This window comes from Pseudomonas sp. W5-36, assembly GCF_046540455.1.
Taxonomy (GTDB): domain Bacteria; phylum Pseudomonadota; class Gammaproteobacteria; order Pseudomonadales; family Pseudomonadaceae; genus Aquipseudomonas; species Aquipseudomonas graminis_B.
In genome coordinates this window covers 1-57,183 of the sequence record NZ_JAXCIQ010000023.1, presented here as the reverse complement: position 1 = coordinate 57,183, position 57,183 = coordinate 1, and the positions used below count along the sequence as shown (strand labels likewise).

Genomic DNA, 57,183 nt, shown 5'->3' with positions numbered 1-57,183 from the left:
GTCCTGAATCTTGAACAGCCCCCAACCGCGCTGGGAGAGACGATTCATGTAGTGCTCGAACACCGCGACGCCTTCGATGCCGTGGCATTCGGCTTCTTTCTCGCACCAGTGCCAGGCGGACTTGTAGCCGGCCTTGTAAAGGATTTCTGCATACGCCTCGGCGCCCAGTACTTCTTCGATGCCCATGTGGTTGTTGACGAAGAAATGGCGCGGCACGTACAGCATCGGCAGGGCGTCGGAGGTCCAGACACCGGTCTCGCTGTCGACTTCGATTGGCAATTGCGGGGCGATCTTGGCCATGGAAACTTAACTCCGGAAAATTCGAGTGGATGCCCTCTCCGCGACGGGGAGAGGAAAAATTCAGTGCTCGGCGCGTGGGGCTGGCGGCTTATTCGCCCCAGACGTCACCCAGGATGCGTACCCAGTTTTCGCCCATGATCTTGCGCACCACGCGCTCGGAGTGGCCGCGTTTGAGCAGGGTTTCGGTGAGGTTCGGGAATTCGCCGACGGTACGGATGCCCAGCGGGTTGATGATCTTGCCGAAGTTGGTCAGGCGGCGGGCGTAGCCTTTGTCGTGGGTCAGGTATTCGAAAAATTCCTGGCCGTGACCCTGGGTGAAGTCAGTGCCGATGCCGATGGCGTCTTCGCCGACGATGTTCATCACGTATTCGATGGCTTCAGCGTAATCATCGATGGTCGAATCGATGCCCTTGGCCAGAAACGGCGCGAACATGGTCACGCCGACAAAGCCGCCGTGATCGGCAATGAACTTCAGCTCGGCGTCGGATTTGTTGCGGGGGTGTTCTTTGAGGCCCGAAGGCAGGCAGTGGGAGTAGGTCACTGGCTTCTTCGACTCGAGGATGACTTCCTCGGACGTCTTCGAGCCCACATGGGAGAGGTCGCACATGACGCCGACGCGGTTCATTTCCGCGACGATTTCACGACCGAAGCCCGACAGGCCGCCGTCGCGCTCGTAGCAGCCGGTGCCCACCAGATTCTGGGTGTTGTAGCACATCTGCACGATGCCCACGCCCAGCTGCTTGAAGATCTCGACGTAGCCGATCTGATCCTCGTAAGCATGGGCATTCTGGAAGCCGAACAGGATGCCGGTCTTACCCAGTTCCTTGGCTTTGCGGATGTCAGCGGTGTTGCGCACCTGAATCACCAGGTCGCTGTTCTCACGGATCAGCTTCTGGCTGGACGCGATGCTGTTGACGGTCTGCTGAAAACCTTCCCACACCGAAACTGTGCAGTTGGCCATGGTCAGGCCGCCTTTGCGCATATCTTCGAACAGCTCACGGTTCCATTTGGCAATGATCAACCCGTCAATGACGATGCTGTCGGCGTGTAATTCGGCTGGGCTCATCAGGCGGTCCCCTGGGGTTCTTAATGGCCGGAAGGTCTGCCGGCGCTTTGGGGTCAGCATATGCCTGAGGGTCGTAGGAGCCGGGTGCAAAAACGACAGGGGAATTGCCGAAAGCGTCAAGAAACGACAAAGGGGGGTGATGGGGCCTTGGTATCTGGTTTGTGAACTTTCAGGCGGCGCAACAGTGAAGGAAGAAGCTGCAGTGGCGCTCGTGAACTGGACGCCGTGACGGAGGGGTGCGCGGAGCACAGGATGAAGTCCAATGGACGTGCTCAGAACTTTCACCTGATTACCGTTCGTAAAAATACATCCATACACGGAAGAGGCACATCGCAAGGAAGAAAATCAGGTTCAAAAGAACGGGAACAACGATCAGCTTTTTCAGCTTCTTCGGAAACGCTGCTATTTGCTCGGCGTCGGCGAGACCGCGCTTTAACAGCGAGTTGGGAAACATAAGGATATACGCTACCAGACCAAGCTTCTGGACGTCCCCTGTCCACTCCCAACCGCCGAACCCTAAATGGCTGCGCGATAAAATGGAGCATCGAGAAAGGTGCACATCCACTTCGTCTTCCACTTTGTAGGCAATTCGGGCCATCACCAACAAATTAAGAATTCCTAGCCCCATTATCAACATAGCTACGAGGCCAGGTGCTAGATCATTCATTTCGGCTCCAGAATCAATGCCAGTCATTACTAAATGGTTCCTGAACCAGTGTTCCCTGGCGCATGGGCCTACCTACGCGATGGATGGATATCATAGCGATACATATAAAATCCGAAAGCGACCATCGTAAACGCAGTAAAGTAACTCAGACTCCAAGCATTCACAATTAAACGTCCAAGACTCGACGGAAATCCCCGGACTTGCCCCTCATCAATAAGTTTCTTCCTGGCGTAAAGCCTGGGGATCAACAGTATAGTGAAAACTGCTCCTACCCTTATGACATCACCCATAAAGCCTAACCCAACAAACGCTGCCTTATGACCAGCTACAACAGTGCATCTGGAGAGCAGCCTGTCGATTCTCCGCCGTGCCACGCAGGTCGTAATGACGAGAGTGATTAGAATGAGAAACATAAGCTCCAAGACGCAAGTGGCAATCAGACCCGGATCCATTGTTTTCATTCCAAAAGGCCTTCGGCAACATGCATATCCACTGGCTGAGATCAGTTACGGACTAGATGATTTCATCCATATGCTCAAAATAACCAGCGCAAGCATAAGTAAAGCCAGCGCTATCCATTGAATAACAATCATCGCCTTCAGCCTTGACGGAAAAGTGTTGACTTGCTCTTCATCGACGATGGTTTTATTTCTAAAGACTTTAGGGAAAGTCAAAAGCCCCCCAGCAACCCCCACCCTGATAATGTCGCCCATGATTCCCAAGCCGCCTAATGTTTCCTTGTTATCCACTATCACAGAACACCTGGACAGCAACTTGTCAATTTTGTCACGAGCGTAGACAGTTACAGCCACAAGGGATAGAAGGTTAATGAACAGGAGCGGTAGGACAATAAGCCCAAATATTCCAGGATCGACATCTTTCATTCGTGAATGACCCCATATAGCGTTTTTCCAGTTCCCTCACCTATATCACCTATTTTCATCCCCCCAATGCCGCTCCCGTGGGCACTATACAGGGCAGGGCTCCTGGGCCTGTGGTGATGGATTCGGTACTGCGCAGACTGTCGCGCTTTGAAACATGGACATGCCCAAACACAAGGACGCCGTGTCTAGCCGTCCGATTCAGCTACCGGGCTTGATGTCATAGATATATCCCCACAACCTGAATAACATTAGAGCCATCGCTACTACAACAGCAACGACCCAAGGGATGACAATCAAATATCTCAATTTTTTTGGAAAGGCAGTCACCTGACTTAAGTCGATGAACCCCCTTCTTAAGTAGAGTTTTGGAAACATAAAAATTGTACCGACCACGCCCACCCTTACAATGTCGCCCATTATGCCCAACCCCCCGAACGTCAGTTTATGGTCTACAACCACAGAGCAGTCAGATAGCAGGACATCTATCTTATCCCTAACGCAGCACGTTACGACTACGATCGCAGCAAGGTCCAACAATAACGGGATCATAATAATTAAGGCGATGAGGCCCGGTTCAATGCTCGCCATCACTCAATAGCCTCATAAAGGTAATCCCCGATATTTTCCCCAGCCCAACTCCCTGCCTCGCCGCCCGCCCATCCCATTGCTGCGCCTGTGATTACACCGCACGCCAACGCTCCTGGCCCGGTTGTCAGACCTAACACTGTTACGCACAACAAAGTCGCCGCAACTGTACTTACTGAGCCCAGAAGAGCTGCCCCACTCATGCTACCAACCAACTTTCCGCCCTCAACATACTTAGCCTTCGTACACTCTTCCTCTCGCCCTTTAGAGCAAGCCGTTTTAATCTCGATCGCCGTCGAAGCTGTATCCAGCACAATCCCCACATAAGTACCTTTCTTGATCAGCCTCGACGCCCGCGCGACGCCATCCAGCTTCTCGGCATAATTCCGGATCTCGCCCGTGTGCAGGTAGCTTTTAGTCGAGATACCAAGCATCTGTTTGATCGACCCGGTGTTACGCAGACCGGTGCCAAACTTGAGAAACCCTTTCAGCAACCTATCAAGCTGATCAAAGAGCTGGCGGCGTTTGGTGTAGAACAGGTTTCGCTCGATTACCGTACCCGATGCCAGGTACTGCTTATGCAAGACGTCGATGCTTTCAAGCGTTTTTTTCACCTGGTCCAGATGTTTCTCCCAACCGTCAAGCGCCATATCTACACCGATGGTGGTAGTGCTGATGAGCCGAGTCAGGAACTCGTGGTTGGCGACGATAAAGTCGTCGCCTCCGACATCGTTGTCCACTAGCGTTTGATGAGTGACGGCAGCCAGGCGCATAAGCTCCGCTTCTTCAGCCGTACAGGCGGCCGTTGAATCATCGCCGATGATGACGAGTTCGCCGGCAACCACGACGTTGTTGCGGATATGCGCATTGAGTACATCAAACTTCTCCGCGAGGCGCCGCCCCAGCGGCAAGCTCGCTTTGATGGCCTGATACGTCTGCATACGCTCATTAACGAAACTGAAGGGCTGGGACATGAACACCCCTCACGCGTAAATCGTGTTTTTGATACGGTCCCAGCCACCCGTTACGTTGCCGCCTCCCCCACCATCGCTACGACGCTGCTGAACGTAGTTGGTTTTTATGCGCCCGTAATCGAGCTGCACCACTTCGCGGGGCACGCCGTCGCTCGCGCTTTGGGCATAGTCAGCAATGATCACTTCCTCGAGGACGATCTCATAATATTTGAGCTTGTCGCCACCGGCACGATGTACCGCGATGGTCACCTTCGAAAAGTGCTGACCTGCACAGCTTGCCTGAAGCAGCTTTGCACTGGCGGCGTCGAGGAATTTAGAGAAGTTGAAGGTGGTAACGGTGGTTCAGCCTGACGAAGCACCGCCCGCCGAACTGGCGGTCGCCGATGCGCTTTGATGGGTGCCGAAGTTATAGCCCAGGATTTCGATCCAGTTCTTGTGCTGGTCGTCGAAGCTCTCACCTTGGATGCCGTCGAATTGGATAAATGCGTCGAGCGCCATGAGTTCTCTCCCTGAGTTGCTTGATCGGTATCATTTGCGAGCGCCGGTTATCAGCGCGGATTGGATCCTACATGAAGAAAACCGTCGCGCGAACCCTCAAAGGAAGTTTCAGAATTTTCTGCAGGACGGTTCTCTTTTTCAACGAAAACTCAACGCGGCTGCTCGACCTAGAGCATTGGCGATCCCAAACCCTGCGAGCAAATACGACCGCAAAATGGTCAAAACCGTCAGTAAGCGATAACCGCTAACGGCGTACAAAGGCGTCCCGCATTTGATACCTGTTCATTGCCTCGCGCTTGGGCGAGAATCCAATCCATCTCTGACTCGGAAAGCCCCAATGAAAACCATGTTTCTGGCTCTGGCTCTATTCGCGACAGGCGCACACGCTGCATCCAATCCGGCCGCGAACCCTTGTGACGGCGTTGAAGAAGATCAGCAGACGCTTGAGTGCTCGGTGTACAGCCGCGACACGGCGGAGAAGCTGCTCACAGAGAATGTGCAGAACGTGCTTGAGCGTGTGCAGACGCAGTTCGGGGCGAACAAGGCCCAGGCCGAGGAATTCGCCACCAAACTCAAGGCCGCCCAGGATGCCTGGAAAAAACTGCGCGACGCGGACTGCGCAGTGGAAGTGTTCCCGGCCAAGCCTGGCACCAAAGAGTTCAACATCGACCAGAACGATTGCCTGACCCGCGCCAGCGACGAGCGATCGGAATATCTGGACACCGTCGCGCAGTCCGAGTGATCCCGAATGCGCTACCCTGACGCCCTTCCCGAGCTCAAGGCATGCACATGAACATCTGCGGCGTAGAAATCAAAGGCAGCGAGGCCATCTTCGCTGTCGCCACTCGCGCATCTGGCGCGCTCGAACACGTTCCACTCCCAACCAAGAAGATCGCACTCGAGGACGACGATGAAGCCGTCAACGTGAAGGCGTTCGCCCGCCAGATCGAGGCCTTCGTACGCGACAACGGCATTGGTCACATCGCGATCAAAAAGCGCAGCAAGAAAGGTGAGTTCGCCGGCGGCCCGACGACGTTCAAGATCGAGACCATCTTTCAGTTGCTGGAAGACTGCGACGTCATCCTGCTGTCGCCCCAGACCATTAATGCTCAGATGAAGAAGCACAGCTTTGAACTGCCCGCCGCGCTGAACAAATACCAGCACGAGGCTTACAAGGCGGCGTGCTCGGCGTTGATGAAGACCCAGTAAGCAATACGCTACTTGGGTTCTCTTCGTTGCAGCAGCCATTCGCCGAGCGCCTTGTCTTCCAAGGCGTACGCGCCGCGACTGGATTTCCACACCAGCTCTTTGTCACGGAGCGCATCGATCGCCGCCTGAATGGTCTGAGTGCCCGGCACCACTTCGCTGCCCAGCGCTTCCAGCGCCTTGCCCACTGCAAGTAACGTTGCATCGGCGAAGGGTGCGAACGGCTGGTTATCGCGCGCACGGTCAGCCATCACCTCCAGCACTGCGCGCTGCGGCAAAGTCAGGGCGTTATGCGCGCTTTCGAACTCTTCCCACACGCCAGCGCGCAGCAACCGGGCGCTGTCATGCAGCAGTTGGCCAAGATTCTCGGCGTCTCCGAGCTCAAGTGCTACATCGCCGATGATTGCACGCAGCATTTCGGGGCGGCGCCCCACCAGCTCGAATGCGGAGTCAATATCGGCCGCGGAAAACTGATTGGTGAGGGCCAGATGGCTGTTGAGATGGGCCGTGTAGGCCTTGGTGAAGTCTTTGCCCAACAGCGGAAACGGCGTGATGCTCGATCCATAAAAAGGCTGGTTTTTGTTCAGCACCAGATGGGCCAGCTTGTCTCGGTTCGAGCCCGTCAACACTAGCCGCAAGGCGCCGTTGCCTTGCTCATGACCTTGATTCAGTTCGTCCCGTGCGGCCTTCAACGCAAACATTGCGTTGACCCCGGCTTCACTGGTCAAGGCATGCTGAGCTTCATCGATGATCAGCACGATCATCTTCTGCGACGCACTGTGCAACAGCTGCAAGGCCTGCGTTAACGTCGAGCCCGCTGGCAATTGCGGCGTGGTGAAGTCCCACGACAGCGTGCGCAGGAAATTGAGTTTGTCGACCCCGGCTGATTTGGCGAGCTTGCGAATGCCCTTTTCGTACGGCACCAGGGCAACGGCGATGGCCGCACTGATCAGCTCTGCCGGGTCCTGTTCACGATCAGCCCAGAGGTCGACATACACTGGCAGCCAGCCTTCGCTCAGACACTGCGGAACCAGGTCTTCGCGCAGGAAGGTGCTCTTGCCAGTGCGACGCGGCGCCGCGAGAAACAATCCTGATGAATAATCGTGCAGTCCTTCGCCGGTTAAACCTTCTGCGACAGTAGCTGCGAGGCCAGTGCGCTTGAACACAAAACCAGTGCGTTTGGTCATGATTTATACCCAATTATTGATCGGACTATAATTTATAGTCGCGAGTATAATTGACAATAATCAGGAGTCAAACAGCCTTCACCTCACGCGTACGCCCTCGGTCCTCCCTCGGGCACACCACAAATATCCCCCTGTAACTGCGGGTGAAATACGATGGCGATTCAAACCCGCACGCAATACTGACTTCCAGCACGCTCATGTCGCTCTGACGCAGCAGTTGCCTCGCTTTTTCCAGCCGCAGGCCGAGGTAGAAGTTGCTCGGCGTATCGTTCAGGTGCAGACGAAAGAGCCTCTCCAGCTGACGCCGCGTCACCTGAATCCCTTCCGCCAGTTCCAGCGTGCTCAGCGGCGGCTCGGTGTTCTGCTCCATGACACCAATCACCTGAACCAGTTTCTTGTTATTGATGCCGTAGCGCGTGGCAATCTGCATGCGCTGGTGGTCTTTGCGCTGACGTATGCGCCCGAGAACGAACTGCTCGGAGACCTTGATCGCCATGTCAGCTCCGTGGGCCTGCCCGATGAGGTCGAGCATCATGTCGATGGAGGCCGTGCCGCCAGCCGACGTAATGCGGCGCCGATCGATCTCGAACAATTCCTGTGTTGCTTGCAGCCGGGGATAGGTTTCCTTGAAGGCGTCCAGGGCTTCCCAGTGCAGGGTCAGGCGATACCCCTCCAACAGACCGGCCTGGGCGAGGACGAAACTGCCGGTGTCGATGGCCCCGAGAGTCACGCCTTCCAGGTCCAGGCGGCGGAGCCAGTGTTCCAGCGTCCCCGTATAAAACTTCAGTGGATCAACGCTGCCCATCACCCACAGCGTTGCGCCTTTTTTCAGTGGCTCCAGTGCGGCATCGGCGTTCACCGACATGCCGTTGCTGGCAATCACAGGACCGCCGTCGGCGCTCAGAATGTGCCAGCGAAACAGCTCGCCACCAAAGCGATTGGCGACGCGCAGCGGCTCCAGCGCCGACACGAAACCCATCATCGAAAAGCCGGGCATGAGCAGAAAGTAGAAATCCTGGGACATCGTTGGCGCGTTCCTTGGGATTTGAGCCTATGGGCGATTTGCGCGAGGCGGGGTCAAAAACGATTGCGCTTCCCGGACCCGCTCATCAAATACACCTCTTTGCCGATCGGCAGCAACCCCACAGGTCGCTGCTGTGCAAGACCTTGTCGCCGCTGTGCGTTTTGACGGGCTCGCCGCTGCGTAGCTTTGCACCTCAAAAGCGGGCCCCAAACGTCCGCGTCACTGTCTGGCCTGCAAGGAACCTTACCCATGAATCACGACGTCATCATCACCTGCGCACTGACCGGTGCTGGCGACACGACCGGGAAAAGCCACCTGGTCCCGATCACGCCCAAGCAGATTGCCGCTGCCGCAGTCGAGGCCGCGAAGGCCGGGGCGACCGTCGTGCACTGCCATGTTCGCGACCCCGAGACCGGCAAGTTCAGCCGTGACGTCGAGCTGTACCGCGAAACCATGGACCGCATCCGTGAAGCCGACATCGACATCATCGTCAACCTGACCGCCGGCATGGGCGGAGATCTGGAAATCGGCCCGGGTGAGCGTCCGACCGACTTCGGCCCCGGCACCGATCTGGTCGGTCCGCTGACCCGGCTCGCGCACGTCGAAGCGCTGCTGCCGGAAATCTGCACACTGGATTGCGGCACCCTCAACTTCGGCGATGGCGACACCATTTATGTGTCCACACCCGCGCAACTGCGGGCGGGGGCCAAGCGTATTCAAGAGCTGGGGGTGAAAGCCGAGCTGGAGATTTTTGACACCGGCCACCTGTGGTTTGCCAAGCAGATGATGAAAGAAGGCTTGCTCGACAACCCCCTGTTTCAGCTGTGCATGGGCATTCCATGGGGCGCGCCGGCGGACACCACCACGATGAAAGCCATGGTCGACAACTTGCCTGCTGACGCGGTGTGGGCCGCCTTTGGTATCGGGCGCATGCAAATGCCGATGGCGGCGCAGGCGGTATTGCTCGGCGGCAACGTGCGGGTCGGTCTGGAGGACAACATCTGGCTCGACAAAGGCGTGCTCGCCAGCAACGGCGCGCTGGTCGAGCGGGCCAGCGAGATTCTCAGCCGCCTGGGCGCTCGGGTTCTGACCCCGGCCGAGGGCCGCGTGAAGATGGGGCTGAAAAAGCGGTTTTGATCCCCACACAAATCCTACCGTGCAGGAGTGAGCTTGCTCGCGATGACGGTGTGTCAGCCACACATCCGGCACATATAAATAGCTATCGCGAGCAAACTCACTCCTACAAGGGCTTCGACACTTTCTCGAGTAACCGACATGACCTTCATCACCACCATCAAAACCTTCGCGGCCTTGGGCAGCGGTGTCATTGGCAGCGGTTGGGTGGCGCGCGCGCTGGCTCATGGCCTGGACGTCGTGGCCTGGGACCCGGCGCCGGGAGCCGAAGCAGCGCTGCGAAAACGCGTCGCCAACGCCTGGCCAGCGCTTGAGCAAAAGGGCCTGGCATCGGGCGCCTCCCAGGAACGTCTACGCTTCGTCGACACCATCGAAGAGTGTGTTCGCGACGCCGACTTCATTCAGGAAAGCGCCCCAGAGCGCCTTGACCTCAAGCTGGATCTGCACAGCAAGATCAGCGCGGCGGCCAAGCCTGACGCGATCATCGCTTCCAGCACCTCCGGCCTGCTACCGTCGGAGTTTTACGAAAGCGCCACGCACCCGGAACGCTGCGTGGTGGGGCATCCGTTTAACCCGGTTTATCTGCTACCGCTGGTGGAAGTGGTCGGCGGCAAGAACACTGCACCGGAAGCGGTGCAGGCAGCGATTCAGGTCTACGAATCACTGGGCATGCGACCGCTGCATGTGCGTAAAGAGGTCCCCGGTTTTATTGCGGATCGCTTGCTCGAGGCGCTGTGGCGTGAGGCCCTGCATTTGGTGAATGACGGGGTGGCGACCACCGGCGAAATTGATGACGCGATTCGTTTCGGCGCCGGCTTGCGCTGGTCATTCATGGGCACCTTTCTGACTTATACCCTGGCCGGTGGCGATGCGGGCATGCGTCACTTCATGGCGCAGTTCGGTCCGGCGTTGCAGTTGCCGTGGACCTATCTTCCGGCACCGGAGCTGACCGACAAGCTGATTGACGACGTGGTCGATGGCACCTCCGATCAGCTGGGTAGCCACAGCATTGCGGCGCTGGAGCGGTATCGCGATGACTGCCTGCTGGCGGTGCTTGAGGCGGTGAAAACCACCAAGGCCAAGCATGGAATGGCGTTTGAGGATTGATACGCCATGTGCCCCATCGTCTGAACTGACGCTTTCGCGAGCAAGGTCACTCCTACAGGGGATCGGGAAATACTGTTCTGATGAGCACCCGAAATGTTGCGGTGTGGCGCTTGCCGTCTTCCCGGCTAAAGCCGGTCCTACATTCGTTCACGCAAAACCTGTGGGAGTGAGCTTGCTCACGAATAGGCCCATTCAGCTCACCACGATTTCAGCCCTGGAACTCCTATGCCTGCGCTCATCACTTACAAAACCCCGGTCCTCGCCGATTGGGTCGACTACAACGGCCACCTGCGCGACGCCTTCTATTTGCTGATTTTCAGCTTCGCCACAGACGCTTTCATGGACCGCATCGGCCTCGCCAGTGATGACCGGGATGCAAGCGGCCATTCGCTGTTCACGCTCGAGGCGCACATCAACTTCCTGCACGAGGTGAAGCTCGGCGAGCCGGTGGAAGTGCGTACGCAAATCGTCGGACACGATGGCAAGCGGGTACAGATCTATCACGGGCTGTACAAGACAGACGGGGATGTCGAGCTGGCGGCGAGCGAGCAAATGCTGCTGCATGTGGATCTGGCCGCCGGACCGAAGTCGGCGCCGTTCAGTGAGGCGTCGCTGCAGGCGTTGCGCCTGCTCTCGGAAGCTCAACACGATCAGCCTGCGCCAAAGTATGTCGGGCGGATCATCGCCCTGCCCGGCCGGCAACATACCGTGTAGAAGCGCAGATCGCGGCCACAAAAAAGCCCGCATCGCTGCGGGCTTCTTCATTTCAGCAAATTGATCAGAAAACGATCAGTTCACTTTGGCGTTCAGCTCGCCTTTGGCATAACGCTCGAACATCTTCTCCAGGGAGATCGGCTTGATCTTGGAGGCGTTGCCGGCGGTGCCGAAGGCTTCGTAACGGGCGATGCACACGTCGCGCATGGCCGATACGGTTTTCGCCAGGTACTTGCGTGGGTCGAACTCGCTCGGGTTTTTCGCCATGAACTCGCGGATGGCACCGGTCGACGCCAGACGCAGGTCGGTGTCGATGTTGACCTTGCGCACGCCGTGCTTGATGCCTTCAACGATTTCTTCGACCGGCACGCCGTAGGTTTCTTTAATGTCGCCGCCGTACTGGTTGATGATTTTCAGCCATTCCTGCGGAACGGAAGAAGAACCGTGCATTACCAAGTGGGTGTTCGGAATGCGCTTGTGGATCTCTTTAATGCGCTCGATCGCCAAGATGTCGCCGGTAGGCGGCTTGGTGAACTTGTACGCGCCGTGGCTGGTGCCAATGGCGATGGCCAAGGCGTCGACCTGAGTTCGTTTAACGAAATCAGCTGCTTCTTCCGGATCGGTCAGCATCTGGCTGTGATCCAGCATGCCTTCTGCGCCGACGCCGTCTTCTTCACCGGCCATGCCGGTTTCCAGCGAACCCAGAACACCCAGCTCACCCTCAACCGACACACCGCAGGCGTGAGCCATGGCGACGGTTTCCTGGGTGACGCGTACGTTGTAGTCGTAGTCCGCAGGGCTTTTGCCGTCTTCGCGCAGAGAGCCGTCCATCATCACCGAGCTGAAGCCCAGCTGGATGGAGCGTTGGCAAATAGCAGGGCTGGTGCCGTGGTCCTGGTGCATGACCACCGGGATGTGCGGGAATTCTTCGATTGCCGCCAGGATCAAGTGGCGCAGGAACGGGGCGCCAGCGTATTTGCGCGCACCGGCGGAAGCCTGAACGATCACCGGAGAATCGGTCTTGTCGGCCGCTTCCATAATGGCGCGCATTTGTTCCAGGTTATTCACGTTGAATGCAGGGACGCCGTAACCGAATTCGGCTGCGTGGTCCAACATCTGGCGCATGCTGATAAGTGCCATTGTCTGTCTCTCTCCCGGTGGGGTCGTTAATCGTGCGTGCCGTATTGGCGGCTATTCAAATTATAGGGGTCGATTGCTCAGTCATCGCCCCGGTACAGCCTCGTTCGAACTGCACGGCCCTTTACGGCGCCTTGCAGCCACGACCGATCAAATCGTTGGTAGCGTCCCAGTAGACCAGCCCTTCGCTGCCTTTGTTGTCAAACGCCAGCACGCCGTTACTGTAGAGCGCGCCGGAAGCTCCGGGCGACGCTTGCAGACGGAATACCTGCTCGCTCTGATTGAGGCGCACATCCACCTCCTTCTTCGCGGCATCGGCGTACTTCCAGAAAATCTCGGCTTTGCTGTCGCAGACCCAATGGGTCCAGGGGGCTGCCGGTTCCGAAGCCTTCATGCTGGCGCAACCGCTCAGCAGCATCAGTGTCGCAAGGGCTAACAAGCCTTTCATTACTACTCCTGAATCCCCTGCATCGCGTGACGTATGTCGATCATGGCAGGGGCAATGCTGTTCCTGTATTCCGGCGCACCGTCAGCTGAGCATCAGTGGTCAACTGAGCATCAGTGACAGGGGACTGGTCCCACGGCAGGCATGAATTCGTATTTTTCCCAGACTTCAGGCCCGCCACGCTTGTAAACGATCGGTACGGTTTCCGCCTGCCAGCCCGCCTGATAGCAGCTGACCTGAAGCAATCCCGGCGCCGCGCTGGACGCCGTTTCCGCTTCAGGCTTGCTTGCGCAGCCGACCAGCAAACCCGCCATGATCAACAGCGGTAATGGCTTGACCATTTCACTCCCCTTCACCTTGGCCGGTCAGGCCTTGGCGCGTTGTTCCAGAACTTCCACGGCAGGCAGAACCTTGCCCTCGACGAACTCGAGGAACGCGCCGCCGCCTGTAGAGATATAGGAGATTTTGTCGCCTACACCGTATTTGTCGATGGCGGCCAAGGTGTCGCCCCCGCCGGCGATAGAAAACGCAGAACTCTCAGCGATTGCGTGAGCCAGCGTCTTGGTGCCTTCGCCGAACTGATCGAACTCAAAAACGCCGACCGGGCCGTTCCAGAGAATAGTCTTGGAAGATTTCAGCAATTCGGCGAAGTGCGCAGCTGTTTGAGGACCGATGTCGAGGATCATGTCGTCCTCGGCCACATCGGCGATCAGCTTGACGGTGGCTTCGGCATCGGCGGCGAATTGCTTGGCAACCACCACGTCGACCGGCAACGGCACGCTGACCTTGGCGGCGATGGCTTTGGCAGTCTCAAGCAGGTCCGGCTCGTACAAGGATTTGCCTACCGGATGACCTGCGGCAGCGAGGAAGGTATTGGCGATGCCACCGCCGACAATCAGCTGATTGCACTTCTGGCTCAGGCTGTTGAGCACGTCCAGTTTGGTGGAAACCTTGGAGCCGGCCACGATGGCCGCCATTGGTTGGGCCGGATTGCCGAGGGCCTTGCCCAGCGCGTCCAGTTCGGCTGCCAGCAAAGGACCGGCCGCAGCGATTTTGGCGAACTTGGCCACGCCGTGGGTCGAGCCTTCCGCACGGTGGGCGGTGCCGAAGGCGTCCATTACGAACACATCACACAAAGCGGCGTACTTCTGCGCCAGCTCGTCAGCGTTCTTCTTTTCGCCCGTGTTGAAGCGCACGTTCTCGAACAGCACGATATCTCCCGCCTTGACGTCGACACCGTCCAAGTATTCCGCCACCAGTGGCACTTCACGCCCGAGCGCCTTGCTCAGGTAGTCAGCGACCGGCTTGAGGCTGTTCTCGGCGGAAAACTCACCCTCGGTGGGACGACCCAGGTGCGAGCAGACCATGACGGCTGCGCCTTTTTCCAGCGCCAGCTTGATGGTGGGCAACGACGCGAGAATGCGGGCATCGCTGGTCACCACGCCGTCTTTGACCGGAACGTTGAGGTCTTCGCGGATCAGTACGCGCTTACCTTGCAGATCGAGGTCGGTCATCTTCAACACGGTCATGAGGCATTCCCTGTTTTTACTATTGTTTATGGATGGTGTGCAGGTAGTGATCGGCGACGTCCAGCATGCGATTGGCAAAACCCCACTCATTGTCGAACCAGGCCAGGATGTTCACCAGCCGAGGGCCCGAGACCCGCGTTTGGCTGGCATCGATAATGGCCGAGTGCGGGTCGTGGTTGAAATCGCAACTGGCATGGGGCAATTCGGTATACGCCAGCAGCCCCTTCAGCGGGCCGCGGGTAGCGGCCTCGCGCAGGATACGGTTGACCTCGACAGCATCGGTATCACGAGCGACCTGCAGCGTGATGTCCAGGCACGAGACGTTCACCGTCGGCACACGAACTGCTTTGGCCTGAATTCGGCCGGCAAGTTCCGGAAGCAACCGCTCGATGCCGCGCGCCAGACCAGTGGACACCGGGATGATCGACTGAAAGGCCGAGCGCGTACGGCGCAAGTCTTCATGATGATAGGCGTCGATGACCGGCTGATCGTTCATCGCAGAGTGAATCGTGGTGATGGTCACGTATTCGAGGCCCAGCTCGCGGTTCAGCAGGTCGAGTAATGGCACGCTGCAATTGGTGGTGCACGACGCGGCAGACACCAGTTGCTCATCGCCCGTCAGGGTTTCCTGATTGATGCCGTAGACGATGGTGGCGTCGACGTCGGCTTCGCTGGCCATGGGCTGGGAAAAAAGCACTCGCGGCGCGCGGGCCGAAAGAAAGCGCTCGCCATCGGCACGCGTGTTGTAGACGCCGGAGCATTCGAGCACCAGATCCACGTCGAGTGAGTCCCAGTCGATGCCTTCCGGCGTCGCGCTGCGAAACACTTTGATGACGTGATCGTTGATGTGCAGAAAATCGCCTTCGACCCGCACTTCGCCGGGGAACCGGCCATGTGTGGAGTCAAAGCGCGTGAGGTATTCGAGACTGGCCATGTCGGCCAGGTCGTTGATTGCCACCACTTCAAAGCCCGCCTTCGCACCTCGCTCGCACAGCGCGCGCAGCACGCAGCGGCCGATGCGACCGTAACCATTGAGGGCGACTTTATAAGGGCGTGGCTGAGGCATGGGGTTCTCAAAATCTTGAGTGGTACAGAGAACCTGCAAGCGCGTGGCTCACCCCTCGATCTGCCAGGCTCAGGCAGCAGATCTCAAGACAAGGCACGCGCATGCAAGGGCAACGCGGTGGTGCTTAGTCTTCCAGCAACTCTTCAGCCGTGGAAAGGACGTTCTCCAGCGTGAAGCCGAACTCTTCGAACAACAGGTTGGCAGGCGCCGACTCGCCGAACGTGGTCATGCCGATCACGCGACCTTCCAGGCCCACGTATTTGTACCAGTAGTCAGCGTGAGCAGCTTCGATGGCGATGCGCGCGCTGACTTCCAGCGGCAGGACCGACTGCTTGTACTCGGCGCTCTGGGTCTCGAAAACGCTGGTGCATGGCATGGAAACCACACGGACGTTCTTGCCGTCTGCGGTCAGCTTGTCGTATGCCTGAACAGCCAAGCCGACTTCGGAACCGGTGGCGATCAGGATCAGATCCGGTTCGCCGCTGCAGTCGCGCAGTACGTAGCCACCGCGGTTGATGTTTTCCAGCTGCTCGGCATCACGCGCCTGATGTTGCAGGTTCTGACGGGAGAAGATCAGCGCCGATGGGCCGTCATCACGTTCAATCGCGTGTTTCCAGGCGATGGCGGATTCAACGGCATCAGCCGGGCGCCAGCAATCCAGGTTCGGCGTGGTGCGCAGGCTGGTCAGTTGCTCGATCGGCTGGTGAGTCGGGCCGTCTTCGCCCAGACCGATGGAGTCGTGGGTGAACACATAGATGATGCGTTTCTTCATCAGCGAGGACATGCGCACGGCGTTGCGGGCGTATTCCATGAAGATCAGGAAGGTCGCGCCGTATGGCACGAAACCGCCGTGCAGGGCGATCCCGTTCATGATCGCGCCCATGCCGAACTCACGAACACCGTAGTGCAGGTAGTTGCCGGTGGCGTCTTCGCCGGTGATGCTGCGGCAGCCTTTCCAGATGGTCAGGTTGGAACCTGCCAGGTCAGCAGAACCGCCGAGGAATTCGGGCAGCAGCGGACCGAAGGCGCTCAAGGCATTCTGGCTGGCCTTGCGGCTGGCGATGGTTTCGCCCTTGGCGTTGACTTCAGCCACGTACGCGGCGGATTTTTCGGCGAAGTCAGCAGGCAGCTCACCGCTCATGCGGCGGATCAGCTCGTTGGCTTCGGCAGGGAAGGCAGCGGAGTAGGCAGCAAAACGCTGGTCCCATTCGGCTTCGACAGCCAGGCCTTTTTCCTTGCCGTTCCACTCGCTGTAAATGTCGGCCGGGATTTCGAATGGGCCGTGGGTCCACTTCAGCGCGGCGCGGGTCAGGGCGATTTCGTCAGTGCCCAGCGGAGCGCCGTGGCAGTCTTCCTTGCCCTGCTTGTTCGGCGAACCGAAACCGATGGTGGTCTTGCAGCAGATCAGCGTCGGCTTGTCGCTCTTGTGAGCGGTGTCGATGGCGGTTTTGATCTCGTCGGCGTCATGGCCGTCGACGTTGCGGATGACCAGCCAGCCGTAGGATTCGAAGCGCTTCGGGGTGTCGTCGGTGAACCAGCCCTCGACTTCGCCGTCGATGGAAATCCCGTTGTCGTCGTAGAACGCGACCAGCTTGTTCAGGCGCAGGGTACCGGCCAGCGAAGCCACTTCGTGGGAGATGCCTTCCATCATGCAGCCATCACCCATGAACACGTAGGTGTGGTGGTCGACGATGTTGTGGCCTGGACGGTTGAACTGGGCGGCGAGGGTCTTCTCGGCAACCGCGAAACCGACGGCGTTGGCGAAACCCTGACCCAGTGGGCCGGTGGTGGTTTCAACGCCCGGGGTGTAGCCGTATTCCGGGTGGCCCGGTGTGCGGCTGTGCAGCTGACGGAAGTTTTTCAGATCTTCGATGGACAGGTCGTAACCGGTCAGGTGCAGCAGCGAGTAGATCAGCATCGAGCCGTGGCCGTTGGACAGGATGAACCGGTCGCGGTCGGCAAACATCGGATTGGCTGGGTTGTGCTTCAGATAATCGCGCCAAAGCACTTCAGCGATATCCGCCATGCCCATCGGGGCACCCGGGTGGCCGCTATTGGCCTTTTGCACGGCATCCATGCTGAGGGCACGAATGGCATTGGCTCGCTCACGACGGCTTGGCATCGCTGATCTCCTGGGGCAGATAAAAGTGGGACCGGAAAAAGGCGGCCATTTTCCCTCAGGCACCCTCCGGGGGCAATGACAGATCACACACCATCGGTGTTTTCCTCTGCTGCTGGCGTGTTTTCGTACACCGCACCCAATGCCCGACGGCAAGCGGCAGAATCACGGCGCCGGGGTGCCGCCACTGATCGACCAATATCAAAACTTTTTGATATTGGCCTTGCGACAGCCCCGGTCGATAACTAGACTGCCTGCCTTATGAATCTTCGCGTGCCTGCCATTAGCCATGATGAATGCGACGAGCTGGCTGCCCTGTGCAAAGCCGGCGGCGATCCGCTGCGGCTGAATGTCTTGCGCGCGCTGTCGAACGATTCCTTCGGCGTGCTGGAGCTGGCGCAGATTTTCGCCATTGGCCAGTCCGGCATGAGCCATCACCTCAAGGTACTGGCCCAGGCTGACTTGGTAGCGACGCGGCGTGAAGGCAACGCGATCTTCTATCGACGCGCCCTGCCCCACACCGAACACACCGGCGGCAAGCTGCACGCGGCGATGCTTGAAGAAGCCGACAATCTGCGCCTGCCCGATGATGTACAGACCCGGATCGGGCTGGTGCATCGGCAGCGGGCCAACGCCAGTCAGGACTTCTTCGCACGCACTGCCGAGAAATTTCGGGCCCAGCAGGACCTGATCGCAGGACTGCCGCAATACCGCGACAGCCTGCTGTCGTTGCTGGACAAGCTGAGCTTTCCCGCCGACGCCACGGCGATAGAAGTAGGGCCCGGGGATGGCGGTTTTCTGCCGGATCTGGCGCGGCGTTTTCGGCACGTTACGGGGCTGGACAACAGCCCGGAAATGCTCGATCTGGCGCGCAAGATCTGCACGCAAAAGGCGCTGGTTAACGTCGAGCTGAAACTGGCCGATGCACTGACCAACGCTAATATCTCCGGCAACTGCGTGGTGTTGAATATGGTGTTGCACCATTTCGCCGCGCCCGCCGAAGCGCTCAAACATTTGGCCAACCTGTTGCAACCGAGCGGTAGCTTGCTGGTGACAGAGTTGTGCAGTCATGACCAGAGCTGGGCCAAGGAGGCCTGTGGCGATCTCTGGTTAGGCTTCGAACAGGAAGATCTGGCCCGTTGGGCCATCGCTGCGGGGCTGGTCCCCGGGGAAAGCCTGTACATAGGCTTACGTAATGGTTTCCAGATCCAGGTCCGCCATTTTCAGCGACCGGCTGGCAACACTCACCATCGGTACTAATCAGGAAAACCGTCGAGATGAGCGAATACTCCCTTTTCACCTCCGAGTCCGTGTCTGAAGGACATCCGGACAAAATCGCCGACCAGATCTCCGATGCGGTGCTGGACGCCATCATTGCCCAGGACAAGCAGGCTCGCGTTGCCGTGGAAACCCTGGTCAAGACCGGTGTGGCCATTGTTGCCGGCGAAGTCACCACCACCGCGTGGGTCGACCTGGAGCAGATCGTTCGTGACGTGATCTGCGAGATCGGCTACACCAGCTCCAACGTCGGTTTTGACGGTGCGACCTGCAGCGTGATGAACATCATCGGCAAGCAGTCCCCTGACATCAACCAAGGTGTCGACCGCGCGAAACCTGAAGATCAGGGCGCTGGCGACCAGGGCCTGATGTTCGGCTACGCCAGCAACGAGACCGCCGAGCTGATGCCTGCGCCGATCGCGTTCTCGCACCAGCTGGTGCACCGCCAGGCCGAAGCCCGTAAGTCCGGCCTGCTGCCATGGTTGCGCCCGGACGCTAAATCCCAGGTCACGTGCCGCTATGAAAACGGCATCGTGGTGGGCATCGACGCCGTTGTTCTGTCGACCCAGCACAACCCGGAAGTGTCCTACAAAGATCTGCGCGAAGGCGTGATGGAGCTGATCGTCAAGCACGTGCTGCCGGCCGAACTGCTGCACAAAGACACCCAGTTCCACATCAACCCGACTGGCCAATTCATCATCGGCGGCCCCGTGGGCGACTGCGGTCTGACCGGTCGCAAGATCATCGTCGACAGCTACGGCGGCATGGCCCGTCACGGCGGCGGCGCGTTCTCCGGTAAAGATCCATCCAAGGTCGACCGTTCGGCTGCGTACGCTGGCCGGTACGTTGCCAAGAACATCGTCGCCGCCGGCCTGGCCGAGCGCTGCGAAATTCAGGTTTCCTACGCCATCGGCGTTGCACAGCCGACGTCGATCTCGCTGAACACCTTCGGCACCGGCAAGATCAGCGACGACAAGATCGTCCAGCTGGTCCGCGAGCACTTCGACCTGCGTCCTTACGCGATCACCACCATGCTCGACCTGCTGCACCCGATGTACCAGGAAACTGCAGCCTACGGCCACTTCGGCCGCACGCCGCAAACCAAGACCGTGGGCGACGACACGTTCACCACGTTCACCTGGGAAAAAACCGACCGCGCCGACGCATTGCGCGCCGCTGCCGGTTTGTAATACCTGCTGGGTGCATTGCGCCTAGCGGCACCCGGTAAGAGAAAAGCCCCTGGCGATGGAAGTCGTCAGGGGCTTTTTGCTTCTTATGTTCGGTGGCTCACTGTTAACCTTCCGCCAATCCCTTCTAAAGCCTTCCGCAAAACCATTACCCCGCGCTATTAGCACTCTGCTCTCCGCGGCGCACTATCGCGCAGCTATCTTCCGGACATTTGGACAGCATCAATAGATACTTGCTCGTGGTTAATCGGAAACCGCGATAGCGCTAATCGCCAAAAGGTCTATAGCGATAACCCTTTGAAAATTCTGAACTTGAAGTTCACCTGTGCATCATTCACATCGTGCTCCAATGAATGCTGATCTAAGATTAAATTGTCCCACTAGTCGAGGTAGCAGCCATAGCATTGCAAATCGCCTTGACATGCAGTTCTGGCGGCAATGAGGCGTCGACGGACAACTCGCAGCTAACGTTATATGACAAATCAATTATTCGCTACGGAAAGCGCCAAGCGTTTTCGTATGAGCTAGACAACGCAATCGAAGGAAATCGAAATCATGGCAACTAGCACTCACAATGGCGCTGTTAACTTTCACAGCTATATTGAAAGCGGCGTCGACCTGCGGACGGGCACATTCTCCACGAACCTCTTACTGGGCACTCTTATAGAGCCTAATTTCGAGGTAAGGCTGTGCTACTCCCCCCTGAACCAAAAAGACTTCGGGTTCGGACACGGATGGCGGATTCCCGTCACCATATATAGCACCAAGAGTAAACTATTATCTTTGAGCGACGGAAGAATGTACGAAGTTGAGGAAGACGGGAGCACGCTTACGCTTAAGGACAACACCGGCGACATTCATGCTGTAAAGGTGACGCAACCCGAAGGGATAAAAATCACCTACCGCGACACCGGGGCAGTCGAGTGGTTGTTTAAGAAGAGTCATTGGTATGCCTGTACGGCGCGTACGTCTACCAGTGGCGACGCTTTGTATTTCAAATGGCATGTGGAAGAGGGCGCATCGCCAAAAATCATGCTGAGGGAAATATTCAAATCCACCACGGCATTCGATACAGTCGATGATATAGACGTAGCAAAAACCATAATGCTCTCCATTCACATGGAAGCGTCAAAAATATCGATTGTTTTCTGGCCTGCAAAAGATGAGCAGCGTAGCTTTTCTCTTACCCTCGACAAAAACCAACTCACCCATATTAATAACACATCATTTACACCAGCGCTTCGGTGGGAGTTTGGCTACGACGAGAATCTATCACCCAACAGGCTCAACATGATTACTTCCCCACTAGGAAAACGCGAACATGTCATTTACTCCGCGTCTAAAGCCTTAGTCAAAGACGAACCTGCACGAATTGCAAAACACAATACATTCATTGCCGATGCCCACATGGAAGGCGATATGACTGAATCACCATTCTGGACAGTCGATTACAGCTATCACTTAAAGCCGGGGGGACTTCTGTGTATCAAAACACGCGGAACACGCAACGGCAGCGAGAACGTCAGCCTAGAGTGCTTTGCGACACTTTACGAAGGCAAGCACCTTCTTGAAATGTCAAATATTGAATTCATTGAAACTTCCCAGGACGCCATAAACCGAGATCATCTGTTAGATAAATCGATCCGAAACCTACCGGGAATACTAAAACGGACCGACACCGTATATTCCTACAGTCACTACATGCTGCCACGTGAAAAACTCATCGACATCAGGAGCATAGATACTAAACAAGATCCGCGTATATTTACAAAACGATACGACTGGGATCAGTATGGGCGACTAATCAAAAAAATCGACGATGACCAGACTACGGACCAATATGTATACCTCGATCAAGATGGAACTGAGAGTTCACTGGTAAGCTGGCATATACACACCGATATCGATTCGGAGATCACAGATCGCTACACCTATGGTCATTTTATCGGCACTGCCTCCGCCCTACAATCAATACCTAAACGACAATCAAATTTACTAAAGTCTATGACAAGGCAAATTCTTTTAAATACTGGACTCTGGCGTTTCGAAAAATCAACAAGTGAGTATTTTGATACGCCTGGAAAATTTTTCCATGGAAAATTAAAGCAACATCAAACGTTCCGGCAGGACGGCTATAAGCAAAATGACAACACCACTCCCACTCAAACAACGAATTTTCGATACAACCTAGAGGGTGAGAAACAGGGCATCGAATCTACCATCACCGGCTTTGATGGGTCTGTCACTACAGTCGAAAGCGTTAAATCAATCTACACAGGCTTGACGGTTAGGGAAAAGGACATTGATGGGAATATCTCCGATTACAGCTGGGATCCATTGTCTAGGTTAACCGGGATTATCAATAACTCAGCCACCCCCTATAAAACGGAAGAAACGTTTACACATGGGATTATCGACAGTGATAACACCTACGAAAAAGTTCTGGGATACGAAGAACCCATAGCCTGCTTTAAGGGCTACGTTATTCACCAGGACAGCGTGGGGCGTAAACTACTGACTGGGCATGACCCGCACAGCCAAGAGGTTCAGACCTGGATCTTCAATAAAGCGGAATACACAATTGAGGGACTTGACGAATGGCTTTTGGCAGAAGAGAAAGGATACGACTCAGCAGGCAGGATTATCCAACACGCGCTGATTCGTGATGCAGATCTGGCCACATCAAGCGTTGAGTACAATACCGTGTACGTGACACCCTATTCCTATTGGACCTATCACGAGCGGACTCATGACGAGTACGATATTACTCATACACTTATTAGTGAAAGTGATCAAATTTGCATCACCACCTATATTGACTCAGAGAATCTGAGAGATCCTGACAGCGATCCGACACTCTTAAAACCATTAGAGAATCTCTTTGATACAACAAAAGCCAACTCGACCGCTTCTTATGAAATTGACGAAAGCGGCCTACTCAAAAGCTATGCAATTCCAAACCTTGCTCTCAACCCTGGAAAAAACCAATGCTGGTCGCGCTTAGAACGGGTTGATGCACGAGGCAATGTAATTGAAAAGCATATTTACACCATGAATGCAAAAGCGGAAGAAGGCAAAGGTTTTTCAACGACGTTAATTCCAGCTTTACACTCATCTAAAACTTACAGCTATAACCAGAAGAACGCTGTAACGTCATTCAAAGACGATTACAACAATTCGACAACCTTTCTACGCGACGTTCATAATCGACCGTCCATTATTACTCGCTCAGATGGTAGTAAGCTCAAATATGAATATGCCGAGCACAGTGATAAATCGCTAATCACTCATCTAAGCGCGTCTCACGATGGCATAACCGTGTCTCTGGGCACGCAGGCGTTCGACGGCCTTGAGCGACTCAAGGAATCCAATAGCGGGGGGGGTATACAGAAATTTGAGTACTCAGGGGCGCTCCAAGCGCCAGCGAAAATACTCAAGCCCGACGGTAAATATCTTCAGTACGATGTCATACGCGAATTTGGAGATGTCATAAAATCCATAAAAGCAGAAAGTATCGAACACAACTTCGAGTATTTCTCGGATTCGGGGCTGCTTAAAGAATACAGTGACCAAAGCGGTTATAAATCCACTTTAACTTATGACAGCCAAATAAAAGTTATCGAGGAAAATATCATCTCGGCTACCGGCCAACCTAATAAAAAACTCTGTAAATCATTTTCGCCCACCGGCGGATACACTGCCTTCACCGACGCCGCGACCAAGCAGCAAATCTCGACATACACCAAGGGCAAAATAGCCACTGCAGAGGACTCGGACATTAAGATCGTTAACGAATACGGTGCATTCGACAAAATCATCAAACAAACGTCTACTAATAAATCAACCCAAAAAACGCTTATCACCGATTATGCCTATGACATTTTGGGCAATGAAACCTCCCGCACGATCACAACTTCGGGAAAGAAAGACAAGCTGGTTATCAGCCAGACACTCCGCAAAAACAACCAACTGGCAACTCGCATGGTGATGGATGGCAAGAAAACACTCAGAAATGAAACGTTCAGCTATAGCAGTGTAGACATGCTCATCGACTACACATGCACCGGGGATGATTTGCCTCTGGATGGTTATGGTAAGCCGATCTCAAGGCTTGAGCTTACCTACGACCTTGCCGCTAATCTAACGCAGTGCGTCACTCATTTTGGCGATGCGAAGGATACCGCGACGTTTATTTATGAAAACGCCAAAGATCCATGCCAATTAACGCGGGTCACACACACTCACGAAGACTATCAAAAGCTGATTGAACTTAGCTATGACGCCAATGGATGCATGACCAAAAATGAAAAAAGTCAGACACTGACATACGACGCACTCAATCGTTTGGCCAGCTTGAAGGATGGAGCAGACACGTACCACTATCACTATGACCCGAAAGGCAAGCTCACCTCGCGGACCAAATTGAAGATCCGCAGTGAATGGTATTACCAGCCAGGCGGGGAATATCCGCTGCTCAGCAATCAGGTCATTGGGGATGTGCATACGCGAATTACGCGTATGGCAGAACAGGTCACGGCAATCGTGACAGGGGCTGACGGCTCAGCCGCCAGCACTGTAAAGCTCGTTGGCATAGACAGGATGAACTCCCCCGTGATTGTGCTGGAGGGTGACGGTAGCCGCAGCACTCAGAAGTACTCGCCTTCAGGTCATTCGAATTCTGCCTTGGTTGTGGGGCAATCGGGCGAGCTGTATGACGACGTGGGCGGCTTCTTCCATTTGGGCGAACGGCAATACAGTCCGCGCCTGTTTCGCTTCACGACCCCTGACAGCTGGAGCCCTTTCGGCGAAGCAGGGCCCAATTGTTATACCTACCTGGACCCTGTGAATTGCCGCGACCCCGAAGGGCACCTGTCAGGATGGGCATGGTTTGGTATTGCGATGGGAGTGCTGACGATTGTGCTGGGCGTCCTCACACTGGGTGCGAGCATTGCCGCAGTGGCCGCCTTCGGGGCGACGTTGGCTACAGCGTTCACCATCGTTGGAGCCATTTCGACCATTGCGTCTGGTGCTGTAGGCATCGCCGCTGCTGCTATCTCGGAGAGCAACCCTGCACTTTCCGCGAAGCTAGAGTGGGTATCATTCGGCTTGTTCAGTGTAGGTATGGTGTTTACCCTGGGTGCAGGGTTTGCTCCCGGCGCAGGGAGAATGGCGATGAGGGGCGCCAGGGCAGGGGCGCCAAGGATGGGCAGGGCAGCCCGTTATGCTGTGCAATCCCGAGTCGCGGAAAGCCTGGAAATGAAGCTCATCACTCCGGTCGCTTCTCGTTCCGGAGTCGCAATGGAAATGAAATTCGCTGGAGGTTCCAGATACGCTTTTAGCACGGCTTCCAGCATGACCAGTGGTATCCAGACTTCGATGAGCAGCGCATTCATCGAGACGCTTGCGAGAATTGCAGAACAGCCTGCGGTCCGGGTGGTAGGTACAACAATGGGGATGATGGCCCTGCTTGGGCTCGTCATCGCAGCGAAGCAGTATGCATAGAGACAATGAGTCCATTGACATGCATTAACACAATCCCGCGAGCCGACAGGTGAAACTGTGTCAGCCGACTGACCTACCGGCTCGCGGACTATGCGTTTTCATCAGCTTCTGTTGATATTGATGGTCAACACCAATCCGGAGTTTGGTTGTCAAAACTACCCCCGCCGCGCCACTAGCAAAAACGAAGCCGCGCTCGCCAACAACCCCGCACACACCCGATTGAAAAGCCGCCTGCCACTTGGCTGGGCAAACAGCCGACGCGCATGCACACCCATCCAGCAGTACAGCGCGATGGCGATACATTCCAGCACCAGAAACATCCCCCCCAGTTGTGCGAACTGAGTGGTGACCACGCCGGAACGATCCACAAACTGCGGCAGGAACGCCGTAAACAACAGAATGGCTTTGGGGTTGCCAATAGCGACCAGAAACTCCTGACGTGCCAGTCTCGTCACTCTGGCCTGCGCGCCGGCTTCGATATCGTGCGCCTCGCATGGCGCTCGCCACAGTTGTAACGCCAGATAGAACAGATACGCCGCCCCCACAATCTTGATCGTATGAAACAGCCACTCGGACGTATGCAGCACCGCTGTAAGCCCAACCGCTGCCAGCGCGATCATGATCGCGAATGCCAGCAACCGCCCGAGCCCGCCCATGCAAGCGCCGCCGAATCCATAACGTGAGGCGTTGCTGATGGAGAGCAGATTGTTCGGGCCCGGCGCCATGTTCAGGGCGAAACAGGCGGGGATGAATACAGCGAAGGTCGACAGGTCCATGGCAGTGTCTCTTCCAGTAGCCGGGTGAAACATCATTTTGCACTCGTGGGCGCGCGGCTCAAGGCACAGCTGGGCGGGGAATCAGGGGCTGGGTGTATCGGTGCGAGACAAACGCGGTAACCACGGCGCGATGAAACGCCCATCGGGAAAACCTAGCCTTGAAGTCCCTCCCCCGGCAAGGACGCTCCGATGCTGCTCTCCCTTCGCGCACTGGTCCTCTGTGCACTGCCTCTTCTGGCCATCCATTCAAACGCGCAAACATGCCCCGACTGGCCACCGGCCAAAGCCCGAAGCGAGATCCTTTCGCTGCAAACCCAGATCACCCAATGGGACGACAGCTATCACCGCCAAGGCGTGTCTCTGGTGGCCGATGAGCTGTACGACCAATCCGTTCAGCGACTCGCCGATCTGCGCAGTTGTTTCGCCGCCACTTCGGCGTCGCCCTCCAATCCGCTGAAAACCGCGCGCGGTCCCGTTGCACATCCCATCCCCCACACCGGCCTGACGAAATTGCCGGGCGAGGCCGCCGTTCAGGCGTGGCTCAAAGAACGAACCGATCTGTGGATTCAGCCAAAAGTGGATGGCGTGGCGGTCACGCTGGTGTATGTCGACGGGAAACTGGTGAGCGCTATCAGCCGGGGCGACGGGGTTTTCGGTCAGGACTGGACCGGACATGCCCACCAGATCGAGGCGATCCCTCGCCATCTCGCGTGGGAAAAGACCGTGATCCTCCAGGGCGAGTTGTATTGGAAGCTGACAGATCACGTTCAGGCGGACGCCGGCAGTCTGAACGCTCGCAGCAAAGTGGCCGGGCTGCTGGCGCGTCACGCGATCAGCGAACAGGAAGGCGCGAATATCGGGCTGTTCGTCTGGGACTGGCCGGAAGGTCCGTCGGACATGACCGAGCGATTGGCAGGGCTCACAGCCATGGGTTTCGAGGACAGCGCGCGCTTCAGCGAACCAGTGGAGGGGTTCGCTCAGGCGAAGAACTGGCGAGAACACTGGTACCGTTCGCCGCTGCCGTTTGCCACCGATGGCGTGGTTATGCGGCAGGGCGAGCGTCCGTCAGCCGAGCGCTGGCAGGCGAAAGCGCCTTACTGGATCGCGGCGTGGAAGTACCCGTTTGCGCAGGCGCTGGCCGAGGTGCGCAAGGTTCATTTCAACGTCGGGCGCAGCGGCAAGATCACGCCCGTTCTGGATGTCGAACCGGTGCGCCTGGATGACCGCATGATCAATCGCATCAGCGTCGGTTCGTTGAAACGTTGGCAAGGCATGGACATCCGGCCTGGGGATCAGGTCGCCATCAGCCTGGCCGGGCTGACGATTCCGCGGCTGGATGAGGTGGTGTCGCGAAGCGTCGAGCGGGCGCCGCTGAGCGTTCCGCGCGCTGAGGATTATCATTCGCTGAGTTGCTGGCAGCCGGTCGAGGGCTGCGAAAGCCAGTTCCGCGAACGGTTGAAATGGCTGGGTGGGAAGAAGGGGTTGGCGCTCAGCGGCGTAGGGCCGGGCACGTGGGATAAGTTGATTCAGGCAGGGCAATTAAAGGGTTTGTTGGGCTGGCTGACCCTCGATGGTGCACGGCTTGCTAACATTCCCGGCATGGGCGAGCGCAGCAGCGCTAAACTGCTGGCAAGTTTTCAGGCTGCACGCGATAAGCCCTTTGTCGTGTGGCTCAAAGCCATCGGTTTACCGCCGGCCACGGGCGTTGATCTGGGTGATTCGTGGGCAGCGCTGGCCTCGCGAAGCGTCATGGAATGGCAGGCCGAACCCGGCATTGGCTCGGGACGGGCGAAGCAGTTACATGCATTTTTTCAAGACCCGCAAGTGCAGGCCCTAAGCAGGCAGCTGAAGGACGAAGGCATCAACGGTTTTTAGTATTTTCAGGGCCGCATGATGGTGTAGAGCGTGCGGCTAGGTGTATTCAAGGAGTATTCATGAAATTCCTGTCATCCCTTTTTGCATTCACCGCGTGCGGGTTTCTGGCCGCACCCGTGTTTGCAGCCGAGCAGGCGCCGGAACCGTCCGGATGCGCCGCGAAGCGCCAGGACATCGCCACTCAGATTGAGAGCGCCAAAGCCGCCGGCGACACCGATCAGCAGGCCGGGCTGCAAAAAGCCTTAAGCGAATTGAACGCCAACTGCACCGACGTCGACCTGGTCAAGCAGCAGGAACAGAAGGTGCTGGATGCCAAGCGTGAAGTCAGCCGTCGCCAGGCGGACCTGAACAAGGCCATGAGCAAGGGCGATCCGGAGAAAATCGACAAGCGTAAAGACAAGCTGGCCGAGTCCCGCAAGGAACTGCAGGACGAGCAGGAAAAACTGGAGAAGGTGCAGCCCGACGAGGATGACGAGTAAGGTCGTCTGCGGGCCTTTATCTTTTTCTACAGGAGCGACCGGGGTGGCGCTCCATTTTGCTCGCGAAGACGGCATTTCTGCCGATGAAGATTTGGCGGATGTACTGGCCTCTTCGTGAGCAAGCTCACTCCCACACGGTCTTTTTCGCGGCAAGATCTCAGGGTGTCAGCGCTACGGTTGAGCGATCAGACTGAGACGCCAAACAACGCAATCACCAGCCCAAGCCCGGCGATCCAGGCCAGCGAGCGCAACGTCGCGAGATCCGCCAGATAGAAGATGATGTAGAGCAGGCGGCTGGTCACGAACAGCACGGCGAGTACGTCGATCGTCACCAACTGCGCCACGCCGGCGACGTGGGCGATGATTACGCCAGCGGCAAACCCGGGAATCGCTTCAAAACTATTGAGCTGCGCATTGTGGGCGCGGCGCGGGAGACCTTCGAGGCGGTCGAGAAAGTCCCGGGGGTCATGATTGTGCCGTGCACTGAATTTGCCGCTGCTGAACTTGGCAATGCCAGCGCACCCTATCGGCAACAGAATCACGATTAACACACACCAAAACGCGACGGTCATACCTGCATCCTTTTTTAGAATTTGAGCTTCATTAGAAAACGCCCATCTACAGCCTAAGAGCCACGGCCCGTCGAAAGGTTCTTACAGGCAACGAATGCAACCGTATGACCGGCTTTAGCCGGGAAGGCGTCACCCATCACTCCGCGAACTTGATGGCGCACACACCGGCCCCTTCCCGGCTGAAGCCAGTCCTACAGAGAACAACCCGCGTGCAGTTTGCTCGTCGTTACTGTCACCGCCATCCCGATTGGCTAAGATGCCAGCCACCCAGCCGACCGCGGCTGTATCTCGTTGCCCAGGAGCCTGCATGTCCAGCGAAGAAGACGCCACCCTCAGTGGCGCAGCGCCGATGATTCCCGATCAGCGCCGGGAGTTGATGCTGCGTCAGCTGCGCAAGCATCAAGTGCTGAGCGTGCATCAGCTCATGGACATGTTCGACTGCTCGCATATGACCGTCCGCCGCGACATCGCGCTGCTCGAGCAAAGTGGCCGTGCCTATTCGGTGACCGGTGGCGTGCGCATCGCCAGCCAGGTTCACAGCGAGCCCAGTCACCAGTCCAAGGCCGTGGTCGAGCTGCCGCACAAACAGGCGATGGCCAAACTGGCCGCCAGCCTGCTGCACCCCGAGATGACGGTGTACCTGGACGCCGGGACCAGCACGCTGGAAATCGTCCCGTACATCGTCGCGCTGGCGGGCATGACCGTGGTCACCAACGACTTCGGCGTGGTCAATGCACTCGCTGACGCAGCCCACGTAGATGTGATTCATACCGGCGGCTTGCTGGACCACCCGAACCGATCCTGTGTCGGCGGGCTGGCAGCGGCGACGTTGCGGCAACTGGCAACCGATGTCGCGTTCATGTCCACCAGCTCATGGGATCTGCAGCGAGGCACGACCACGCCCTCCGCGCTCAAGGTTGAGGTCAAGCAAGCGGCGATGCAGTCGGCGTCGCGCACAGTGTTGCTGACGACCAGCACGAAATACGGCACGTTCGGCATGTACAAGGTCGCCGGTCTGGAGCAGTTCGACACGATCATCAGCGACGACCGCCTCGCCCACGGCGCAGCGGACAGCATTCGAGGACTGGGGGTTGAATTGATGTTGGCGTCGGTGGACCAGCCACGCTAATTCAGCGCGCTTCTACAGTCGATGGTTACCAGGCCTCAGTCTCGACTGGGGCTTTTTTGTGCCCGACAGCAGCAATGTTAATTTTTGTTAATTCAAAAAAGCTCTTCACATTATCCGATCATGGGTTCACTATCTTTAACAGATCAGAACAAACACCGTTCGAGTGCTGATGAACTTCGGCGCTCACCCGAGGAGAGATTCATGAATAACAAGAATGTCGGCGTCATTGGTCTGGGTGCGATGGGCCTGGGCATTGCGCGCTCCCTGCTGCGCAGCGGCTTCAACGTTCATGCCTGTGACGTGCGCGCGGCCGTGACCGAGCAATTCGCCAGCGAAGGCGGCGTTGCCTGTGAATCTCCTGCGAGCATGGCCGCGGCCTGCGACGTGATCATCACCGTCGTGGTCAATGCCGAGCAGACCGAAACCGTATTGTTCGGCGACAACGGCGCAGTCGCCGCCCTGCGCCCGGGCAGCCTGATCATCGGTTGCGCCACGGTCGCACCGACCTTCGCCATCGAACTGGGTCAGCGCCTCACCGAAAAAGGCCTGCTCTACCTCGACGCGCCGATCTCCGGCGGCGCGGCCAAGGCAGCTGCTGGCGAGATGACCATGATGACCTCCGGCCCGGCTGATTCCTACGCCAAGGCCGACGCGATCCTCAACGGCATGGCGGGCAAGGTGTATCGCCTGGGCGACGTTCATGGCCTGGGTTCGAAAGTCAAAATCATCAATCAGCTGCTGGCCGGCGTCCACATCGCCGCCAGCGCCGAAGCCATGGCCCTGGGCCTGCGCGAAGGCGTAGACGCGGACGCGCTGTACGAAGTGATCACCAACAGCGCCGGTAACTCGTGGATGTTCGAGAACCGCGTGCCGCACATCCTCAAAGCGGACTACACGCCGCTGTCGGCCGTGGACATCTTCGTCAAAGACCTGGGCCTGGTGCTGGATACCGCCCGCGCCAGCAAATTCCCGCTGCCGTTGTCGTCCACCGCCCACCAGATGTTCATGCAAGCCTCTACCGCTGGCTTTGGCCGCGAGGATGACTCTGCCGTGATCAAGATTTTCCCGGGCATCGAACTGCCGACCGCCAAGCCTGAAAACAACTGAGATGACGCTGATGAGCACCACGACTCCGCGCCCTCTGTTGGGCTGCATTGCCGATGACTTCACCGGCGCCACCGACCTGGCCAACATGCTGGTGCGGGGTGGAATGCGCACCGTGCAGAGCATTGGTATCCCGAGCGCCGAAAGCCTGGCTGAACTGGATGCCGACGCCATCGTCATCGCTCTGAAATCCCGCACCACGCCGGCTGCAGAAGCGGTTGAGGAATCCCTTGCCGCGCTGCAATGGCTGCGTGATCGCGGCTGTGAGCAGATCTTCTTCAAGTACTGCTCGACGTTCGATTCCACCGCCAAAGGCAACATCGGTCAGGTCAGCGAAGCGCTGCTCAAGGCGCTGAACAGCGACTTCACCCTGGCATGCCCGGCGTTCCCGGAGAACGGTCGCACGATCTTCCGTGGTCATTTGTTCGTGCAGGACCAACTGCTCAGCGAATGCGGCATGCAGAACCACCCGCTGACGCCGATGACCGATGCCAATCTGGTGCGCGTGCTGCAATCCCAGACCACGCAGAAAGTCGGCCTGCTGCGTTACGACAGCATCGCCAAAGGCGTCGACGGCGTGCGTGCGCGCATCAAAGAGCTGCGTGCGGACGGCGTGGTCATGGCGATTGCTGACGCATTGTCGGACGCTGATTTGTACACGCTGGGCGAAGCCTGCGCCGACCTGCCGCTGCTCACCGGTGGCTCGGGTCTGGCGCTCGGTCTGCCGGGTAATTTCCGCAAAGCGGGCAAGCTGCGCGACATTGATGCGGCGAAGCTTGAGCACGTCGACGGCGGCGAAGTCGTATTGGCGGGCAGCGCATCGGTCGCCACCAACGGTCAGGTTGCCGCCTGGCTTGAGGCCAAACGGCCTGCCCTGCGCATCGATCCGTTGGCACTGGCTGACGGCAAACCGGTGGTGGCAGATTCTTTGGCGTTCGCCCGCGATGCCGGGCAAACCGTGTTGATCTACGCGACCAGCAGCCCGGAAGAAGTCAAAGCCGTGCAGCAAAAACTCGGCGTTGAACGTGCCGGCGCGCTGGTCGAAGACGCGCTGGGGCAGATCGCTCGCGGCCTGCTCGACGCGGGCGTGAAACGCTTTGTCGTCGCCGGTGGCGAAACCTCCGGTGCCGTGGTTCAGGCGCTGGGCGTGAGCTTGCTGAAGATCGGCGCGCAGATCGACCCGGGTGTTCCAGCGACCATCAGCAGCGGCGCGACGCCTCTGGCCCTGGCGCTGAAGTCAGGGAATTTCGGTGGCCGTGACTTTTTCGACAAAGCCCTCAAGCAGCTGGCAGGGAGTGCCCAGTGAGCAACGTAACCAGCAGTTCAGTGAGCGCCGAAAACAAGCAGCGTGAAGAAATCTGCGCCATCGGCCGTCTGCTGTTCGGACGCGGCTACACCGTCGGCAGCGCGGGCAACATCAGCGCCCGCCTCGACGATGGCTGGCTGATCACGCCAACCGACGCATGCCTGGGGCGTCTCGATCCTGATGCCATCGCCAAGGTCAATCTGGCCGGCGAATGGGTTTCCGGGGACAAGCCGTCAAAGACTTTAGCCCTGCATCGTCAGGTCTACGACCGCAATCCCGGCGTCGGCGGCGTGGTGCACACCCACTCGACGCATCTGGTTGCGCTGACCCTGGCCGGCGTCTGGAAACCGGACGACATCCTCCCGCCCATCACGCCGTATCAGGTGATGAAGGTCGGGCACATTCCCTTGATTGCCTACGAGCGCCCCGGCTCGCCGAACGTCGCTGAACAAGTGGCGAAACTGGCGAACAGCGTGCGTGGCGTGATGCTCGAGCGACTCGGCCCGGTGATCTGGGAAAGCTCGGTCGCCAAGGCTTCTTATGCGCTGGAAGAGCTGGAGGAGACCGCACGCCTCTGGCTGATGAGCAACCCCAAACCTGAACCGCTGGACGCAGCCGCTTTGGAAGAACTGCGCCAGACGTTCGGCGTGAACTGGTAACCCCAACGGCGTTTTGATCGAAAACCGGCCCTCCGGTTTTCGGCGGACCGGCCTCGCCGGAAAACAATAACAACGGGACACAACATGACTCCTCTACTCCTCATGATCGTCGCCGGAGCGGGCATTGCGCTGTTGCTGCTTCTGGTCCTGAAATACAAATTCCAACCGTTCGTGGCGCTGATGCTGGTCAGCATTATCGTGGCGCTGGTGGCCGGGGTTAAACCCAGCGATCTGGTGGCGACCATCGAAGGCGGCATGGGCAAAACCCTCGGCCACATCGCGATCATCATTGCCCTTGGCGCCATGATCGGCCGCATCATCGAACTGTCCGGCGGCGCCGAGGCGCTGGCCAAGACGCTGATCAACCGCTTCGGCAACCGGCGCACGCCGCTGGCCCTGACCGTGGCGGGTTTCATGGTCGGTATTCCGGTGTTCTTCGAAGTGGGCGTGATCATCCTCATGCCGCTGGCCTACGGGGTTGCCCGTGCCGCACGTAAACCGCTGCTGGTTTACGCGCTGCCGATGTGCGCAGCGCTGCTGTCGGTGCACGCCTTCCTGCCGCCGCACCCGGGCGCCGTCGCAGCAGCCGGCCAGCTGGGTGCGGACCTGGGTCGCGTGTTGATGTTCGGGCTGCCGATGGTGGGCATTCTGTGCCTGATCGGTTACCTGATTGCCGGGCGCATGACCCGCAAGGTCTACCCAATGACCGACGATATTCGCAGCGAAGTGTATGGCTCTCACGTCACCAACGAAGACTTGGTGGCATGGGCCAACAACGATTATTCGCGGGTGTCTGAAGCGACCCACACCAAAGAACTGGGCCTTGAAGAAAACGCCAGCAGCCTGGCGGCACGCCTGCCAAAGGCGCCGGCGCCGGGTGCAGGCATCATCATCGCGCTGATTCTGCTGCCGATCATTCTGATCCTGCTCGGCACGCTGGCGACCACGATGCTGCCGGCCGACTCAATGCTGCGCAGCGTGCTGACCGTTCTCGGTGCGCCGCTGGTGGCACTGCTGATCGACACACTGCTGTGCGCCTGGCTGCTGGGTTCGCGCCGTGGCTGGAGCCGCAGTCAGGTGTCCGATGTCGTGGGTTCGGCATTGCCCGGCGTGGCGATGGTGATCCTGATTGCGGGCGCTGGCGGCGTGTTCGGCAAGGTGCTGGTGGATACCGGTATCGGCGCAGTGGTGTCCGAAGCGCTGCGCAACACCGGGCTGCCGGTTCTCGCGCTGGGCTTTCTGCTGACGCTGCTGTTGCGCGCGGTACAGGGCTCGACCACAGTGGCGCTGGTGACCACGGCCGGCATTCTCAGCCCGCTGATCGCCACGCTGAACCTGAGCGCCAACCACATGGCGCTGCTCTGTCTGGCCATGGGCGGTGGCGGTCTGGCGATGTCGCACATCAACGACGCCGGTTACTGGATGTTCACCAAACTGGCGGGCCTGAACGTTGCCGACGGCCTGCGCACCTGGACCTTCCTGGTGACCATTCTGGGCACCCTCGGGTTCTTGATGACGCTGCTGCTCTGGCCTTTCGTCTAACGGCTTCAACTAGGAGATAACCATGCCTCGCTTCGCTGCCAACCTCAGCATGATGTATCCGCAACACGACTTTCTGGCGCGCTTCTCGGCTGCGGCGAGTGACGGCTTTAAGGGCGTGGAATACCTGTTTCCGTACGACTTCAAAGCCGAGGAAATCAAGCTGCGTCTGGACGACTTCGGCCTGACCCAGGCGCTGTTCAACGCCCCGCCGGGCGACTTCTCCAAAGGCGAGCGCGGCATTGCTTCATTGCCTGGTCGGGAGAGTGAGTTTCGCGACGGCTTCCAGAAAGCGCTGGATTACGCAGCGGTTCTGGGTAACGACCGCATTCACGTCATGGCCGGCCTGCTGCCCAGTGAAGACCTGCGCCAGAAGCATCACGCGGTGTACCTGGAAAACCTGAGCTTCGCCGCGCAGCACGCCGCCAAGGTCGGGTTGACGGTGTTGATCGAGCCGATTAACACCCGCGACATTCCGGGCTTCTTCCTGAACCGTCAGGATCAAGGCCAGGCTGTGCTTAAAGAAGTCGGCGCCGACAATCTGCGGGTGCAGTTCGACTGCTATCACTGCCAGATCGTCGAGGGCGACGTCACCAGCAAGCTGCGCCGCGACTTCGCCGGTATCGGCCACATCCAGATCGCCGGCGTGCCGGACCGCCATGAGCCGAGCGTGGGGGAAGTGAATTACCCGTGGCTGTTCGAAGAAATCGACCGCCTGGGCTACACCGGCTGGGTCGGCTGCGAATACCGTCCGAAAGGCGATACCAGCGAAGGACTGCAGTGGCTGCGTGACTGGCAGGCGCGCAGCGCGATCACTCGTTGATCACGTCTTCCTTGAACTGATCCTTCACATAGGTGATTTCGGTCTTGCCGTGTGGCGCCGGCAGGCCGTCTTCGCCCAGATTCACGAAGACCATTTTCTCGACCGTGAGAATACTCTTGCGGGTGATCTTGTTGCGGACCTGGCACGTTAGCGTGATGGATGTGCGGCCGAATTCGGTCGCGGTAATCCCCAGCTCGATGATGTCGCCCTGACGCGAGGCGCTGACGAAGTTGATCTCGGAAATGTACTTGGTCACAACGCGCTGATTGCCCAACTGAACAATGGCGTAAATGGCCGCCTCTTCGTCGATCCAGCGCAGGAGACTGCCGCCGAACAACGTGCCGTTGGGGTTGAGGTCTTCAGGTTTTACCCATTTGCGAGTGTGAAAGTTCATGGAGGCTCCGGGGTGTTTGGGAGACGGTGGGGGATGTGCCCCAGCTTCAAGCTTCAAGCCTGAAGCTGCAAGTTAAAAGCAGGCCCGCTGTTGTTTACCGCTTGCCGCTTGCAGCTTGCCACTTGCAGCTCAAAGAAAGATAATCGCCACCGCTTCAAAAAACGGTCATCACACCTTGTTACCGTTTTCCCGCCACCTGTCCGAGGGGCGCTGCAGCAGGTCAGACCTGTCAGGCTCGGAGAGGGCGTTGTTTGATCAGGCCTCCCGCCGGTCAAGCTTTAAACGCACAACGGCGCCCATTCGCACCCTACGAATGGAGACTCTTTATGAGTGCTGTACTGACGCCCAACGATTTCAACGACTACAAAGTCGCCGACATGTCCCTGGCTGCCTGGGGCCGTCGCGAAACCATTATCGCCGAATCCGAAATGCCAGCCCTGATGGGCCTGCGTCGCAAGTACGCTGGCGATCAACCGCTCAAGGGCGCGAAGATTCTCGGCTGCATCCACATGACCATTCAGACTGCCGTGCTGATCGAAACCCTGGTTGCCCTGGGTGCCGAAGTACGCTGGTCGTCCTGCAACATCTTCTCGACTCAGGATCAGGCCGCTGCCGCTATCGCTGCTGCCGGCATTCCGGTCTTCGCCTGGAAAGGCGAAACCGAAGCCGAGTACGAGTGGTGCCTGGAGCAGACCATCCTCAAGGACGGTCAGCCATGGGACGCCAACATGATCCTCGACGACGGCGGCGACCTCACCGAGCTGCTGCACAAGAAATACCCGGCCATCCTGGACCGCGTCCATGGCGTGACCGAAGAGACCACCACGGGCGTTCACCGCCTGCTGGACATGCTGGCCAAGGGCGAACTGAAGATCCCTGCGATCAACGTCAACGACTCGGTCACCAAGAGCAAGAACGACAACAAGTACGGCTGCCGTCACAGCCTGAACGACGCCATCAAGCGCGGCACCGACCACCTGCTGTCCGGCAAGCAAGCGCTGGTCATCGGCTACGGTGACGTGGGCAAGGGTTCGGCTCAGTCGCTGCGTCAGGAAGGCATGATCGTCAAGGTCACCGAAGTCGACCCGATCTGCGCCATGCAAGCGTGCATGGACGGTTTCGAACTGGTTTCGCCTTTCATCGACGGCGAGAACGACGGCACCGAAGCGAGCATCGACAAAGCACTGCTGGGCAAGATCGACCTGATCGTCACCACCACCGGTAACGTCAACGTCTGCGACGCCAACATGCTCAAGGCGCTGAAAAAACGCGCAGTGGTCTGCAACATCGGTCACTTCGACAACGAAATCGACACCGCTTTCATGCGCAAGAACTGGGCATGGGAAGAAGTGAAGCCGCAAGTGCACAAGATTCACCGCACCGGCGCTGGCGCGTTCGATCCTCAGAACGACGACTACCTGATCCTGCTGGCCGAAGGCCGTCTGGTGAACCTGGGCAACGCAACCGGTCACCCGAGCCGCATCATGGACGGCTCGTTTGCCAACCAGGTGCTGGCGCAGATCTTCCTGTTCGGCCAGAAGTACGCTGACCTGAGCCCTGCCCAGAAAGCCGAGCGTCTGACCGTTGAAGTGTTGCCGAAGAAGCTGGACGAAGAAGTGGCCCTGGAAATGGTCCGTGGCTTCGGCGGCGTCGTGACCAAGCTGACCAAGACCCAGGCCGACTACATCGGCGTGACCGTCGAAGGTCCGTTCAAGCCGCACGCTTATCGCTACTAAGCAGTAAGCGGCAAGCTTCAAGCGGCAAGTAAAGGCATCACCATTGTCATGACTTGCCGCGTCAGGCTTTAAATCGTCCAAGCATTTAGCAGCACCAGGTGACAAGCCTTGATCTGCAGGATACGGCGCACGGCCACTCTTGCAGCTTATGGCTTGTAGCTTGCCGCTGGAGACTCGCTCCATGAGCCAAGACCGTAGCTACAGCTTCGAATTCTTCCCGACGAAGACCGACGCTGGTCATGAAAAACTGCTTGCCACGGCGCGTACGCTGGCCAGCTACAACCCCAGTTTTTTCTCCTGCACTTACGGTGCCGGGGGTTCCACGCGCGACCGCACGATCAACACCGTGCTGCAGCTGGAAAAAGAAGTGCATATTCCCGCCGCTCCGCACTTGTCGTGCGTCGGTGACAGCAAGGCCGACCTGCGCAGCTTGCTGACGCAGTACCGGGAAGCCGGCATCAAACGCATCGTTGCCCTGCGCGGTGACCTGCCGTCCGGCATGGGCATGGCCAGTGGTGAGCTGCGTTATGCCAATGACCTGGTGAGCTTCATCCGTGAAGAAACCGGCGATCATTTCCACATTGAAGTCGCGGCCTACCCCGAGATGCACCCCCAGGCGCGCAACTTCGAAGACGATCTGAAAAACTTCGTGCGCAAGGCCAACGCCGGCGCCAACAGTGCGATCACCCAGTACTTCTTCAACGCCGACAGCTACTTCCACTTCGTCGAGCGCGTGCAGAAGCTGGGCGTGGATATTCCGATCGTGCCGGGCATCATGCCGATCACCAACTACAGCAAACTGGCGCGCTTTTCGGACGCGTGCGGTGCGGAGATCCCGCGCTGGGTTCGCAAACAGCTGGAAGCGTACGGCGATGATACGGCCAGCATTCAAGCGTTCGGCGAGCATGTCATCACTGAAATGTGCGAACGACTGCTGCACAGTGGCGCCCCCGGCCTGCATTTCTACACGCTGAATCAGGCCGAACCGAGCCTGGCGGTCTGGAACAATCTGAAGCTCTCTGCGTGATAACGGTTTCAATCCAGTCGGATTGAAACTTCGCTGGCTTCACTGGCAGGCTTCTTCACCCCGAAGCCTGCCAGTCCCGTCGTTGAGCCCTGCCTTCTGCTTTTGTTGAGAATCATCACTTCTATTTAGTTAGCTTGCGTCGTAATCTCGCGCGCATGCCGCCCATCCTTCCCCTATCCGTTGCTGTCCTCCTGGCCTGCCTGAGCTTCAGCGCGCTGGGCGAGAAATTGCGGATCGTCACCGAACCCTGGTCACCCTATGTCATCGTGGACGGCAACCACGCCTCCGGGCTTGATTACGACACCACGGCGATTGTGTTCGAACGCCTGGGCATCGACGTCGAGTGGCAGTTTCTCCCCTGGAAGCGCTGCCTGATGATGCTCAGTGAAGGCGAGGCCGACGGTGTTCTCGATATAAACAAGGACGAGGCGCGCGTTGATCTGTTGTATCCGGACGAACCGTTGTCGAGCATTGACTGGGTGCTGTTTCAGGCCAATGCCAGGCCCCATGCCTTCAATAGCATGGAGGACTTGCGCGGGCTGACCATCGGCGTCTCTCCGGGCTATCGATACATCCCGGCGTTCGACACCTCGACGGCGTTCATCCGAGAGCCTGCGCCGAGCCATGAAGCGAACTTCGGCAAACTGATTCGCGGCCGCATCGATCTGATGGTAACCGATCGCCTGCTGGGCCGGCAGATGATCGAGCGGCTCAAGCTCCAAGGCCAGGTTAGTCAGCTGCCGACCGTGCTCAATCACCGGGGGCAGTATCTGGCGCTGCGCCGCAATGCCGGCATGGACCTGCTGGCCCAGCGGTTCAGTGCAGAACTGAAGCGTTTCAAGCGTGAGCCCGCGTACGCGAAACTGGTGGAGCGGTACACCGGCGAAACGCCGACGACACTCCCTGCAGAATCGGAGGAAAGGGTCGATAAAACCGTTGAGCAGCAGGAAAGCAGCGCGTTGTGATTGCTCTGTTATACTCCGGCGTCCCCGCCAGGCTTGCGCCCGGGTGCACGGTCTCACAGAAGACTTCTCGAACACGTCAGCAGCGCACTTTTTAGCGCCCCTGCCCGAGTTGAACTTACAGACCTCCACAGGACCGGACGCCATTGCACCTTCCAAGGACTGTGCGATGACCGCAGCAGGGTCGAGCGCATTCACGTTACGTGCAGAACCTTTAGTCTGCGCCTGGAAGATCATCCCTATTTGGGCCTCTATGGCCCCAACTCAAGACAGGATTACTCATGTCCTTTGCTTCCCTCGGTCTCTCCGAGGCTTTAGTCAGCGCCATCGAGGCTGCTGGCTACACCCAGCCTACCCCAGTGCAACAGCGGGCCATTCCCGCCGTGTTGCAAGGCCGCGATCTGATGGTCGCCGCCCAGACAGGTACTGGTAAAACCGGTGGTTTCGCCCTCCCTATCCTGGAGCGGTTGTTTCCCAACGGTCATCCGGACAAATCCCAGCGTCACGGCCCGCGCCAACCGCGTGTTCTGGTCCTGACCCCTACTCGTGAACTGGCCGCTCAAGTCCACGACAGCTTCAAGATCTACGCCAAGAACCTCAAGTTCGTCAGTACCTGCATCTTCGGCGGTGTCGGCATGAACCCGCAGGTTCAGGCCATGGCACGCGGCGTTGACGTACTGGTTGCCTGCCCGGGTCGTTTGCTCGATCTGGCCGGTCAGGGCAGCGTCGATCTGTCCCACGTTGAAATCCTTGTCCTGGACGAAGCCGACCGCATGCTCGACATGGGCTTCGTTCACGACGTGAAGAAAGTCCTTGCACGCCTGCCGTCCAAGCGTCAGAACCTGCTGTTCTCGGCAACGTTCTCCCAGGACATCACCGCGCTGGCCGGCAAACTGCTGCACAACCCGGAACGCATTGAAGTCACGCCGCCGAACACCACGGTCGAGCGTATCGAGCAGCGTGTGTTCCGCCTGCCGGCCAACCACAAACGCTCGCTCCTGGCGCACCTGATCACTCAAGGCGCGTGGGAACAGGTGCTGGTGTTTACCCGCACCAAGCACGGCGCCAACCGCCTGGCCGAGTACCTGGATAAGCACGGCCTCAGCGCTGTGGCGATCCACGGCAACAAGAGCCAGAACGCACGCACCAAAGCGCTGGCCGACTTCAAGGCCGGCACCGTTCGCATCATGGTCGCGACCGACATCGCTGCCCGTGGTCTGGACATCGACCAGTTGCCCCACGTGGTCAACTTCGAACTGCCTAACGTCGACGAAGACTACGTGCACCGCATCGGTCGTACCGGTCGCGCAGGCCGTAGCGGCGAGGCGATCTCGCTGGTTGCGCCGGACGAAGAGAAGCTGCTGAAAAGCATCGAGCGCATGACCAAGCAGAAGATTGCCGACGGCGATCTGATGGGCTTCGACATCACGGCCGTCGAAGCCGAGAAGCCGGAAGTCCGCGAGCGTCCGGATGTGCGTAACCCGCGCAATGCCCGTGGCCCGCGTGGCGACGGCCCAAACGGAGGCGGCGGTGGCGGCGGTCGCAAGGACAAAGGCAAAGACAAGGGCAAGGAAAAGCCGGCAACGGCCGCGGCAGCACCTTCGGGCGAGCGCCCGGCACGTCCGGCGCGCCCTCAAAAGCCGCGTCAGGGCACCCCGTCGAGCGAGTCACGTCAGTCGCAGCCAGCGGCTGCGGGTGCTAATCGCGCACCTGACGAGTTCCTGGATGACGAAGTGGACAACTTCGGCAACCGTGCCGACTACGTCAGCCCGTACCAGAACAAGAACCAGGGCCGCGGCCGTCGTCCGGGCGCTCCTGCCACGGGCGCCGCACCGGCACCTCGCGGTCAGGCACCAGGCCGTAGCGGTCCGCGCAGTGGTTCGGCCACTGGCGGCTCCGCCACCACCGACGCCGCCGGCGCACCGGCCAAACGCAGTGGTCCTCGCAACGGTTCCGGCCGTGACGGTCAGGCTCGTCGCGAAGACCAGCCTCGTGCTCGTCGTCCGGCGCGCGAAGACCAGCCAGCGCGTCAGGAGCCAGCGGTACGCGGGCCTCGCGACGGTCAGCCAGCACCGAAGATCATGCACAAAGAGTCCAAGGGCGATCGTTTCCCTTCGGCTGAACAACTTGATCAGTTGCCAAGCCGCCCACGCGGTGAAAAACCAGCCCTGCTGACCCGCAACCGCGAAGGTTAAGCAGCGCCGGTTGTTACGCAGCCAATAAAACGCCCCGACTGGTTCGGGGCGTTTTTGTTTGCGTGATTCAAGCAATGCCACACACAAAAACGCCGACCCAAAGGTCGGCGCTTCATCACCACGACAACTCGTCTTACTTGGCTTTGACGCCTTCGAACGAGATGTCCAGCTCCAGGGTGTCGGACTGTGGACCCAGGTCCATCATCTTGCCGAAATCAGAACGCTTGATCGAAGTAGTGCCCTCGAAGCCGGCACGGTAGCCGCCCCATGGATCCTTGCCTTCACCCAGGAAGGTAGTCTTGACGGTGACCGGCTTGGTCACGCCGTGCAGGGTCAGGTCGCCGATCACGTCAGCCGTGGTCTTACCGTCAGCATTCTTGCCGATGTTGGTGACCTTGGTGGAAACAAACTTGGCGTCAGGATAGGTCGCGACGTCGAGGAAGTCCTTGCTGCTGATGTGCTTGTCACGTTCAGCGTGGTTGGTGAAGACGCTCGCGGTCTTCAAGTCGATGCTGATCTTGCTGTCTTCAGGCTTGGCGGCGTCGAAGCTGAATGTGCCGTTCCAGTCCTTGAACGTGCCGTAGATGAAGCTGTAGCCCAGGTGGCTGATCTTGAAGTTGATGAAGGCGTGTTGGCCTTCCTTGTCGATCGTGTAATCAGCGGCCATTGCCTGACCGGCCGTCAGCAGCGCGGTACCCAGGGCCAGTGCAGCAAGTGTCTTTTTCAACATACGTCGTCTTCCTTTCTAGTTGAATTGAGTATCAGGCCTTGCGGCCAAGCATACGTACAAGGGTGGCATCACGATCAACGAAGTGATGCTTCAAAGCGGCCAGCCCGTGGAGTCCTGCAAAAATCACCAGGGTCCAGGCCAGGTACAAGTGCACGGTGCCTGCGACGTCTGCCTGGTCGGGCAGTCCGCTGATCAAGGCAGGCACTTCGAACAATCCAAACACCGGAATCCCGACACCGTCTGCGGTGGAAATCAGGTAACCGGCGAACATCACCAAAAACAGGTCCAGGTACAGAAACGCATGGCCCAGTTTCGCAGCGGTTTTCACAAACCGGCTGTGGGTGGCAGGCGCTGCTGGCGGCGGGCTGACGAAGCGCCAGATCACCCGGATCAGCATGAACAGGAACAGCGTGATGCCGATGCTCTTGTGCAGGTCAGGGCCGGCCTTACGCCACGTGTCGTAATAGCCCAGCCCTACCATCCACAACCCTAGCGCAAACATGCCGAACACCGTCAGCGCGACACCCCAATGCAAAACGATGCTGACCCAGCCATAGCGAGAAGATGAGTTGCGTAACTGCATGCTGAATATCCTGTGAGGGCCGAGGAGAGACTAGCGCTTTACCTATCGAAAGAAAGCGCAAAATGTTGCTTTGAAGAATCAGGAAATCCGATTGAAATCTCCTGACATATTTTCGTCCGAATGAGATTAAGCCAGCGTTACGTTTTATCCAGGCGAAAAAAAGGCGCGGTATCAAGCCGCGCCTTTGCTTTCAGCCGTTACCGATCAGTTTTTGCTGTCGGTCGCCGGTGCTGCCGGAGCCGCTGCCGGAGCCGCCGGAGTGGCCGGTGCTGCCTTGTCACCCGTGGCCTTGGCCGGCGCTTTTTTCGCAGCGTCGGTTTTGGCAGGGGCTTTGTGGATGGCTGCCGGTTTGGCCGGAGCCTTTTTGACGGGCTCCTTCTTCGCCGGTTCTTTCTTGGCCGGGGCCTTTTTCGCAGGCTCCACGACCGCAGGCTTGGACGGTTCAACCACTGGAGCTGGCGGCGGCGTTACCGGGGCAGGCGCTGGAGCCGGGGTCGGAGCAGGCGCTGGGGCTTTCTCGGCCGGTTTCGGCTCAGGCTTGGAACCGCCGAACATGTTCGAGAAGAAGCCGCCAATGCCGCCGCTGCTTTCCTTGGTCGGTTCAGGGGCCTTCGGAGGCGGCGCTTTGACCGGCTCGTACGACTTGCCTTCAGACAGGCCCTGCACCTGAATGGCCGCGCGCTGACCTGAACGCAATGCGCCTTCCAGGGTGCCTGGGTACAAGGTGTCGGTGTGTTCGCCGGCAAAGGCTACGCGCTGCAGTGGTCGTTCCCACAAGCGCCAGTATTTGCTGATCTGGCCCGGGCCGAAGGCCAGGTATGCACCGCCGCTGGACGGGTCAATGCTGGAGCGACGCAGTTCATAACCGGTGAACGCGCCGCGCGCCTGCGGGTAGAACGCCTGCATGCGGATCAGCACTTGATCCACCAGCTGCTTGTCGCCGAACGCCTGCATGATGCGGGCGTTGTCGCCGGCCAGGTTGATCACGACGTTGGCGCCGCCCTTCAGCGCAGGCTCGACCCACAACATGCCGAGGCCGGTGTTGCTATAGATCTCGCCGGACATGCGCGCCTTGCTGTCCCAGACCGGGGTCTTGAACTTGAGCATGATCTGGTCATGCCAGCCGTAGTTGGTGCTCTTTATCGCGCCCAGACGCTGGGCGTCCAGTGCAGGGGTCATCTGGATCTTGCTCAGTGCGCGCAACGGCACGGCCAACACAACATATTCGGCTTCGTAACCCAGCGAACCGACCTTGACGGTCACGCCGTCCTTGTCCTGATTGATGGCCGACACCGGCGAATTGGTCTTGATGACTTTCAGCTGTTTGACGAACTCCTCGGCCAGCACGGCGCTACCACCCGGCAGGCGAGCGGCGCGGCGGTCGCGGTCGTCGACGTTGCGATTGACCCGTGTTTGCTGTGCGAGGTACAGCAGCGACAACCGCGAAGGTTCGTCGTAGCGCGTACGAATCTGCTGATTGATCAGTTGGCGCGCGGTGGTTGGCAGACTCAGACGGTCCAGCCAGTTGGAGACGGTGATCTGGTCCAGCGCAAACAGAGTGCTGTTGGCCGCCGGGTTGTCGGGGTCGGTGATCGATCGGGCCAGGTCATCCACCGCTGCTTCGTAGCGCTTGATGGCTTCGGCGGTCGCCGGCTGTTTGGTCGCCAGGTCGGCGCCAGTGAAGTACTCGCCTTCGATCAGGTAGCTCGGGGTCCGCACAAATTCCGGCGCGGGCACCGCCTTGATCTTGAAGCGATCAATGTACTGATTCAGCACCGGCTGGGCCTTGGCGTTGCCGATCCACTCGCTGCCGGCCAGACCGGAGCGGCCGCCGACGGTGGGTTTGGCTTCCAGCAAGGTGACTTGCCAGCCTTTGCTCTGCAGCTCGTAAGCCGTCGTGAGTCCCGCCAGACCACCGCCGACGACGATCACCGTATGCGGTTTATCCACGGCAAGCGCTGAAGCGCTGACCATCCCAACCATCACCAGCGCACAGGCGCGCAGCCAACCAGAAAGCATTCAGCGAACTCCGGAGAAAAACGGGGGGAATTGTCGGATTTTGTTGTCCGATTTTTCGAAGAGCGCGAAGGATACGCGAGCCGGGAAACGCCCGCCAGCAATGTCCGTCAGGCTCGAAAGCGGCGCTCGCGGCGATTTAAACAACACGCTAAAGGTTGTCCCGCTGGCATCCATTGCATAGGCTTGCGCGATTGTTTGCCCTCGCGCCATGCGAGCCGCTATGTGGAGAAGAGTAATGGGCCTTAACGACCAGTGGATGCAGCGCGACCTGAAGGTCCTTTGGCACCCCTGCACCCAGATGAAAGACCACGAAAAACTGCCGCTGATTCCGATCAAGCGCGGCGAAGGGGTCTGGCTGGAGGACTTCGAAGGCAAGCGCTACCTCGACGCGGTCAGCTCCTGGTGGGTCAACGTATTCGGCCACGCCAACCCGCGCATCAATCAGCGCATCAAGGATCAGGTCGATCAACTGGAGCACGTGATCCTGGCAGGCTTCAGCCATCAGCCGGTCATCGAGCTGTCCGAGCGTCTGGTGGCGATGACGCCCGAAGGCCTGACGCGCTGCTTCTACGCCGACAACGGTTCGTCCTGCATCGAAGTCGCGCTGAAGATGAGCTTTCATTACTGGCTCAATCGCGGCAAGCCGGACAAGAAGCGCTTCGTCACCCTGACCAATAGCTACCACGGCGAAACCATGGCCGCGATGGCGGTCGGTGACGTGCCGCTGTTCACCGAGACCTACAAAGCGCTGCTGATGGACACCATCAAGGTGCCAAGCCCGGACTGCTACCACCGGCCTGAAGGCGTGAGCTGGGAAGAGCACACCCGGACGATGTTCGCGGTGATGGAGCAAACCCTCGCCGAGCATCACGACAGCGTCGCGGCGGTGATCATCGAGCCGCTGATTCAAGGCGCGGGCGGCATGCGCATGTACGACCCGATTTACCTCAAGCTGCTGCGCGAGGCCTGCGACCGGTATGGCGTGCACCTGATTCATGACGAGATCGCCGTGGGCTTCGGCCGCACCGGGACCATGTTTGCCTGCGAGCAGGCCGGCATTCGCCCGGACTTCCTGTGCCTGTCCAAGGCGCTGACCGGCGGCTATCTGCCGCTGGCGGCGTGCATCACCACCGATGATGTGTACGACGCGTTTTACGACGACTACCCGACCTTGCGCGCTTTCCTGCACTCCCACAGCTACACCGGCAACCCGCTGGCGTGCGCGGCGGCGTTGGCGACGCTGGATATTTTCGAGCAGGACAACGTCATCGAAAACAACAAGGCGCTGGCCCAGCGCATGAAGACCGCGACAGTGCATCTGGTCGATCACCCGAACGTCGCTGAAGTGCGGCAGACCGGGATGGCGATTGCCATCGAGATGGTGCAGGACAAGCCCACTAAAACGCCGTATCCGTGGCAGGAGCGGCGCGGGCTCAAGGTGTTCGAGCACGCGCTGACCCGAGGTGCTTTGCTGCGTCCGCTGGGCAGCGTGGTGTACTTCCTGCCGCCCTACGTAATCACACCGGAGCAGATCGACTTCCTGGCCGATGTAGCGACCGAAGGGATCGACATCGCGACGCGCAGCAGCGTGAGTGTGGCGGTGAGAGAGAACTTCCATCCGGATTTTCGTGATCCAGGCTAGCAGGCCGTTACACCCATTCTCCAGGCGCCGCATTCAACACAATCTTTAGAGACACAACCATGAGACTGTCCCGCTTTTTCGTCGATGCCACCCTCAGTGTCGGTGAGCACGAACTGCCAGAGGCCCAGGCCCATTACATCAGCCGCGTGTTGCGCATGTCCGAAGGCGACGCGGTACAGCTGTTCGATGGTTCGGGCCATGAGTTTCGCGCCACGCTGGCGCAAGTCGGCAAAAAGCAGGTGCGGGTGCAGGTGAGCGAACGCTTTGCCGGTCAGCCGGAGTCGCCCTTGCAGATCCATCTTGGCCAGGGCCTCTCCCGGGGTGAGCGGATGGATTGGGCGATTCAGAAAGCCACCGAACTGGGCGTGACGCAGATTACCCCGATCATCAGCGAGCGCTGCGAAGTGCGTCTCAAAGATGAGCGTGCGGAGAAGCGTCAGGCCCATTGGCAGCAGATCGCGATCAGCGCCTGCGAACAGTGCGGGCGCTCGGTGGTGCCGGTGATTCATGGGCCGGTGACTCTGGCCGAGTGGCTCAAGCAGACGGAAGCGGACTTGAAGCTGGTGTTGCACCCGGTCGCGGCGCCGCTGACCAGCCATGAAAAGCCCGGCAGTCTGGCCTTTTTGATTGGTCCTGAAGGTGGGCTGAATGACGCCGAAGTGGCCCAGGCACAGGACGCCGGTTTCCACGCCGCCCGCCTCGGCCCCCGCGTGCTGCGCACCGAAACCGCGCCAGTGGTGGCGCTGAGCATCGCGCAACAGTTGTGGGGTGATTTGTAGGACCGGCTTCAGCCGGGAAGGCGTCAGTCGTCACGCCGCAAGATTGATGGTGCGCACACCGGCCCCTTCCCGGCTGAAGCCAGTCCTACAAGGGTCGCGTACATCCGCCAGTGATTTAGTCCTCACTGCGGCAATTCCGACGCTCGACGCCGTGCTTTCGCAGGCTCCGGCCGGGCGCAGGGCAGAAACTCTCCACGCCCCGGTTCGCCCAACGGGCTGCAGTCCCAGACCCGCTCCCCTCTGGCGAAGGTCATCGCCGGCCATGCCGTCAAGCGCATCCCCTCGTACGGGGTGTAATCGACGTTGTGGTGCAGCATTTCATTGGTCAGTTCGATGTCCAGGTCTTCATCCCAGATCACCAGATCCGCATCCGAGCCAATGGCGATGCTGCCCTTGCGCGGATACAACCCGTACAGCCGCGCCGCATTAGTGGCCGTCAGCGCGACAAACGCCTGCGGGCTGATTCGCCCCTTGCGCACGCCTTCCGACCAGAGCAGCGCCATGCGCGTTTCGACGCCCGGAATGCCATTGGCCACTTCTGAAAACGGCGCCGTCTCGCCGTGGGCACGCTTGCCGTCCGGGCCACCGTAGCGAAACGGCGCGTGATCCGATGAGAACACTCCGAACGAGCCATTCTGCAGGCCGTCCCAGACCACTTGCTGATTGCCAGCGTCTCTCGGCGGCGGGCTGCAGATGCATTTCGCGCCTTCAAAACTGTCATCGCAGCCCAGCGAGTCCGCCGTCAGAAACAGATACTGCGGGCAGGTTTCGCCGTAGACCTTCAAACCGTGGCTCTGCGCCCAGCGAATCTGCTCGATGGCCTCACGTCCGGACACATGCACGATGAGAATCGGCACATCGACCAGCTCGGCCAGCGCGATGGCCCGATGCGTGGCTTCGCGCTCGACCAGCATCGGCCGCGACGTGGCGTGATAGCGCGGCGCACTGAGACCGGCGGCGAGCAGGCGCTCGGTCAACCAGGCGATGCAGTCGCTGTTTTCCGCGTGCAGCATCACCATCGCGCCTTCGGCCCGCGCCACCGACAGGGTTTCCAGAATCTCCCGGTCGTTGAGCTTCAACGCGTCGTAGGTCATGTAGATTTTGAATGAGGTGTAGCCCTCGGCAATCAGCTCGGGCAGCTCGCGGCGCAGCACGTCTTCGGTAGGGTCGGTGACGATGAGGTGAAACGCGTAATCGATCAGCGCGCGACCATCGGCGCGCCGGTGGTAATCCTCCACTGCCGCCCGCAGGGTCTGGCCCTTCTGCTGGCAGGCAAAGGGAATCACCGTTGTAGTCCCGCCACAGGCTGCCGAGCGGGTGCCGCTTTCGAAGTCATCGGCCATGACCGAGCCATCGCCGGTCGGCTGATCCAGATGCACATGGCTGTCGATCCCGCCGGGGGTAACGGTTCGCCCTCGCGCATCGACTTCCTCTGGGGCACCTTCCAGGCCCAGGCCCAGCGCGACGATTCGGCCGTCGCGCACGCCGATGTCGCACAGGAAACCGTCCGCCGCCGTCACCACATTGGCGTTACGGATGATCAAATCAAAAGCCTGCATGTCGTTCACTCCCTCAGGCGCGGGTCAGCCAGGCCTTGGCGATCTCTTCGCGGGTGGTGAACCAGACGCCTTCGCGGGCCTGGGCGTATTCGATGAAATGCTTGATCGCGCGGACACGACCCGGACGCCCGACCATGCGCGGGTGCAGCCCGATGGACATCATTCGCAGGCCGTCGGCGGACTCTTCGTACAGCACATCGAAGCTTTCCTTCATGTACTCAAGGAAATCGGACGCCTGAGACAAGCCCGGGGAGTTCCAGTAGCGGAAGTCGTTGACGTCGCTGGTGTACGGCACCACCAGATGTTGCTTGCCCTCGACGTCGACGAAATACGGCACGTCATCGTTGTAGGCGTCTGAGTCGTAGAGAAAACCGCCCTCTTCCGCCACCAGTCGTCGCGTATGAACGCTGGCGCCGTAGCGGCAATACCAGCCCACCGGACGCTTGCCGCAGGTGCGTTCGAACGACTCGATCGCCAGGCGAATGTGCTCGCGCTCCTCGGCCTCGGTCAGGCGGAAGACCTCCTCCCAGCGATAACCGTGACTGCAGATTTCATGACCCAGCTCGACCGCCGCTTTGGCGACCTCCGGGTTCTGCTCGAAGGCCACCGCACAGGCATGGAAGGTCGCCGGGACGTTGGCCTGTTGCAGGATGTCGAGGATGCGCCAGATGCCGACGCGGGCGCCGTACTCGTACATCGACTCCATCGCCAGATTGCGCACGCCATCGGGAAACTGATAGCTGCCCCACTCGGTCATGCTCTCCTGGTCAGGGTCGCCCATGGCCAGGGAGCGCTCCGAGCCCTCTTCGTAGTTGATGACAAAGTTGACGGCCAGACGCGCGCCGTTGGGCCAGGTACCTTGGGGGCGCTGCCGGCCGTAGCCGACCAGATCTCGAATGGGTGATGCCATAAAAGCCTACTCCTGCAACGTTCGAACAGTCGGCAGACCGCCAAGCCAAGGCTCAGCAGTCGATGGTTTTCAATGCATCATGGTCGGGGCCATCGAGGTTCTGGCCGGTGCGAAAGGCCAGGCCCATGGCCAGGGTCTGCGCAATGCAGAACGCAGCAGTGAGCGAGCGAAAGCCCAGCAGCTCGGCGTCGTTGACCTCGATCATCACCGACGCGGTTTGTCCGATGGGGCTGAGAATGCTGTCAGTGATCGCCACGATGGGCGTCCCCGCGGCGACCGCTTGCTGGCAAGCGTCGATGGTTTCCTGCGCGTACGGCGGAAAACTCACCGCCACCAGCACATCATCGCCGTGCAGCGCACCGACCTGCTCGCGCAAGCTGCCGCCCAGACCGCTGATGTGTACCGCGCGACGACCCACGCGGCTGAGCGCGTAACTCAGGTAGGACGCCATGGGAAACGAGCGACGCATGCCGACCACGAAGGTGGTGCGCGCCTGTTCCAACAGCTCGATGGCGCGCTCGATGGCCTCGACTTGCTCGCCTTCGGCCAGGTGCTCCAGCGAGACGATATTCGCGCGGCTGAATGCCGAGAGCATGGCGCCCACATCGGTGGGGTCATCGAGCAACTGCTCGCCGCGATAGTGCCGAATACGCTCTTTAAAGCTGCCCTGCCCGGCCTGCTGCAACGGCTGCTTGAACAGGCGCTGCAGGTCGCTGAACCCGCCGAAGCCCAGCGCCTGGGCCAGCCGAATGAACGCGGACGACGGGATGCCGGAGATCTTCGCCAGCGCCGCGACCGTGTTCAGCGCCACATCGTGGGGGTGCTCGTTCAGGTAATGCGCGGCATCACGCTGCCGCGCAGTCAGGCGTTCCTGATGTTCGACGATGGCGGCACGCAGCTCGGCCAGGGTTTGGGGTACAGGCATAAAAAGGCTCGATAGAAGTCAGGAGGGACGCAGTTCTGTGATCGCCTGAGCCAGATGCTCCACCAGACGATTCAGCTCATCGACGCTGTTGTAGTGGGCGATCGACACACGAACCACGCCGCCATAAGGGGACAGCCCCAACTGTTCGATCAGGCGGCGTGCATAGAAGTCACCAAAGCGGATGCCCATACGGTGATTGTCCACGCGGCGCACGATGGCTTCCGACTGAATGCCCTCCACCACGAAGCTGATGGTTGGCACGCGATCACCATCGGTCACACGGGATTTTCCGATGATTCGTACACCCGGCGTCTCCCGCAGAAACGCCAGCAGCGTTTCGGCCAACAGGTCTTCCTGGACTTCAAAGGCATCGAACGCCGCCTGCATCAGCTGGCGTTCGCTGCCGCTGGCGCCGAGGCGTTGGCCGATGTCGATCAGGTAATCGCTGATGCCGATGCAGCCGTAGGACAGCTCGTAGTTCAAGTTGCCGGGCTGAAGCTTGTAGGGAATGACCTCCTGACCGATGAAAAAGTGGTTCAGGCTCGGCAGCTCCAGCAACGCCTCACGTTTGCCCCACAGCACGGCGAAGTGCGGGCCGAAGGTCTTGTAGAAACTGAACACGTAATAATCGGCGCCGCTGGCTTGCACATCGACCAGCCGATGGGGCGCGTAGGCCACGGCATCGACGCACACCTTGCCGCCCACTGCATGCACCCGGCGCGCGACTTCGGCGACCGGGTTGACGCTGCCGAGGATGTTCGACGCGTGGGTCATGGCCAGGTAGCGAGTCTTGTCGCTGAGCAGCGCATCCAGATCAGCCAATTCCAGGTCCATGCTCTGGGCGTCGACGGCCCAGACGCGCAAGGTCGCGCCGCGGTCTTCGCACAGCCTTACCCACGGCCCGATGTTGGCTTCGTGGTCGCAGTTGGTGACGATGATTTCGTCGCCGGGATTGATCGACGGGGCGATGGCGCGGCAGAGGATTTGCAGCAAATGGGTGGTCGAGCCGCCCATCACGCACTCTTCCGGGTAGCGCGCGTTGATCAGTTGCGCGACCGATTCCCGCGCCTTCATCACACGTGCGCCAGCATCTACCGACTCACTGTAGGACGCACCCAACTGGACGGCGCTATTAAGCAAGTAATCAGTGATGCGCTCGGCGACCGGCTTGAGCACGGCCGAGCCGCCGGCGTTGTCCAGGTAGGCGTAACCGCTGCCGAGGGCGGGAAACTGGCTGCGTACGTAATCGATGTCCAAGGCATTCAAGGGATGAGCTCCAGAGTCTGATCAGTGATGCAGGATGGCCTGCAAAAACGCGCGGGTTCTCGGCTCTTGCGGGGCCGTGAAGAAATCGTGCGGGTTGTTCTGTTCGATGATTCGGCCGTTCTCCATGAAGATCACCCGGTCGGCGACCTTGCGCGCAAAGCCCATCTCGTGGGTCACGACGACCATGGTCACGCCCGAGCGGGCGAGGTTCTGCATGACGTCCAGCACTTCGCCGACCATCTCCGGGTCGAGCGCCGAAGTGGGCTCGTCGAACAGGATCACCCGTGGCTCCATGGCCATGGTCCGGGCGATGGCCACGCGCTGCTGCTGGCCGCCGGACAGCTGGCTCGGGTATTTCGCCGCGTGGGCGCCCATGCCGACTTTCTCCAGCAGCAGGCGCGCACGTTCATTGGCGTCACGCCGAGACATGCCGCGCACCCGGACCGGCGCCAGCGCCACATTGGCGAGCACGGTGAGGTGCGGGTACAGATTGAAATTCTGAAAAACCATGCCGACTTCGCAACGAATGCCCGCCAGTTTCGGGCCCGTTTCAACACGTTGGCTGCCGACGCGGATGTCGCCCTGCTGGTATTCCTCCAGCAGATTGATGCAGCGAATCAGTGTCGATTTCCCTGAGCCTGATGGCCCGAGAATGACCACCACTTCACCTTGATCGACGGTCAGGTTGATGTCGGTCAGGGCCTGGAACGGCCCGTAGAATTTGGCCACGCCTTCCATTTCGATGACGGTGCTCATGCGCTTTTCCTCCCGGCGCCGTTACGCCGCTCGATCCAGCTCACCAGTTGCACCAGCGGCAGAAGCAGCAACAAGTACATGACCGCCGCGCCCACCAGCGGTGTCGGGTTGGCTGACAGTGCCTGGGCCTGAGTGGCTTGTTTGAGCAGATCGGGCATCGCCACAACGGACGCCAGCGCGGTGTCTTTCATGACGTTGATGCAGTTGCTGGTCATCGGCGGCATGACGATGCGCATGGCCTGGGGCAGGATGATGTCGCGCATGGTGTTGAAAAAGCTCATGCCCTGGGACGCCGAGGCTTCGAACTGACCGCGCGGAATGGCTTCGATGCCGGAGCGGAAAATCTCTGCCGAGTACGCGCAGGACACCAGTGACAGCGCCGCCGTGGCCGCCGCGAACGACGACAGGCGAATGCCCACAAACGGCAGCGCGTAATAGATCAGCACCAACAGCACCAGCAAAGGAATCGAGCGCAGCACGTCGATGTACACCCGCGCCAGAAACCGCACCGGCGCGTACCCGTACAACCGCAGCATCGCCAGCACCAGCCCCCCCACCAGGCCGAGAATGATGCTGACCACGCCAAGCATCACCGTCACGCCCAGGCCGCGGAGCATCAGTGGCAGCGCATCGACGAACACGCTCCAGTTGAAGAACGTTTCTAACAACTCCATTGCGATTCCTTGGTGGCGAGCAGTGACGGGCGGGGCCGTGAGCGGTCAGGGGTTACTTGAGCACATCGACCACTTTGACGGTGCTGGACTCCGGATCAGCGTCGGCACCGAACCACTTCTTGTGCAGGTCGGCGATCACGCCTTCTTTCTTCATCGTGCTGATGATGTCGTTGACCTGACCGGCCGATGCCCAGCCCTTGGCGTGCATCAACGAGTACTTCTCACCGGTAGGAATTTTCGCGACGACTTTGTATTGCGGCTTGTCTTTGATGTAGTACAGGACCGCCGGGATATCGCTGATATAGCCGTCCATGCGGCCAGACGCGAGATCGAGCATCGCAGGCGACAGCCCTTCGTAGCGTGAGACTTCCTTGAATTTGTATTCGGCCTGATGGGCGTTGACCCACATGTCGCCGGTGGAGCCGGTGTCGACGCCGACCACTTTGCCGTCCATGTCTTTCAGGCCGTTGATGCCGGATTTGGCGAGCACGGACAGGGATTGGTCGCTGTCGTAATACGGCTGGGCGAACCCGACGGACTCAAGGCGCTTGGGGGTGATGGTAATCGAGGAAATGGCGATGTCAGCGCGCTTGGACTGAACGGCGCTGAACAGGCCGTTAAACGGGATGTTGACGAATTCCACGGTCTTGCCGGCGCGCTTGGCGACTTCTTTCACCACGTCGACTTCAAAGCCGACGATCTCGCCCTTGGCGTCCTGAAACTCCCACGGCACGTTGCCCACGTTGGCGCCGACGGTCCAGTCAGCGGCCCAGGTGGATGCGGAAAAGGCGGTTGCCACGGCCATGCTCAAGAGTACTTTCACATTCATGTCTTGCTCCCCGATTGATCAGTCAGTTCAAGAAGGCCGCCTTACCACAAGAGGGGGCGTTTCGAGGATCAGACTAGGATGACGAATCAAATAATTCAACAAATAAAATAAATGAATTAAATGCTTCAATCGGGTGCGGTAGTTATCCGCATTGGTGCAGAAGGGAAAGCGCGCAAGGCTGTGGGGTGTACAGAAAATGATCAGTGATTTGAAGGACGCCATGCACCGAAGCAGCGCATGGATCGCCCAACTACGTACGCTGCGTAAGATCCGAATGTGCAGGAGCTGGGTCAGCGATGCCCAGCCTCACAACACGTAACGCATGATCGCGACAAAGTGCAGCAGGCTGCCGGCGATGACGAACAGGTGCCAGACCCCATGGAAGTGTCGGACCTTGGTGTCGAACGCGAAGAAAATGATCCCCACGGTGTAGAACACGCCCCCCAGCGCCAGACAGACGAATCCGGCCATGCCCAGCGCGGCGATCAGCGGCTTGACCGCGACCAGCACAATCCAGCCCATGACTGCGTAAATGACGATGGACATCACGCGGGCGTCGGAGCGGGGCTTGATCTCCTGCAGAATCCCGATGATCGCCAGCGCCCAGACGATGCCGAACAACGTCCAGCCCCACGCCCCGTGCAGCGTCACCAGACAAAACGGCGTGTAGCTGCCGGCGATGAGCAAATAGATGGAAAAGTGATCGACCTTTTGCATGATCACTTTCGCCCGGCCGCGAACGCTGTGATAAACCGTCGACGCGCTGTACAGCATCACCAGGGCCACACCGTAGACCGCCACGCTGATGATCTTCCAGATGTCTCCGGCCATCGTCGCGACAACCAGCATCCAGACAGCACCGATCGTCGCCAGAATCGCGCCCACCAAGTGGGTCCAGGCGTTGAATTTTTCTCCGTAGTACATCCGCACACTACCTCTCTAAGTTGCACGACACGCGTCAAGGGTCCTGCTTCTGAACCGCAATGACAACGAATTGTGTCGTGTTATCGAGAATTTAATGCAGCCAGCCGCCGATCTCTTCGGCACAATCGGGCGCTCTCAAAACAAGAACCCGGCGCGGGCCCACACGATGCAGATCGACGAAGAGCTCACCCTCAAGAAGCTGGAAATTTTCCTGGCGTTCATGCGCACCGGCAATCTGGCTCGCGCGGCGGCCGAGTTGCAGACAAGCACGGTCAGCGTGCATCGGGCGATTCACTCGCTGGAAAGCGCGTTGCGGTGTCCGCTGTTCAAGCACGAGGGTCGCAACCTCACACCGCTCGAAGGCGCATATGTGCTGGAGGAGCGTGCGCAGAAGCTGGTGCAGGACGTGCTCGGCACCATCGAAAAAACGCGGCAGGCGGCCGGGTTTTCGGCGGCGCGGTTCAAGCTGGGGGCGCTGTATTCACTGACGGTCAAAACCGTGCCGCAGCTGATCATGGGCCTGAAGATCCGCCGCAGCGAACTTAACATCGACCTGATTCTGGGCTCGAACATCGACCTTTTCTACAAGCTGAAGAACATGGAAGTGGATGCGATTCTGGTGTCGCTGAACGAATCCGTGAGTGATCCGGATTGCGAGCATTTGCCGCTGTTCTCAGACGATATCTTCCTCGCGGCCCCGGTGGATTCACCCTTCGCCCAGCAAAGCGAAGTGAACCTGGGCGATCTGCGCGAAGCGACGTTCATTACGCTGACCCAGGGCTTTGCCACCCACCGCGACGGCGCCCGGGTGTTTGAACAGGCCGGATTTGAACCGAAGATCGCCATGCAGGTGAATGACATCTTCACGCTGCTGAGCATGGTCAGCTCGGGTGTGGGCTACGCGCTGCTGCCGGGGAGGATTGCGGCCGTGTATGAAAACCGTGTGCGGCTGATCCCATTGCAACAGCGCTATCGCATGCAGCAGCACATCGGACTGGTTTTCCTCAAAGCCCGCGAACGCGACCCGAACCTGCTGGCGTTGCTGGCGGAATGCCGGATGTACTCGAACCGGCTGGCCCAGGCCTGAGCCCGGCTTCAGCTCGATCCAATCTCCACTGTGGGTGTGAGCTTGGTCTGGGCCGCATCGGGGCGAAGAGGCCGGGGAGTTCAGCCACTTTCTCTACAGGCTGAATGCAAGCCTTCGCGAGCAAGCTCGCTCCCACAGAATCTCCGTCAATTTGATATCTCGGGCGAGTCGTAGAACTTGTGGGAGTGAGCTTGCTCACGAAGGGGCCGGGGCGTGCAGCCAATTTCTCTGCAGGCTGAATGCAGCCTTCGCGAGCAAGCTCGCTCCCACAGGATCTCGGTCAATTTGATATCTCGGGCGAGTCGTAGGACTTGT

At 59.0% G+C, this 57,183-nt stretch carries 51 protein-coding genes, 1 pseudogene and 1 riboswitch (1 of these 53 only partly in view); of the genes and pseudogenes, 23 read left to right on the top strand and 29 right to left on the bottom strand.

Annotated elements, in window-relative coordinates; translation table 11 throughout:
• The 7 genes and pseudogenes from SLW74_RS24945 to SLW74_RS24915 all read right to left on the bottom strand — a co-directional run.
• On the bottom strand, window positions 1–300 hold the 5' portion of the coding sequence (locus tag SLW74_RS24945) for a 4-vinyl reductase (protein ID WP_065991251.1). It extends 231 nt beyond the left edge of the window; 300 of the gene's 531 nt are visible here — the first part of the coding sequence; its start codon is at window positions 298–300; its stop codon lies off the left edge, out of view.
• Window positions 301–388: 88 nt separating this feature from the next.
• Window positions 389–1,366 carry a dipeptidase gene (locus SLW74_RS24940; RefSeq protein ID WP_074886739.1) on the bottom strand — a complete coding sequence of 326 codons (978 nt, stop codon included), beginning with the start codon at window positions 1,364–1,366 and terminating at the stop codon, window positions 389–391.
• A gap of 289 nt (window positions 1,367–1,655) precedes the next feature.
• Complete coding sequence (locus SLW74_RS24935) at window positions 1,656–2,060, bottom strand: hypothetical protein (protein ID WP_122624462.1); 405 nt, start codon at window positions 2,058–2,060, stop codon at window positions 1,656–1,658.
• Between the two features lie 479 nt (window positions 2,061–2,539).
• Window positions 2,540–2,917, bottom strand: coding sequence for a hypothetical protein (locus tag SLW74_RS24930; RefSeq protein ID WP_410930426.1), 378 nt, complete (start codon window positions 2,915–2,917; stop codon window positions 2,540–2,542).
• A 198-nt stretch (window positions 2,918–3,115) separates the two neighbouring features.
• Window positions 3,116–3,505, bottom strand: coding sequence for a hypothetical protein (locus SLW74_RS24925; RefSeq protein WP_410930425.1), 390 nt, complete (start codon window positions 3,503–3,505; stop codon window positions 3,116–3,118).
• Entirely contained in the window at window positions 3,505–4,476 is a 972-nt protein-coding gene (locus tag SLW74_RS24920) for a hypothetical protein (RefSeq protein ID WP_410930424.1), read from the bottom strand. Before SLW74_RS24920 ends, SLW74_RS24925 begins: the two co-directional genes overlap by 1 nt.
• A 9-nt stretch (window positions 4,477–4,485) precedes the next feature.
• Window positions 4,486–4,974 (bottom strand): annotated as a pseudogene (locus SLW74_RS24915) (Hcp family type VI secretion system effector).
• Between the two features lie 337 nt (window positions 4,975–5,311).
• Here SLW74_RS24915 and SLW74_RS24910 point away from each other — a divergent pair.
• Window positions 5,312–5,716, top strand: a complete 405-nt coding sequence (locus SLW74_RS24910) for a lysozyme inhibitor LprI family protein (protein WP_410930423.1) — start codon at window positions 5,312–5,314, stop codon at window positions 5,714–5,716.
• Between the two features lie 47 nt (window positions 5,717–5,763).
• Window positions 5,764–6,183, top strand: coding sequence for a DUF3010 family protein (locus tag SLW74_RS24905; protein ID WP_410930437.1), 420 nt, complete (start codon window positions 5,764–5,766; stop codon window positions 6,181–6,183).
• Between the two features lie 8 nt (window positions 6,184–6,191).
• Here SLW74_RS24905 and SLW74_RS24900 read toward each other — a convergent pair whose 3' ends face one another.
• Together SLW74_RS24900 and SLW74_RS24895 are read right to left on the bottom strand one after the other, a co-directional pair.
• Window positions 6,192–7,367: a hypothetical protein gene (locus SLW74_RS24900; protein ID WP_410930422.1), complete on the bottom strand. Its 1,176-nt coding sequence runs from the start codon at window positions 7,365–7,367 to the stop codon at window positions 6,192–6,194.
• A 67-nt stretch (window positions 7,368–7,434) separates the two neighbouring features.
• Window positions 7,435–8,391: a GlxA family transcriptional regulator gene (locus tag SLW74_RS24895; RefSeq protein ID WP_410930421.1), complete on the bottom strand. Its 957-nt coding sequence runs from the start codon at window positions 8,389–8,391 to the stop codon at window positions 7,435–7,437.
• 249 nt (window positions 8,392–8,640) lie between these two features.
• Here SLW74_RS24895 and SLW74_RS24890 point away from each other — a divergent pair, with 249 nt between their 5' ends.
• The 3 genes from SLW74_RS24890 (at window position 8,641) to SLW74_RS24880 (ending at window position 11,346) form a co-directional block, all read left to right on the top strand.
• Complete coding sequence (locus SLW74_RS24890; protein ID WP_065991245.1) at window positions 8,641–9,528, top strand: 3-keto-5-aminohexanoate cleavage protein; 888 nt, start codon at window positions 8,641–8,643, stop codon at window positions 9,526–9,528.
• A 138-nt stretch (window positions 9,529–9,666) separates the two neighbouring features.
• A complete protein-coding gene (locus tag SLW74_RS24885; RefSeq protein WP_410930420.1) occupies window positions 9,667–10,632 on the top strand; it encodes an L-carnitine dehydrogenase in 966 nt (321 codons plus the stop codon).
• Window positions 10,633–10,857: 225 nt separating this feature from the next.
• Entirely contained in the window at window positions 10,858–11,346 is a 489-nt protein-coding gene (locus SLW74_RS24880; protein WP_410930419.1) for a thioesterase family protein, read from the top strand.
• Window positions 11,347–11,421: 75 nt separating this feature from the next.
• On the opposite strand, the gene fba is transcribed toward SLW74_RS24880, so the two are convergent.
• From fba to tkt, 6 genes are all read right to left on the bottom strand, one after another.
• Window positions 11,422–12,486, bottom strand: a complete 1,065-nt coding sequence (fba, locus tag SLW74_RS24875; protein ID WP_065991242.1) for a class II fructose-bisphosphate aldolase — start codon at window positions 12,484–12,486, stop codon at window positions 11,422–11,424.
• 121 nt (window positions 12,487–12,607) lie between these two features.
• A complete protein-coding gene (locus SLW74_RS24870) occupies window positions 12,608–12,931 on the bottom strand; it encodes an MliC family protein (RefSeq protein ID WP_065991241.1) in 324 nt (107 codons plus the stop codon).
• 110 nt (window positions 12,932–13,041) lie between these two features.
• Window positions 13,042–13,269 carry a hypothetical protein gene (locus SLW74_RS24865; protein WP_065991240.1) on the bottom strand — a complete coding sequence of 76 codons (228 nt, stop codon included), beginning with the start codon at window positions 13,267–13,269 and terminating at the stop codon, window positions 13,042–13,044.
• Between the two features lie 24 nt (window positions 13,270–13,293).
• Complete coding sequence (locus tag SLW74_RS24860; protein WP_410930418.1) at window positions 13,294–14,457, bottom strand: phosphoglycerate kinase; 1,164 nt, start codon at window positions 14,455–14,457, stop codon at window positions 13,294–13,296.
• A 19-nt stretch (window positions 14,458–14,476) separates the two neighbouring features.
• Complete coding sequence (gene epd, locus SLW74_RS24855) at window positions 14,477–15,523, bottom strand: erythrose-4-phosphate dehydrogenase (RefSeq protein ID WP_065991238.1); 1,047 nt, start codon at window positions 15,521–15,523, stop codon at window positions 14,477–14,479.
• A 124-nt stretch (window positions 15,524–15,647) separates the two neighbouring features.
• Window positions 15,648–17,645 (bottom strand): transketolase, encoded by a 1,998-nt coding sequence (gene tkt, locus SLW74_RS24850; protein ID WP_192135033.1) that lies wholly within the window; start codon window positions 17,643–17,645, stop codon window positions 15,648–15,650.
• Between the two features lie 258 nt (window positions 17,646–17,903).
• Here tkt and SLW74_RS24845 point away from each other — a divergent pair, with 258 nt between their 5' ends.
• The 3 genes from SLW74_RS24845 (at window position 17,904) to SLW74_RS24835 (ending at window position 25,609) form a co-directional block, all read left to right on the top strand.
• Window positions 17,904–18,902 carry an ArsR/SmtB family transcription factor gene (locus SLW74_RS24845; RefSeq protein WP_192135035.1) on the top strand — a complete coding sequence of 333 codons (999 nt, stop codon included), beginning with the start codon at window positions 17,904–17,906 and terminating at the stop codon, window positions 18,900–18,902.
• Window positions 18,903–18,919: 17 nt separating this feature from the next.
• Entirely contained in the window at window positions 18,920–20,110 is a 1,191-nt protein-coding gene (metK, locus tag SLW74_RS24840; protein ID WP_065991235.1) for a methionine adenosyltransferase, read from the top strand.
• A gap of 552 nt (window positions 20,111–20,662) precedes the next feature.
• A complete protein-coding gene (locus SLW74_RS24835) occupies window positions 20,663–25,609 on the top strand; it encodes an RHS repeat domain-containing protein (RefSeq protein ID WP_410930417.1) in 4,947 nt (1,648 codons plus the stop codon).
• A 155-nt stretch (window positions 25,610–25,764) separates the two neighbouring features.
• On the opposite strand, the gene SLW74_RS24830 is transcribed toward SLW74_RS24835, so the two are convergent.
• Complete coding sequence (locus tag SLW74_RS24830; RefSeq protein ID WP_410930416.1) at window positions 25,765–26,385, bottom strand: LysE family translocator; 621 nt, start codon at window positions 26,383–26,385, stop codon at window positions 25,765–25,767.
• A 189-nt stretch (window positions 26,386–26,574) separates the two neighbouring features.
• Here SLW74_RS24830 and ligB point away from each other — a divergent pair, with 189 nt between their 5' ends.
• Window positions 26,575–28,260 (top strand): NAD-dependent DNA ligase LigB, encoded by a 1,686-nt coding sequence (gene ligB / locus SLW74_RS24825; protein WP_410930415.1) that lies wholly within the window; start codon window positions 26,575–26,577, stop codon window positions 28,258–28,260.
• Between the two features lie 59 nt (window positions 28,261–28,319).
• Window positions 28,320–28,739 carry a DUF1090 domain-containing protein gene (locus tag SLW74_RS24820; RefSeq protein WP_410930414.1) on the top strand — a complete coding sequence of 140 codons (420 nt, stop codon included), beginning with the start codon at window positions 28,320–28,322 and terminating at the stop codon, window positions 28,737–28,739.
• 185 nt (window positions 28,740–28,924) lie between these two features.
• On the opposite strand, the gene SLW74_RS24815 is transcribed toward SLW74_RS24820, so the two are convergent.
• Window positions 28,925–29,311, bottom strand: coding sequence for an MAPEG family protein (locus SLW74_RS24815; RefSeq protein WP_065991229.1), 387 nt, complete (start codon window positions 29,309–29,311; stop codon window positions 28,925–28,927).
• A 307-nt stretch (window positions 29,312–29,618) separates the two neighbouring features.
• On the opposite strand from SLW74_RS24815, the gene SLW74_RS24810 reads away from it, so the two are divergent.
• The 6 genes from SLW74_RS24810 (at window position 29,619) to otnI (ending at window position 35,871) form a co-directional block, all read left to right on the top strand.
• Window positions 29,619–30,440, top strand: coding sequence for a DeoR/GlpR family DNA-binding transcription regulator (locus SLW74_RS24810; RefSeq protein ID WP_192135051.1), 822 nt, complete (start codon window positions 29,619–29,621; stop codon window positions 30,438–30,440).
• Window positions 30,441–30,560: 120 nt separating this feature from the next.
• Window positions 30,561–31,547 (top strand): L-threonate dehydrogenase, encoded by a 987-nt coding sequence (gene ltnD, locus SLW74_RS24805; RefSeq protein ID WP_274605155.1) that lies wholly within the window; start codon window positions 30,561–30,563, stop codon window positions 31,545–31,547.
• A gap of 10 nt (window positions 31,548–31,557) precedes the next feature.
• On the top strand, window positions 31,558–32,850 hold the full coding sequence (gene otnK / locus SLW74_RS24800) for a 3-oxo-tetronate kinase (protein WP_410930413.1): 1,293 nt from the start codon (window positions 31,558–31,560) through the stop codon (window positions 32,848–32,850).
• A gap of 20 nt (window positions 32,851–32,870) precedes the next feature.
• A complete protein-coding gene (locus tag SLW74_RS24795) occupies window positions 32,871–33,509 on the top strand; it encodes an aldolase (RefSeq protein ID WP_410930436.1) in 639 nt (212 codons plus the stop codon).
• 84 nt (window positions 33,510–33,593) lie between these two features.
• Window positions 33,594–35,051, top strand: a complete 1,458-nt coding sequence (locus SLW74_RS24790) for an SLC13 family permease (protein WP_410930412.1) — start codon at window positions 33,594–33,596, stop codon at window positions 35,049–35,051.
• Window positions 35,052–35,073: 22 nt separating this feature from the next.
• Entirely contained in the window at window positions 35,074–35,871 is a 798-nt protein-coding gene (gene otnI / locus SLW74_RS24785) for a 2-oxo-tetronate isomerase (RefSeq protein ID WP_410930411.1), read from the top strand.
• Here otnI and SLW74_RS24780 read toward each other — a convergent pair.
• Window positions 35,861–36,265: an acyl-CoA thioesterase gene (locus SLW74_RS24780; RefSeq protein ID WP_133775566.1), complete on the bottom strand. Its 405-nt coding sequence runs from the start codon at window positions 36,263–36,265 to the stop codon at window positions 35,861–35,863. The genes otnI and SLW74_RS24780 overlap by 11 nt on opposite strands.
• 196 nt (window positions 36,266–36,461) lie before the next feature.
• Window positions 36,462–36,570: riboswitch (S-adenosyl-L-homocysteine riboswitch) on the top strand.
• Window positions 36,571–36,591: 21 nt separating this feature from the next.
• Between SLW74_RS24780 and ahcY the strand changes: the two genes are divergently transcribed.
• From ahcY to SLW74_RS24760, 4 genes are all read left to right on the top strand, one after another.
• The gene (ahcY, locus tag SLW74_RS24775; RefSeq protein ID WP_065991222.1) at window positions 36,592–38,001 is read left to right on the top strand and encodes an adenosylhomocysteinase; all 1,410 of its coding nucleotides are present in this window, start codon (window positions 36,592–36,594) and stop codon (window positions 37,999–38,001) included.
• Window positions 38,002–38,182: 181 nt separating this feature from the next.
• Window positions 38,183–39,028, top strand: a complete 846-nt coding sequence (metF, locus tag SLW74_RS24770; RefSeq protein ID WP_410930410.1) for a methylenetetrahydrofolate reductase [NAD(P)H] — start codon at window positions 38,183–38,185, stop codon at window positions 39,026–39,028.
• Window positions 39,029–39,183: 155 nt separating this feature from the next.
• Window positions 39,184–39,993 carry a substrate-binding periplasmic protein gene (locus tag SLW74_RS24765; protein ID WP_410930435.1) on the top strand — a complete coding sequence of 270 codons (810 nt, stop codon included), beginning with the start codon at window positions 39,184–39,186 and terminating at the stop codon, window positions 39,991–39,993.
• Between the two features lie 278 nt (window positions 39,994–40,271).
• Window positions 40,272–42,185, top strand: coding sequence for a DEAD/DEAH box helicase (locus tag SLW74_RS24760; protein WP_410930409.1), 1,914 nt, complete (start codon window positions 40,272–40,274; stop codon window positions 42,183–42,185).
• A 133-nt stretch (window positions 42,186–42,318) separates the two neighbouring features.
• Here SLW74_RS24760 and SLW74_RS24755 read toward each other — a convergent pair whose 3' ends face one another.
• The 3 genes from SLW74_RS24755 to SLW74_RS24745 form a co-directional block, all read right to left on the bottom strand.
• Window positions 42,319–42,915 (bottom strand): YceI family protein, encoded by a 597-nt coding sequence (locus SLW74_RS24755; RefSeq protein ID WP_065991218.1) that lies wholly within the window; start codon window positions 42,913–42,915, stop codon window positions 42,319–42,321.
• Between the two features lie 31 nt (window positions 42,916–42,946).
• The gene (locus SLW74_RS24750; protein WP_065991217.1) at window positions 42,947–43,498 is read right to left on the bottom strand and encodes a cytochrome b; all 552 of its coding nucleotides are present in this window, start codon (window positions 43,496–43,498) and stop codon (window positions 42,947–42,949) included.
• Window positions 43,499–43,702: 204 nt separating this feature from the next.
• Window positions 43,703–45,517, bottom strand: coding sequence for an FAD-dependent oxidoreductase (locus SLW74_RS24745; RefSeq protein WP_369319202.1), 1,815 nt, complete (start codon window positions 45,515–45,517; stop codon window positions 43,703–43,705).
• A gap of 235 nt (window positions 45,518–45,752) precedes the next feature.
• Between SLW74_RS24745 and SLW74_RS24740 the strand changes: the two genes are divergently transcribed.
• A complete protein-coding gene (locus SLW74_RS24740) occupies window positions 45,753–47,159 on the top strand; it encodes an adenosylmethionine--8-amino-7-oxononanoate transaminase (RefSeq protein WP_410930408.1) in 1,407 nt (468 codons plus the stop codon).
• A 59-nt stretch (window positions 47,160–47,218) separates the two neighbouring features.
• Complete coding sequence (locus SLW74_RS24735) at window positions 47,219–47,938, top strand: 16S rRNA (uracil(1498)-N(3))-methyltransferase (protein WP_065991213.1); 720 nt, start codon at window positions 47,219–47,221, stop codon at window positions 47,936–47,938.
• 122 nt (window positions 47,939–48,060) lie between these two features.
• Here the strand turns inward: SLW74_RS24735 and hydA are convergent, their stop codons facing one another.
• The 8 genes from hydA to trhA form a co-directional block, all read right to left on the bottom strand.
• On the bottom strand, window positions 48,061–49,497 hold the full coding sequence (hydA, locus tag SLW74_RS24730) for a dihydropyrimidinase (RefSeq protein WP_410930407.1): 1,437 nt from the start codon (window positions 49,495–49,497) through the stop codon (window positions 48,061–48,063).
• Window positions 49,498–49,510: 13 nt separating this feature from the next.
• Window positions 49,511–50,407, bottom strand: a complete 897-nt coding sequence (locus tag SLW74_RS24725; RefSeq protein ID WP_074893508.1) for an allantoinase PuuE — start codon at window positions 50,405–50,407, stop codon at window positions 49,511–49,513.
• A gap of 52 nt (window positions 50,408–50,459) precedes the next feature.
• Window positions 50,460–51,332, bottom strand: a complete 873-nt coding sequence (locus SLW74_RS24720; protein ID WP_065991210.1) for a MurR/RpiR family transcriptional regulator — start codon at window positions 51,330–51,332, stop codon at window positions 50,460–50,462.
• A gap of 18 nt (window positions 51,333–51,350) precedes the next feature.
• Window positions 51,351–52,598: a cysteine desulfurase-like protein gene (locus tag SLW74_RS24715; RefSeq protein WP_410930406.1), complete on the bottom strand. Its 1,248-nt coding sequence runs from the start codon at window positions 52,596–52,598 to the stop codon at window positions 51,351–51,353.
• A 21-nt stretch (window positions 52,599–52,619) separates the two neighbouring features.
• Window positions 52,620–53,354: an amino acid ABC transporter ATP-binding protein gene (locus tag SLW74_RS24710; RefSeq protein WP_037018914.1), complete on the bottom strand. Its 735-nt coding sequence runs from the start codon at window positions 53,352–53,354 to the stop codon at window positions 52,620–52,622.
• Window positions 53,351–54,028, bottom strand: coding sequence for an amino acid ABC transporter permease (locus SLW74_RS24705; protein WP_065991207.1), 678 nt, complete (start codon window positions 54,026–54,028; stop codon window positions 53,351–53,353). Before SLW74_RS24705 ends, SLW74_RS24710 begins: the two co-directional genes overlap by 4 nt.
• 52 nt (window positions 54,029–54,080) lie before the next feature.
• Entirely contained in the window at window positions 54,081–54,857 is a 777-nt protein-coding gene (locus tag SLW74_RS24700) for a transporter substrate-binding domain-containing protein (protein ID WP_065991205.1), read from the bottom strand.
• Window positions 54,858–55,163: 306 nt separating this feature from the next.
• The gene (gene trhA, locus SLW74_RS24695; protein WP_410930405.1) at window positions 55,164–55,781 is read right to left on the bottom strand and encodes a PAQR family membrane homeostasis protein TrhA; all 618 of its coding nucleotides are present in this window, start codon (window positions 55,779–55,781) and stop codon (window positions 55,164–55,166) included.
• 166 nt (window positions 55,782–55,947) lie between these two features.
• Between trhA and SLW74_RS24690 the strand changes: the two genes are divergently transcribed.
• Complete coding sequence (locus tag SLW74_RS24690) at window positions 55,948–56,868, top strand: LysR substrate-binding domain-containing protein (RefSeq protein WP_410930434.1); 921 nt, start codon at window positions 55,948–55,950, stop codon at window positions 56,866–56,868.
• Window positions 56,869–57,183 lie beyond the last annotated feature (315 nt).

Excerpts from the sequence above, each read along its gene's own strand:
- SLW74_RS24925 (WP_410930425.1), bottom strand. The coding sequence starts at position 3,505 with ATGGCGAGCATTGAACCGGGCCTCATCGCCTTAATTATTATGATCCCG.
- SLW74_RS24940 (WP_074886739.1), bottom strand. The coding sequence starts at position 1,366 with ATGAGCCCAGCCGAATTACACGCCGACAGCATCGTCATTGACGGGTTG.
- SLW74_RS24865 (WP_065991240.1), bottom strand. The coding sequence starts at position 13,269 with ATGGTCAAGCCATTACCGCTGTTGATCATGGCGGGTTTGCTGGTCGGC.
- SLW74_RS24725 (WP_074893508.1), bottom strand. The coding sequence starts at position 50,407 with ATGGCATCACCCATTCGAGATCTGGTCGGCTACGGCCGGCAGCGCCCC.
- SLW74_RS24860 (WP_410930418.1), bottom strand. The coding sequence starts at position 14,457 with ATGACCGTGTTGAAGATGACCGACCTCGATCTGCAAGGTAAGCGCGTA.
- SLW74_RS24755 (WP_065991218.1), bottom strand. The coding sequence starts at position 42,915 with ATGTTGAAAAAGACACTTGCTGCACTGGCCCTGGGTACCGCGCTGCTG.
- SLW74_RS24935 (WP_122624462.1), bottom strand. The coding sequence starts at position 2,060 with ATGACTGGCATTGATTCTGGAGCCGAAATGAATGATCTAGCACCTGGC.
- otnI (WP_410930411.1), top strand. The coding sequence starts at position 35,074 with ATGCCTCGCTTCGCTGCCAACCTCAGCATGATGTATCCGCAACACGAC.
- hydA (WP_410930407.1), bottom strand. The coding sequence starts at position 49,497 with ATGCAGGCTTTTGATTTGATCATCCGTAACGCCAATGTGGTGACGGCG.
- SLW74_RS24810 (WP_192135051.1), top strand. The coding sequence starts at position 29,619 with ATGTCCAGCGAAGAAGACGCCACCCTCAGTGGCGCAGCGCCGATGATT.
- SLW74_RS24900 (WP_410930422.1), bottom strand. The coding sequence starts at position 7,367 with ATGACCAAACGCACTGGTTTTGTGTTCAAGCGCACTGGCCTCGCAGCT.
- fba (WP_065991242.1), bottom strand. The coding sequence starts at position 12,486 with ATGGCACTTATCAGCATGCGCCAGATGTTGGACCACGCAGCCGAATTC.
- SLW74_RS24710 (WP_037018914.1), bottom strand. The coding sequence starts at position 53,354 with ATGAGCACCGTCATCGAAATGGAAGGCGTGGCCAAATTCTACGGGCCG.
- SLW74_RS24750 (WP_065991217.1), bottom strand. The coding sequence starts at position 43,498 with ATGCAGTTACGCAACTCATCTTCTCGCTATGGCTGGGTCAGCATCGTT.
- SLW74_RS24895 (WP_410930421.1), bottom strand. The coding sequence starts at position 8,391 with ATGTCCCAGGATTTCTACTTTCTGCTCATGCCCGGCTTTTCGATGATG.
- SLW74_RS24790 (WP_410930412.1), top strand. The coding sequence starts at position 33,594 with ATGACTCCTCTACTCCTCATGATCGTCGCCGGAGCGGGCATTGCGCTG.
- SLW74_RS24745 (WP_369319202.1), bottom strand. The coding sequence starts at position 45,517 with ATGCTTTCTGGTTGGCTGCGCGCCTGTGCGCTGGTGATGGTTGGGATG.
- SLW74_RS24830 (WP_410930416.1), bottom strand. The coding sequence starts at position 26,385 with ATGGACCTGTCGACCTTCGCTGTATTCATCCCCGCCTGTTTCGCCCTG.
- SLW74_RS24890 (WP_065991245.1), top strand. The coding sequence starts at position 8,641 with ATGAATCACGACGTCATCATCACCTGCGCACTGACCGGTGCTGGCGAC.
- SLW74_RS24820 (WP_410930414.1), top strand. The coding sequence starts at position 28,320 with ATGAAATTCCTGTCATCCCTTTTTGCATTCACCGCGTGCGGGTTTCTG.
- SLW74_RS24910 (WP_410930423.1), top strand. The coding sequence starts at position 5,312 with ATGAAAACCATGTTTCTGGCTCTGGCTCTATTCGCGACAGGCGCACAC.
- SLW74_RS24870 (WP_065991241.1), bottom strand. The coding sequence starts at position 12,931 with ATGAAAGGCTTGTTAGCCCTTGCGACACTGATGCTGCTGAGCGGTTGC.
- ligB (WP_410930415.1), top strand. The coding sequence starts at position 26,575 with ATGCTGCTCTCCCTTCGCGCACTGGTCCTCTGTGCACTGCCTCTTCTG.
- ahcY (WP_065991222.1), top strand. The coding sequence starts at position 36,592 with ATGAGTGCTGTACTGACGCCCAACGATTTCAACGACTACAAAGTCGCC.
- otnK (WP_410930413.1), top strand. The coding sequence starts at position 31,558 with ATGAGCACCACGACTCCGCGCCCTCTGTTGGGCTGCATTGCCGATGAC.
- epd (WP_065991238.1), bottom strand. The coding sequence starts at position 15,523 with ATGCCTCAGCCACGCCCTTATAAAGTCGCCCTCAATGGTTACGGTCGC.
- SLW74_RS24735 (WP_065991213.1), top strand. The coding sequence starts at position 47,219 with ATGAGACTGTCCCGCTTTTTCGTCGATGCCACCCTCAGTGTCGGTGAG.
- SLW74_RS24700 (WP_065991205.1), bottom strand. The coding sequence starts at position 54,857 with ATGAATGTGAAAGTACTCTTGAGCATGGCCGTGGCAACCGCCTTTTCC.
- SLW74_RS24920 (WP_410930424.1), bottom strand. The coding sequence starts at position 4,476 with ATGTCCCAGCCCTTCAGTTTCGTTAATGAGCGTATGCAGACGTATCAG.
- SLW74_RS24760 (WP_410930409.1), top strand. The coding sequence starts at position 40,272 with ATGTCCTTTGCTTCCCTCGGTCTCTCCGAGGCTTTAGTCAGCGCCATC.
- trhA (WP_410930405.1), bottom strand. The coding sequence starts at position 55,781 with ATGTACTACGGAGAAAAATTCAACGCCTGGACCCACTTGGTGGGCGCG.
- SLW74_RS24880 (WP_410930419.1), top strand. The coding sequence starts at position 10,858 with ATGCCTGCGCTCATCACTTACAAAACCCCGGTCCTCGCCGATTGGGTC.
- SLW74_RS24690 (WP_410930434.1), top strand. The coding sequence starts at position 55,948 with ATGCAGATCGACGAAGAGCTCACCCTCAAGAAGCTGGAAATTTTCCTG.
- SLW74_RS24835 (WP_410930417.1), top strand. The coding sequence starts at position 20,663 with ATGGCAACTAGCACTCACAATGGCGCTGTTAACTTTCACAGCTATATT.
- SLW74_RS24705 (WP_065991207.1), bottom strand. The coding sequence starts at position 54,028 with ATGGAGTTGTTAGAAACGTTCTTCAACTGGAGCGTGTTCGTCGATGCG.
- metF (WP_410930410.1), top strand. The coding sequence starts at position 38,183 with ATGAGCCAAGACCGTAGCTACAGCTTCGAATTCTTCCCGACGAAGACC.
- SLW74_RS24885 (WP_410930420.1), top strand. The coding sequence starts at position 9,667 with ATGACCTTCATCACCACCATCAAAACCTTCGCGGCCTTGGGCAGCGGT.
- SLW74_RS24720 (WP_065991210.1), bottom strand. The coding sequence starts at position 51,332 with ATGCCTGTACCCCAAACCCTGGCCGAGCTGCGTGCCGCCATCGTCGAA.
- SLW74_RS24765 (WP_410930435.1), top strand. The coding sequence starts at position 39,184 with ATGCCGCCCATCCTTCCCCTATCCGTTGCTGTCCTCCTGGCCTGCCTG.
- tkt (WP_192135033.1), bottom strand. The coding sequence starts at position 17,645 with ATGCCAAGCCGTCGTGAGCGAGCCAATGCCATTCGTGCCCTCAGCATG.
- SLW74_RS24905 (WP_410930437.1), top strand. The coding sequence starts at position 5,764 with ATGAACATCTGCGGCGTAGAAATCAAAGGCAGCGAGGCCATCTTCGCT.
- SLW74_RS24740 (WP_410930408.1), top strand. The coding sequence starts at position 45,753 with ATGGGCCTTAACGACCAGTGGATGCAGCGCGACCTGAAGGTCCTTTGG.
- SLW74_RS24845 (WP_192135035.1), top strand. The coding sequence starts at position 17,904 with ATGAATCTTCGCGTGCCTGCCATTAGCCATGATGAATGCGACGAGCTG.
- ltnD (WP_274605155.1), top strand. The coding sequence starts at position 30,561 with ATGGGTTCACTATCTTTAACAGATCAGAACAAACACCGTTCGAGTGCT.
- SLW74_RS24815 (WP_065991229.1), bottom strand. The coding sequence starts at position 29,311 with ATGACCGTCGCGTTTTGGTGTGTGTTAATCGTGATTCTGTTGCCGATA.
- metK (WP_065991235.1), top strand. The coding sequence starts at position 18,920 with ATGAGCGAATACTCCCTTTTCACCTCCGAGTCCGTGTCTGAAGGACAT.
- SLW74_RS24780 (WP_133775566.1), bottom strand. The coding sequence starts at position 36,265 with ATGAACTTTCACACTCGCAAATGGGTAAAACCTGAAGACCTCAACCCC.
- SLW74_RS24930 (WP_410930426.1), bottom strand. The coding sequence starts at position 2,917 with ATGAAAGATGTCGATCCTGGAATATTTGGGCTTATTGTCCTACCGCTC.